Genomic DNA, 55,512 nt, shown 5'->3' on the forward strand with positions numbered 1-55,512 from the left:
GGTTCGGAGAACACGGAGCAATCATGAGCGAGCAGTCAGGCGCGCAGGCGATGCAGTTCGGCATCATGTCGGTCAGCGACATCACCCGCGACCCCACCACGGGCGTCACCCCCAGCGAGCAGGAGCGCATCAAGGCCACGCTGGCCATCGCCACCCACGCCGAGGAGGTGGGCCTCGACGTCTTCGCGATCGGCGAGCACCACAACCCGCCGTTCTGGTCCTCCAGCCCCACCACGTTCCTGGCGGCGCTGGCCGCGCAGACCGAGCGCCTGATCGTCTCGACGTCGACCACGCTCATCACCACGAACGACCCCGTGCGCATCGCCGAGGAGTACGCGATGCTGCAGCACGTGTCCGACGGCCGCATGGACCTGATGCTCGGGCGCGGCAACACCGGCCCGGTGTACCCGTGGTTCGGACAGGACATCCGTCAGGGCCTCCCGCTCGCGATCGAGAACTACGCCCTGCTGCACAAGCTGTGGCGCGAGGACGTCGTCGACTGGGAGGGCAAGTTCCGCACCCCGCTGCAGGGCTTCACGTCGACCCCGCGCCCGCTCGACGGCATCCCGCCGTTCGTCTGGCACGGATCGATCCGCACCCCGGAGATCGCGGAGCAGGCCGCCTACTACGGCGACGGGTTCTTCGCGAACAACATCTTCTGGCCGAAGGAGCACTACCAGCGCCTGATCGAGCTGTACCGCCAGCGCTTCGAGCACTACGGCCACGGCACGCGCGAGCAGGCCATCGTCGGACTCGGCGGGCAGGTGTTCATGGCCGCGAAGTCGCAGGACGCCGTGAACCAGTTCCGGCCGTACTTCGACAACGCCCCCGTGTACGGCCACGGCCCGAGCATGGAGGACTTCACCGAGATGACGCCGCTGACGGTCGGTTCGCCGCAGCAGGTCATCGACCGGTACGCGGGCATGCGTGAGCACTTCGGTGACTACCAGCGCCAGCTCTTCCTGATCGACCACGCCGGCCTTCCGCTGAAGACGGTGCTCGAGCAGCTCGACATCCTCGGTTCCGAGGTCGTGCCGGTGCTGCGCAAGGAGCTCGCGAAGGACCGTCCGGCCGGCGTGCCCGACGCCCCGACGCACGCGGCGCGCGTGAAGGCCGAGTTCGGCGACGGCCCCACGCGTCAGGCGCGACCCGGCGCCAACCGGGGCGACAACCTCACGGGCGACTCGCCCTACCAGGACACCCCGGCACCCGCGGGTGCCGCGTTCGGACTCGGCCGGAAGGAGGCCTGACATGACCACGCGTCGCATCGCCGTCGTCTCGGCCGGCCTGTCGAACCCCTCGTCCACGCGGATGCTGGCCGACCGGCTCGCCGCCGAGACCGTCAAGGCGCTCGCCGAGCGCGACATCCAGGCCACGGTCGACGTGATCGAGCTGCGTGACTACGCGCACGACATCACCAACAACCTGCTCACGGGCTTCGCGCCGCCCGCCCTGGAGACCGCGATCAACACGGTCGTCTCGGCGGACGCGCTGATCGCCGTGACCCCGATCTTCTCGACCAGCTACTCCGGCCTGTTCAAGTCGTTCATCGACGTGCTCGACCCGGACGCGCTGACCGGGAAGCCCGTGCTGATCGGCGCCAACGCGGGCACCCCGCGGCACTCGCTCGCAATCGACTACGCGATCCGCCCGCTGTTCGCCTACCTGCACGCGGAGGCCGTGTCGACCGGCGTGTTCGCGGCGTCCAGCGACTGGGGCGGCGCGGGCGACGACGTGGCCCCGCTCGCCAAGCGCGTCGAGAAGGGTGCCAGGGAGCTGGCCGAGGCTGTCGCCCGCCGCGAGGCGGCCACGGTCGTCGACCCGTACGACCCGGCGACCTATCTCGGTGAGGGTCGATCGTTCGGACACATGCTCGGCGGTCTCGCGGGCGAGTGACCCCGCGCCGACGTCCGCGCCCCGTCCCCGTGGAGACACGGGGACGGGGCGCGCGTCACCGCCCAGCCGGTCCCCGCCGCCAGGTGTACTCGGTCTCGGGTCGACCGCGCGTCCCGTAGCGGGCACCGCGCACCGCCACGCCCTCGACGACCAGGTGCTCGAGGTAGCGGCGCACGGCCACGCGTGACAGTCCGAGTCGCTCGGCGGCCTCGCGCGCGGAGAGCGGTCCGCGGGCGCGCAGCTCCGCCGTCACGCGCTCCAGCGAGGTCGCCGACAGCCCCTTCGGCAGGACGATGGCTCCGGTCGACCGACTCAGCAGCGCGTCGATCTCCGCCTGCGTCGCCGGGCCCGTCGTCCCGTGCGCCTGGGCACGATACGCCCGGTACTGCTCCAGCCGCTCCTGGAACACCGCAAACGCGAACGGCTTCACGAGGTAGTGGAAGACGCCGAGTGCCGCCATCTGCCGCACGGTCTCCGCGTCGCGCACGCCGGTGATCGCGATCACGTCCAGCGCCGCACCGCTCGCGCGGAGCGCGCGCAGCACCTCCAGTCCGGATCCGTCCGGCATCGTCACGTCGAGCAGCATCAGATCGAACGCGCCAGCGCCGGGTCGCTCGCGCACGGCCGTGAGAGCCGCGCGCGCTCCCGTGCACTCACCGGCCACCGCGAAGCCGTCCAGCCGCGCGAGGTAGGTGCGATGCAGCTCGAGGGTCAACGGGTCGTCGTCGACCAGCAGGACGCGGATCACGACCTGCTCCCGCGTGACGATGCCGACGGGAGGGTCACCCGGAACACCGTCGGCGGGCCCGCCACGGTCACGTCCCCGCCGGCCTCCCTCACGACGGAGCGGACGAGGGCCAGCCCGATGCCGCGCCCGTGCGGCCCCGCGGGCTTCGTCGTATACCCCTGGGCGAAGATCCGCTCCCGCTGATCGACCGGGATCCCCGGGCCGCTGTCCGCCACCTCCAGCACGATGCCGCCGCGATCGCCGCGCCGCAGCGACACCCGCACCCAGCGGTCTGCGGATTCCGCCGCGGCATCCATCGCGTTGTCGACCAGATTCCCGAGCACGGCCACCGCGTCGACGGGCGCCAGCGGGGTGCGCGGGGTGTCCGGGGCGATGTCCATCCGCCAGTCGATGCCGCGCTCGCGCGCCTGTGCGGCCTTGCCCAGCAGCAGTGCGCCCACCGCGGGGTCGCCGTGCTGCCGCGCCGTGACCTGGTCCACGAGGGACTGGCTCTGCCTGGACGTCTGCGTGAGGATCTCGATCGCCTCGTCGCGGCGGTCGAGTTCGAGCAGCGCCACCGCCGCGTGCATGCGGTTGCCGTGCTCGTGCGTCTGCGCCCGCAGCGCTTCGCCGAGGGTGCGCACCGACTCATAGGAGGAGACCGCGTCGCGCAGCTCCCCGGGCGGCAGGTCGCCCGCGAACCGCCGCGTCACCCGACGGGCGAGCAGGGCACCGCCCACCCCGAGCAGCACCAGTCCCGCCGTGATGGCGAGCGACAGCGGCAACCGCCGCACCAGGGTCTCGGAGATGGTCTCGGTCGTCACCCCCGTGGCGACCCAGCCCACCAGGGTGCCGTCATCATCGACAACAGGGACGATCGTCCGCACGGACGGACCGAGCGTGCCGCGGAACTCCTCGGTGAGCACGCGCGGGGTGGACGGGACCGTCCCGAGGTACGGCGCACCGATCTGAGTCGGATCGGGATGGGTGAGGCGCAGACCCTCCGGCGTCATGATCGTGACGAAGTCCAACCCCGCCCTGTCGATGACCTCCAGCGCGTACGGTTCGAGCGACGCGCTGGCGCTCGCCGTATCGCCGCGGGTGAGCAGTGCGACCACGTCCGGTGCGGAGGCGAGGGCGGCGGCTGTGGCGGCGGTGAGCCGTTCGGCCTCGGAGCGGACGGCACGCTGCGCCTCCACCACGAGGAACAGCGCGACGAGCGCGCCGACGACCACGGCGGTCACCACGAGCGCCGCGAATACCCGCGACGCGGCGCTGCGGCCTGGGGAGGCGTGCGCCATCCCGTTCCTCCGATCGTCGACGGGTCCGGCAGGGACCAATACGACCACAAATGGCGTCGTCGTGCGAGCGCGGAGACCGTGGAAGGGGTCGGGGGCACAGAGGCCACCGGCTCGGACGACGACGTCGACACGAGGAGGACGCATGGCGCTCACGACGGGATTCTCCCTTCCCCGGTTCCACTGGCGGCGAGGCAAGCACGCCTGGGACCGCCACACCTGGCTGTACGTCTCGGTGATCATCGCGGTGGTGCTCGGCGCGGTCGTCGGGCTGGTCTGGCCGGAGGTCGGACGCGGGTTCGAGCCGCTGGGCACGGGATTCGTCGCGCTGATCAAGATGATGATCGCGCCGATCATCTTCTGCACGATCGTGGTCGGTGTCGGTTCGATCGCGAAGGCGGCGACGGTCGGGAAGATCGGCGGTCTCGCGCTGCTCTACTTCATGGTCATGTCGACCTTCGCGCTCGCGATCGGCCTGATCGTGGGGAACATCGTCCACCCCGGCTCCGGGCTCGACATGGCGAACGCCAGCTATCAGACGGAGACCACGGAGGCCACGACGACGCAGGAGTTCCTGCTCGGGATCATCCCCGCGACGTTCTTCTCCGCCTTCACGGGCGAGAGCGTGCTGCAGGTCCTCTTCATCGCCCTGCTCACCGGGTTCGCGCTGCAGGGGCTGGGTGAGCGCGGAGCCCCGATCATGGAGGCGGTCAAGCAGCTGCAGAAGCTCGTGTTCCGGATCCTCGGCATGATCCTGTGGCTGGCCCCCATCGGCGCCTTCGGGGCGATCGCGGCCGTCGTGGGCAAGACGGGGGTGGCCGCGATCTGGAGCCTCGGGATCCTGATGGTGGCGTTCTACATCACCTGCATCGTCTTCATCCTCGTGGTGCTGGGGACGCTCCTGTGGGCGGTCACCAGGGTCAACATCCTGTCGCTCATGAAGTACCTGGCCAGGGAGTACCTGCTGATCGTCGGCACGTCGTCGTCGGAGTCCGCGCTGCCGCGCCTGATCGCGAAGATGGAGCACATCGGGGTCTCCAAGCCCGTCGTCGGCATCACCGTGCCCACCGGCTACTCGTTCAACCTCGACGGCACCGCGATCTACCTCACGATGGCGTCGCTGTTCATCGCGACCGGGATGGGCCAGCCCATGTCGATCGGGGAGCAGATCGGCCTGCTGGTGTTCATGATCATCGCGAGCAAGGGGGCGGCGGGCGTCACGGGAGCGGGCCTGGCGACGCTGGCCGGCGGGCTGCAGGCGTACCGGCCCGACCTCGTCGACGGCGTCGGCGTCATCGTCGGCATCGACCGGTTCATGTCCGAGGGGCGGGCGCTGACGAACTTCACCGGCAACGCGGTCGCCACGCTGCTGATCGGCACCTGGACCAGGCAGATCGACCGCGACCGCGTACGCCGGGTCCTGAGCGGCGAGCTGCCGTTCGACGAATCACGACTCGACGGGGTGGACGCCCACGCGGCGCCGCACCCGCAGGCCACCGACGTCCAGGGACTGCACGAGGCCGCCGTCACCGAGATGTCCGCGAAGGAGGAGCGCGCGCGCAACCGGGCCCTCGGCGGATGACACGGGCGGGACAGGGATGCGGGAGCCGGTGATCACCGGCTCCCGCATCACCGCGGTCAACCGCTCTTGCGTCGGAACTCGCGTCGCGTCTGCGGGGCGTTGGCGGCGTGGACGGCGGAGTCGCCGTCGAGGTGGGCCTCGCCCTGCCGGTGGTGCGCGTTCTTCTTCTCGAGCGCTTCCTTGAACTTGCGCTTCATGTCCTCCGAGGAGGAGGCGCCTTCTTCGGTGCTCATGCCCCCGAGCCTAGGGCACCGTCGTCGCGCGCGGGGAGTCGGCCGCGGCGTCGCGCGGCGACCCGGTCCACAGCGAGTCCGAGCGCCACGGCCACGACGATCGACACCGGCACCGCGACCAGCGGCCCGCCGGGGAGCACCGCGGCGATCAGGGCGCCGACCGCGGCCTGGTACACCGCCCACCCGGTCGCCGCGACGACCACCAGGGGGAAGTAGCGCAGGGGTCGCACACGCGAGGCTCCGGCGACGAGGTTCACCGCGAGCCGCGCGAAGGGCACGAAGCGCGCCGTGAACAGCACCGTGGCCGCGCCGCGGTCGAGGCGCCGTCTGGCGCCGTCCAGCGCCTGCCACACGCGCGGCGCGCGCATCCACCGCCATCGCCGGGTCCCGACGAGCCGTCCGATCAGGTAGCAGCAGGCGTCACCGACGGCGGCGGCCGCGGCGGCGCACAGAACCACGGCCCAGAGCGGAGGACTGCCCGTCGTGACGGCCAGTGCGCCGAGTGCCGTCACCGCGATCTCGCCGGGGATCACGACGACGAACGCGTCACCCAGTACGAGCAGGCTCATGACCACGAGGCTCCACGGGCTCGCGAGCGCGTCGGCGAACAGATCGGTCGGCACGACGCCCAGCGTGCACGGCGCGGGTGAACGGCAACCGACGGGAAGCTGGCCGGTGACCCCCGGTCCAGCATCCGGTGAACATCTGGTGCACCGGGCCGTTTCCGGGCGGTGGCCGCTCGAGCCGCGGCCATCCTGTGGGTGTGAGAGTCGCGATCGTCACCGAGTCCTTCCTTCCGCACATGAACGGCGTGACCGGATCCGTGATGCAGATCCTCCGCCATCTCGAGCGCCGTGGACACGAGGCGCAGGTCATCGCGCCGGCGGCGGAGGGCATGCCGCGCGAGCTCCACGGCGCGCGGATCACGGCGGTGCCGAGCATGCCCCTTCCCGGCTACCGCGACGTGCGGGTGGGCGCGTCCGCCCCGGCGCGGATCATCGCGAGCTGGGCCGACTTCCGACCGGACGTGGTGCACCTGGCGTCGCCGTTCGCCCTCGGGTGGCGGGGCGTGCTCGCGGCGGAGCGGCAGGGAGTCGCCGCGGTGGCCGCATACCAGACCGATGTCGTGTCCTACGCCGAGCGCTACCGCGTGGCCGCGACAGCGGGGATCGCGCAGGCACACGTCACCCGGCTCCACCGGCGGGCCACCCTGACGCTGGCTCCGTCTGCCGAGTCCGCCCGACAGCTCGCTCAGCTCGGCGTCGACCGCCTCCGCCGCTGGGGGAGAGGCGTGGACGCGGAGCGGTTCCATCCGACGCGCCGCGACCCCGCTCTGCGTGCACGGTGGGGTGAGCACACCGTGATCGGCTATGTCGGGCGTCTGGCCCCGGAGAAGCAGGTGGAAGACCTGGCCGTGCTCGCCGGGATCCCCGGTACCCGTCTCGTCGTGGTCGGCGACGGCCCGAGCCGTGCGCGCCTGCAGCACCTGCTCCCTGACGCCCTGTTCCTGGGCCACCTCGACGGCGACGCGCTCGCCGCGGCCCTGGCGTCGTTCGACGTGTTCGTGCACCCGGGGGAGAGCGAGACCTTCGGGCAGACTCTGCAGGAGGCGCACGCGAGCGGCGTCCCCGTGGTCGCGACGGGGCGCGGGGGACCGCTCGACCTCGTACGCAGCGGAGTCGACGGCTGGCTCTACCCTCCCGGTGACCTGCGGGAGCTGCGCCGGCGCGTGGGCGAGCTCGCGACCGATGCGCACACGCGGCGCGCGTTCGGCCGCGCCGGTCACGAGAGCGTCCAGGCGCGCAGCTGGGCGGCCGTCGGGGATCAGCTCCTCGGGCACTTCGCGGAGGCCGAGGAGCTGCACAGGACGGACGCGGCGGCGCGAGCCCGTCGGCTCGTGAGGCCCGAGCCCACGCCACCCGTGCCGCCGGCGCGCTGGCGCAGATACGTCGCGCTGGGCGACTCGCTGACGGAGGGACTGTGCGACCCGGGCGCGGATGGGGCGCTGCGGGGCTGGGCCGACCGACTGGCGCTGCTGCTCGCGGCGCGGGGCGGGTTGCACTACGCCAACCTCGCCATCCGGTCGAAGCGCGTGCAGGACGTCTGCGGGGAGCAGCTCGAGCGCGCGCTGGAGCTCCGACCCGACCTGGTCTCGATCCTCGTGGGCGCGAACGACCTCGTGAAGTACCGTGCCCCCGTGCCGACGCTCGCGGCACAGGTCGAGGGCGCGATCGTGCGACTGCGCGCCGGCGGCGCCGAGGTCGTGCTGGTGACGCCCTTCCTCCCCGGACGACGCGCGGCAGCCCTGTACGCGCGACGCTTCGCAGCTTTCGCGACCGCGCTCGCCGGGGTGGCCGCGCGGACCGGCGCCATCCTGATCGACACCGACCTGCATCCCGCGCTCGCGGAGCGACCGCACTGGGGGGAGGATCTCGTGCACCTCAGCAGTCGCGGGCACCGGTTCCTCGCCTATCGCGTCGGCGAGGTGCTCGGGGTGCCCCATGCCGAGGCCCTCGGCGCGCTCGACGCCGTGCTGCACGAGCACGAGTCGATCGGAGCCGGTGCGTGGTGGCGGCGGTACGCGCTGCCGTGGGTATGGCGTCGCCTGCACGGGAGGGCCGCGGGTGACGGCCGCCGCGCCAAGCACGACGACTACGTCTACCTCGGTCGCTCGTCCGTCGAGCGCGGCGCGCCGGTGGGCTGAGCGCGGGGGTGGCGCTCAGCGACGACCCATGCCGCGGTACGTCCAACCGGCCGCACGCCACGCCGCGGCGTCGAGGCAGTTGCGGCCGTCGACCACGACTCGTCCGCGCACGAGCGACCCCGCATGCGCGGGGGAGAGCGCACGCCGGTACTCGTCCCACTCCGTCACGACCACCACGGCGTCGGCCCCGCGGAGGGCCTCGTCCCGGTCGCTCGTGTATCCCAGCTGCGGGTGCAGGGCCCTGGCGTTGTCGATCGCCGCGGGGTCGGTGACCACGACGTCGGCGCCGAGGCCGCGCAGGCGCACGGCGACATCGAGCGCAGGGGAGTCGCGCACGTCGTCGCTGAAGGGTTTGAACGCGGCACCGAGCACCGCGATCCGGCGGCCGAACACCCGTCCGGCGAGGGCGTCGACCACGAGCTGCACCGCGCGGTCTCTGCGGCGGAGGTTGATCGCGTCCACCTCGTGCAGGAAGCCCACGGCCTCGCGCCGACCGAGCTCCTCCGCGCGCGCCGCGAACGCCCGGATGTCCTTGGGCAGGCAGCCGCCGCCGAATCCGATGCCGGAGCCGAGGTAGCGTGGCCCGATGCGCGTGTCGTGGCCGAGCGCCTCCGCGAGCAGGGCGATGTCGGCGTCCGCGGCCTCGGCGATCTCGGCCATGGCATTGATGAACGAGATCTTGGTGGCGAGGAAGGCGTTGGCCGCTCCCTTCACCAGCTCGGCGGTGGCGAGGTCGGTCGCGAGGAAGGGGGTTCCCGCCTCGATCGCGGCACGGTACACGTCGCGCAGGACCGCGACGGCGCGCTCGCCCGCTGCCCCGCTGTCCGCCCCCACCACGATCCGATCGGGGGTCAGGGTGTCGTGCACGGCCCAGCCCTCCCGGAGGAACTCGGGGTTCCACGCCAGCGTCGCTCCGCGGTCGTGCACGAGTCCGGCGAGACGCGCGGCGGTGCCGACGGGAACCGTGGACTTGCCCGCCACCACGTCGCCGGGGCGCAGGTGAGGGAGCAGCGCGTCGACGGCGGCGTCCACGAAGCGCAGGTCAGCGGCCGGGCCGTGCGGCTGCTGCGGCGTGCCGACGGCGAGGAAGTGCACGGTCGCGCCTGCCGCGTCCTCGATGCGGGTGCCGAAGCGGAGGCGCCCTGCCGCCCGACCCGACGCGAGGAGGTCGTCCAACTGCGGCTCGAAGAACGGGGCCTGCCCGCGGGAGAGCGCAGCCACGCGGCCCTCGTCGACGTCGACGCCGATCACCTCGTGTCCGAGCGATGCCATGGCCGCGGCGTGCACGGCCCCGAGGTACCCGCATCCGATCACTGACATGCGCATGGCCCCAGCAGAGCCGACGCCCTGGACGCACGGTCGACGGGAGGGTGAACACACCATGACCGGCGGGTGTCGACACTTTCGACGGCGAGAGCACGCGGGATCCGAGGACGTCGCTGGTAGGGTGGATCCGGTTGACTGCGGTCGACTGTACAACTTCACATCGACTCATGGAGCGATCGGCGGAGAAGCTGGTCCCCTGTGGTGGGTTCCTCGGCGCGGTCGTCGGGTGGCTTTCTACTGGTGGCCAGCGCAGGCGAGACTCGGGGAATCCCCGCGCGCCCGAACCCCACCGCATCCGCTCCTTCATGAACACCTCGCGCGTCACACGGGCCCGCGAGGCTAAACAAAGAAGGAGAGACCTCTTGGAAGGTCCTGAAATCACCGCCACCGAGGCCGTTCTCGACAACGGCCGCTTCGGCACCCGCACCATCCGCTTCGAGACCGGCCGCCTCGCGCAGCAGGCTCAGGGCGCTGTCGCCGCCTACCTCGACGGCGAGACCATGCTCCTCTCGGCCACCAGCGCGGGCAAGCACCCGCGCGAGGGCTTCGACTTCTTCCCGCTGACGGTCGACGTCGAGGAGCGGTCCTACGCCGCCGGCAAGATCCCCGGCTCGTTCTTCCGTCGTGAGGGTCGTCCCTCCACGGAGGCGATCCTGGTCTGCCGTCTGATCGACCGTCCGCTGCGTCCGTCGTTCGTCGACGGCCTGCGCAACGAGGTCCAGATCGTCATCACGGTCCTCTCGATCGCGCCGGGCGAGTTCTACGACGCGCTGGCGATCAACGCCGCGTCCGCGTCGACCCAGATCTCGGGCCTGCCGTTCTCCGGCCCCGTCGCCGGTGTGCGCCTCGCGTTCATCCCCGGCCACGGCGAGCACGCCGACCAGTGGGTCGCGTTCCCGACGGCCGAGCAGGTGTCGGAGGCCGTGTTTGACCTGATCGTTGCCGGTCGCGTTGTCACCAAGGCCGACGGCTCCGAAGACGTCGCGATCATGATGGTCGAGGCCGAGGCGACCGAGGGCAGCTGGAACCTGATCAAGGCGGGCGCCACCAAGCCCGACGAGAGCGTCGTGGCCCAGGGCCTCGAGGCCTCGAAGCCGTTCATCGCCCAGCTCGTGAAGGCACAGGCCGAGCTCGCCGCCACGGCGTCGAAGGAGCCGGGCGTCTACCCGGTCTTCCCGGCCTACAGCGATGAGGTCTACGACTTCGTGTCCGAGCGCGCGTTCGCCGAGCTGAGCGACGTCTACCAGATCGCCGACAAGACCGAGCGCCAGAACGCCGACGACGCCATCAAGGAGCGCGTCAAGGCCGAGCTCATCGAGGCCACCGAGGCGGGCTCGCTCCCGGCCGCGGCCCCGCTGGAGTTCTCCGCCGCGTACAAGTCGGTCACGAAGAAGATCGTCCGCGGGCGCATCCTCACCGAGGGCACCCGCATCGACGGCCGCGGGCTGGCGGACATCCGCCCGCTCGACGCCGAGGTGCAGGTCATCCCGCGCGTGCACGGCTCTGCGATCTTCCAGCGCGGCGAGACCCAGATCATGGGTGTCACCACGCTGAACATGCTCAAGATGGAGCAGCAGATCGACTCGCTGTCGCCCACGACCAGCAAGCGCTACATGCACCACTACAACTTCCCGCCCTACTCGACCGGTGAGACCGGCCGCGTGGGTTCGCCGAAGCGTCGCGAGATCGGGCACGGCTTCCTCGCCGAGCGCGCCCTCGTGCCGGTGCTGCCGAGCCGCGAGGAGTTCCCGTACGCGATCCGTCAGGTGTCCGAGGCGCTGAGCTCCAACGGCTCGACCTCGATGGGCTCCGTGTGCGCCTCGACCCTCTCGCTGCTGAACGCGGGTGTGCCGCTGCGCGCTCCCGTCGCCGGCATCGCGATGGGCCTGGTCTCCGACGAGGTGAACGGGGAGACCCGTTACGCCGCGCTGACCGACATCCTGGGTGCGGAGGACGCGCTCGGCGACATGGACTTCAAGGTCGCCGGTACGAGCGAGTTCGTCACCGCCATCCAGCTCGACACGAAGCTCGACGGCATCCCGTCGTCGGTGCTCGCCGGCGCGCTGACCCAGGCCAAGGACGCCCGTCTGACGATCCTCAACGTCCTGAACGCCGCGATCGACGCTCCCGACGAGATGGCGCCCACCGCGCCGCGCGTCATCAGCGTGCAGATCCCGGTCGACAAGATCGGTGAGCTGATCGGCCCGAAGGGCAAGACGATCAACGCGATCCAGGACGAGACCGGTGCGCAGATCTCCATCGAGGAGGACGGCACCGTCTACATCGGCGCGACCGACGGCCCCTCGGCCGAGGCCGCCCGTGCCCAGGTGAACGCGATCGCCAACCCCACCAACCCGGAGGTCGGCGAGCAGTTCCTCGGCACCGTCGTGAAGATCGCCACGTTCGGCGCCTTCATCTCGTTGCTGCCCGGCAAGGACGGCCTGCTGCACGTCACCGAGGTGCGCAAGCTCGCCGGTGGCAAGCGCGTGGAGAACGTCGAAGACGTCCTCTCGGTCGGTCAGAAGATCCTCGTCAAGATCACGAAGATCGACGACCGCGGCAAGCTCTCGCTGGAGCCCGTGCTCGACGACGCCCCGGCCGCTGAGCAGGCGCCGTCGGACGAGGCCGCGGCGGAGTAACTCCGCCCGTTCGTCTGGAGCCCGGCTCTCTCCGCGAGGAGGGGGCCGGGCTTCGTCGTCGGCGATGTGATCAAAACGTTATCGGAAGTTTCCGCGCCGTTCCCCGGATTGGTCGGGACGTCGGCTGCGGTCGCATACCCTCGAAGTACGCACCGGGGGGTGCTAGTCAGGCAGCGAGGCAGGTCGGCACGCACCGATCGATGCGGGGGTGAGAGTATGCGGTTGTTCAGCGTAGGCGCAGGAACAGCGGCTGATCGCGCCGCGCAGGAACACGAGGACCACCCGTCCGCCCCCATCCCCATCGTCGGCCCCGGCGTCGGCGAGGCCATCCGGCTCCCGCTCGGGGAGACCGGCTTCGAGACCTTCCCGCTCATGCTCGGCGCCGCCGAGTTCGGGTGGAACGTCGACCTGGAGACGAGCCACGGCATCCTGGACCGCTACGCCGAGATCGGCGGGAACGCCATCCACACGGCCGACGGCTTCTCCGGTGGTCGCAGCGAGCACATCCTCGGACAGTGGCTGCGGTCGCGAGACCAGCGGGACCGGGTCGTGTTGAGCGTCCGCATCGGCGCTCACGCCGACAACCCCGGACTCGGCTCGGTCAACCTCGTCCGCGCCGTCGAGGGATCGCTGACGAGGTTGGGCGTGGAGCGCATCGATGTGCTGTACCTCGACGCGACGCTCGATGCGACGACCAACCTGGAAGACACGCTCGCGACGGTCGAGTGGCTGATGGAGGCCGGCAAGATCGGCGCCGTCGGTGCCTACGGACTGAGCCCGGAGCGACTCGTGGAAGCGCGCATCCTGGCCTCGGCCGGATACCCCCGCATCACGGTCATCGACGCGCCGTACAACCTCGTGCGGCGTCAGCCGTTCGAGGGCGACCTGCGGCTGGTGGCCGGAGCGCAGAACCTCGCGGTCACGCCCTCGCACGCTCTCGAGCACGGCTTCTTGTCGGGGCGTCACCGCAACAAGGCGCTCACCTCGCGCGGCGTGCGCGGGGAACAGCTGCGCGGCCACCTCAACCGGCGCGGCATCAAGATCCTCCGTGCACTCGACCAGGTGGCCGAGGAGCTCGGGGTGCCCGTGGCCGCGGTCTCGATCGCCTGGCTCCTGGCGCAGCGCACGGTGACCGCGCCGATCGTGAACACGTTCGCGGCCGAGCAGGTGGACGAGCTCATGCAGGGTGCGGGTGTGGCACTGTCACGGAGTCAGGTGGCCGAGCTCTCCCGCGCGGGCAACTGAACGTCGGCCCACCCGTGACATAGGGTGGAGGAGAGGTCCGGCGGGAGCTGGCGATGAAGCGAGCGAGCGAGTTGTGACGCACTACATATATCTGGTCAGACACGGTGAACATCAGGATGCCGAGCACGGCCTCGCCGACGGACCCCTGTCGCCGCGCGGCCAGCGGCAGGCGGAGCTGATCGCCGACCGCCTGTCCGGGCTTCCGCTCGATGCGGTCTGGCACTCGCCGCTCCTGCGGGCGAACGAGACGGCGAGGGCGATCGCCGGACGTCTTCCGTCGGTCGATCCCGAGCCGACGGCGCTCCTGTTCGACTGCGTGCCCACGGGCATGACGGAGGAGACGCCCTCGGTGTTCGAGCCGTTCTTCGGTTCCGTCACGGAGGCGGAGATCGAGGCCGGCCGCGCGCAGATGTCCGATGCGGTCAACGAGTTCCTGGTCCGCAAGACCGGCGAGGTGCACGAGGTGCTCATCACGCACAACTTCGTGATCTCGTGGTTCGTGCGCGAGGTGCTGGCGGCGCCGGAGTGGCGCTGGATGACGTTGAACCAGTCGCACTGCGGTCTCACCGTGATCGCGCAGAAGCAGGGGCGTCCGTGGACGCTGCTCACTCACAACGACACCGGACACCTGCCCGTGGAGTTGCGCACCGGGATCCCCGACGCGCTCCTCGTGTGACGCCGCGCCTCAGCGCGCCGCGGCTGCGGTCGCTCGCCCGGCCATAGGCTGGACGCATGACCACGAAGGTAGCCCTCGTCGGCGGAACCGGAAAGCTCGGGACGATCATCGGCTCGGTGATCGCGGAGCTCGACGGCTTCGCGGTGACGCGGGTCCTCGGTTCATCGAGCGATCTGTCGGAGTTGCAGGGGGCCGACCTCGTGGTGGATGCCTCCACGCCGCAGATCAGCGTCGACGTGGTGCGCACCGCGGTGGAGCAGGGCAGCAACGTGCTGGTGGCGACGTCGGGCTGGTCGGCCGAGCGCATCGCTCTGGTGCGTCCGCTGGTCGACGCGGCGGGGACGGGTGCGGTCTTCATCCCGAACTTCTCGCTGGGATCCGTGCTCGGCTCGGCGCTGGCCGCCGCTGCGGCACCGTTCTTCGGATCGGCGGAGATCATCGAGGCGCACCGCGAGACGAAGATCGATTCGCCCAGCGGCACGGCGGTCCGCACGGCCGAGCTGATCGCCGCGGCGCGGGCAGAGCAGGGTCCGGTCAGTGCGCCGCACGCGGATCAGCGGGCCCGCGGCCAGCAGGTCGCAAGCGTCCCGATCCATTCCCTCCGCCGTCCCGGCGTGATCGCGAAGCAGGAGGTGATCCTGTCGGGCCCTGGCGAGTCGCTCACCTTGACGCACGACACCACCGACTCGGCCCTCGCGTACGCCCCGGGCATCCGGCTCGCCGTGCCGTATGCCGCGTCGGCGACCGGAGTGGTCGTCGGGCTGGAGAACATGATCGACCTCGGTCTGCGCTCGTGATGTCGCGGATCGGCGTCGGCCTGATGGCGGCGGCGCTCCTGGTGTACCTGGCGGTGGCGGTGTGGCTGGCGGTGATGTTCATCTCCGTCGGCACCCCGGTGTCGATCGGCATGGGCATCACGCTCCTCGTGCTCGCCCCGCTCGGAGCCTGGGCGTTGGTCAGGGAGATGCTGTTCGGGTTCGGGGCCGACCGGCTCGGTCGGATCCTCGATGCCGAGGGGGCGATGCCGCCCGTGGAGACCGAGCTCACGCCCAGCGGCCGCCTGGCCCGGGCGGACGCGGATCCTCTGATCGCCCGCTACACCGAGGCCGCGGCGGCCGCTCCGAGCGACTGGCGCGCCCGCTACCGTCTCGGCGTGGTGCAGGACGCCGCCGGTCGACGCAAGGACGCGAGGGCGAGTATCCGCGAGGCGATCAGGCTCTTCCGCGCCTGATTCCGACGTCGGATGCCCGCCGCTTGGACGATCAGGCGAGAGTGGCCTCGAGGGTGATGTCGATCCCGGCCAGCGCCTGCGACACCGGGCAGCCGGTCTTGGCACCCTCGGCGATCTCCTGGAACGCGGCCGGGGTCAGGCCGGGCACCACGGCGTTCACGTTGAGGTGGCTGCCGGTGATGCCGACACCGGGCTTGAACGTGACGGAGGCACTGGTGTTGACGCGCTCCGGGGGCGTGCCGTTCTCGGCGAGTGCGTGCGACAGCGCCATGCTGAAGCACGAGGCGTGGGCTGCGGCGATCAGCTCCTCCGGAGTGGTGGTGGTGTCGCTGCCTTCGCTGCGGGCCTTCCAGTCGAGCGGGAAGGTGCCGAGGTGCGACGACGAGAACGCGACCGTCCCCGATCCCTCGGTGAGCGATCCGGTCCACGTGGCGGCGGCTTCACTGGTGACGGGCATGGGGGTCCTCCGGTTCTCGCGCTGCGGGGTGAGCAGCGGCGCTCCGGGCCAGCCTATCGAGCCGCCGGTCGCCGGGGAACCGGGTCAGGCGGGCCTCGTGTTCCGTCCGAGCAGGCCGGTGCGCTGGAGGACCAGGTAGAGCTGGCAGCCCAGGCAGAACGAGAACGCGGCGTTCAGGAACGCGGCGACGAAGGCCGCCGCGGTGGCGACCGGCAGCGCCCAGGGGACGCCCGCGAGGTGCAGGGCGAGGCCGGCACCGACCACGACCAGCCCGACCCCCTGCGCGAACCGTGGAGGTCGCGGGTCCTCCAGCTCGGAGGGTGGCGCGAGGCGCGGGCGGACGACGCTGCGGAACAGCGCACCCCAGGGCGTGGTCGGCGGTGACACGACGCTCCAGAGGAAGAGCAGCGCGATCACGAGCGCGAGCAGGCAGCCGGGGTCGGTCAGTCGCTCGAGGGGTGAGGCGGCGACGATCGCCCAGTCGCCCGCAGGCTCGGTCCGGTCGGTGGAGAGGCCGGTCAAGGCGAGGAATGTGGCGATGAGCAGCAGGACACTGGTGATGGTGGCGGCGAACCGTGGTCCTCGCGGGTCGATGCCGACGGGAGCGGACATGAGTTCTCCTGGTCTGATCAGGCCGCGGCGACGGCGTCGGTGAGGGCGTGCCGCTGCGGCACGCCGTGGAAGCGGGCGATGACCTCGCCGCTGCCGTCCACCACGAGGGTGGTCGGGGTCTGCAGCACGCGGTAGCGGCTGGCGAGGTCGGGACGCGTGGTGAGGTCGATCTCGACGTGGCGCAGTCCGTCCTGTTCCGCGGCGTAGCTGCCCAGGAGGCGACGGACGTGCGGGCACTTCGCGCACAGCTCGGTGCTGAACTGCACCAACGTCGCGCGTTGGCCGAGCGGAGCCCCCGCGTCGGCCGGATCGAACCGGACGACTCCGGCGCGACGGCGAGCGCCCTCGCGGTGGCGCAGTACGGCTCCCACGGCGACCGCGACGCCGAGCAGCACTGCCACGACGGCGAGGGCGAGCACGGGCGACATGCGTCGAGACTAAGCGCGCGCGAGTCATGCGGGCCCGCATGTTTCCGCGGATGACGCCCCGGCGGCACAGCGCAGATCCGCCCTCGGGGCGAGCGGGCCGGGTATCCTGACTCCCATGAGCGCCCCCGTCCCGACCCCGTACGAAGACCTGCTCCGTGACGTCCTCGAGACGGGGACGCACAAGAGCGATCGCACCGGCACCGGGACCACCAGCGTCTTCGGCCGTCAGATCCGGTTCGACCTCTCCCAGGGCTTCCCGCTGATCACGACCAAGCGCGTGCACTTCAAATCGATCGCCTACGAGCTGCTCTGGTTCCTCCGCGGCGACTCCAACGTCGGCTGGCTGCAGGAGAACGGCGTGACGATCTGGGACGAGTGGGCGGACGCGGAGGGTGACCTCGGACCCGTGTACGGCGTGCAATGGCGTTCCTGGCCCACCCCGGACGGGGGCAGTATCGACCAGCTGTCCGAGGTGATCGAGCAGATCCGTCGCACCCCGGACTCGCGACGCCTGATCGTGTCGGCGTGGAACCCCGCCGCCATCCCGGACATGGCTCTCGCGCCGTGTCACGCCCTGTTCCAGTTCTACGTGGCCGACGGCAAGCTCTCCTGCCAGCTGTACCAGCGCAGCGCCGACATGTTCCTCGGCGTGCCCTTCAACATCGCGTCCTATGCCCTGCTGACGATGATGATCGCGCAGCAGGTCGGGCTGGAACCGGGCGACTTCGTCTGGACGGGCGGCGACTGCCACGTGTACGACAACCACGTCGACCAGGTGCGCGAGCAGCTGACGAGGAAGCCCTTCCCGTATCCGACGCTGCGCTTCGCCCGCACCCCGGAATCGATCTTCGACTACCGCTACGAGGACTTCGTGGTGGAGGACTATCAGCACCACGCGCCGATCAGGGCGGCGGTGGCGGTATGACCTGGGTCGGGCTGATCTGGGCGCAGGCCCACGGCGGGGTGATCGGCGCCGAGGGCGGCATGCCGTGGCACGTTCCCGAAGATCTCGCGCACTTCAAGGAGATCACGCACGGAGCCCCGGTCATCATGGGGCGCAAGACCTGGGATTCGCTGCCCGAGCGGTTCCGGCCGCTCCCCGGGCGCGACAACCTCGTCGTCACGCGCCAGCAGGACTGGGCGGCGGACGGGGCCTCCCGTGCCGCGACCGTGGCCGAGGCCGTGCGCGGCCGCGACAGGGTGTGGATCATCGGAGGGGCGGAGATCTTCCGCCAGGTGATCGGCGACGCCGACAGGCTCGAGGTCACCGAGATCGACCTCGACGTCGACGGCGACGCGTTCGCGCCTCCGACGACGGGGTGGCGGCTCGTGGACGAGGGGGAGTGGCAGACCTCGCGCACGGGCGTGCGGTATCGCTTCCTGGGATACGAGCGCTGATGCCCACCGCACTCATCACGGGAGCCAGCGCCGGCCTCGGCGCGGAGTTCGCGCGTCAGCTCGCCCGACGTCGGGGAGACCTCATCCTGGTCGCCCGCTCGGCCGACGCGCTCGAGGCCCTCGCGGCGGAGCTGCGCAGCGAGTATGGCGTCGCGGTCGAGGTGCTCGTCGCCGACCTGTCGGAGGAGGAGGGCGTCTCGCGCGTCGCCGAGCGCCTGCGGGACACGTCCGATCCGGTCGATCTGCTCGTGAACAACGCCGGCTTCGGACTGCCGTTGCAGTTCGCGGACAACGACATCGACGACGAGGTGCGGCACCTGCGTGTCCACGTGGAGGCATCGATGCGCCTCATGCACGCCGCACTCCAGAGCATGCGCGGCCGCGGAGGACGCATCATCAACGTCGCGTCGGTCGCCGGGTTCATCTCCCGGTCGACGTACTCGGCATGCAAGGCGTGGCTGATCGGCTTCAGCCGCTGGGCGAACGCGGAGTACGCGCGCGACGGCGTGACGGTCACGGCGCTCTGCCCCGGCTTCACGCACACGTCCTTCCACGAGCGCATGGGCCTCGCGGTGGGGCAGGAGGGGGTTCCGGGTCTCCTGTGGCTCGACGCCCCGTCGGTGGTGCGCACCGGTCTTCGTGATGCCGCCCGTGGGAAGCCCGTGTCGATCCCGTCCCTCCGCTACAAGGTCGTTGTCGCGGTCGCCCGCGTGCTCCCGCAGTCGCTGACCTCCGCCGTGGCGCGGCGCGGGCGCGTCTGAGGGTCTCAGCCGAAGCGTCCGAGCCGGATGCCGGCCAGGGCGAGGGCGGCGATGGTCTCTCCATCGGTGATCCGTCCATCCGTGATCATCGCGAGGGCGTCGGCGAACGGCACCCACGAGACCGACCCGATGCCCTCCTCGGCCCGGGTGCCGGTCGCTTCGTCCACACGACGGATCGCGCGTGCCAGAAACACGTGCTCCGTCGCGACGGCGATCCCGTTGAGGGCGTTCATGGTGCCGAGCTCGGTCCAGTCGTCGGCCGTGTGACCGGTCTCCTCGAGGAACTCGCGGCGGGCGGCCACGAGCGGTTCTTCGCCGTCGGTGCCCCCCGCGGGGATCTCGAGCGACGGCCCCACGGTGTACCGGTCAAGAGTGACGAGGCAGACGCGGTCGTCGGCGTCGACCGCGACCACGAACACGGCGGGGTGCTGCATCTCGACGACGCCGTAGATCCCTCGGCCGCTCGGACCGGTGACCTGGTCCTCGCGTACGCGGATCCAGGAGTTCTCGTAGGCGAGGCGCGACGCGTGCGTGATCCATCCCATGGCGTGAGCCTAGGCGGCGCGGTCCGCGGCCGCGCCACGTGACCCGATACGCTGGTGTCATGACGCACTCGGGCAACCCTTTCGGACAGGTTCTCGTCGCGCTCGTCACTCCGATGACGGCCGACGGCGAAGTCGACTGGCCCGCCGTCGAGAAGCACATCGATGACGTGATCACCGCGGGAGCGGACGGCATCGTCGTGACGGGAACGACCGGCGAGACCTCGACCCTGACGGACCCCGAGAAGCTGAAGCTGGTCGAGGTCGGCAAGTCGGTCTCCGCCGGCCGCGCCAAGATCATCACCGGCGGTGGATCGAACGAGACCGCGCACGCGATCGAGCTCTACAAGGCCAGCGAGAAGGCCGGTGCCGACGGCATCATGATCGTCACGCCGTACTACAACAAGCCGACGCAGGCCGGCATCCTGACGCACTTCCGCCTCGTCGCGGACGCCACGGACCTTCCGGTCATCCTGTACGACATCCCCGGTCGTACGGGCGTTCCGATCAAGTACGAGACGATCCTCCGCCTTGCGAAGCACCCGAACATCCTCGCCGTGAAGGACGCCAAGGGAGACTTCTCCGAGGTGAGCCGCGTGCTCAACCAGACCGACCTGATGTACTTCTCGGGCGATGACGCGAACGTCCTGCCGCATCTCGCGATCGGTGCGACAGGGCTCATCGGGGTCACGGCCAACATCACGGCCACGCCCTACCGCACGATCGTGGATGCGGTGAACCGGGGCGACCTCGCCACCGCCACCGCCGAGCACAAGCGCCTCGAGCCTCTGGTGCGCGCCGTCATGACGCACGTCCCCGGCACGGTCGCGGCAAAGTACATCCTGCACGGGCTCGGTCGCATCTCGAGCCCGCGCGTCCGACTGCCGCTGGTGGGCCCGGAGGAGTGGGAGGCCGCGCTGATTGAGGACGAGCTCGATCTGGTCGCCGGGGTTCCCGGTGCGGACTTCTCGAACTTCCGTCCCGACCGCAACGCGGCCGCGGGCGGCGCCCTGCCGAAGGTGCACGGCACGACTCGCTGAGTCGCGTCCCCATGAACGAACGGACGCGCGAAGTGTCCGACTGAGGAGACAGCATGTCCATTCCCCTGGCCGAACCGTCCGCTCTCGACGAAGGAACGCTGCGGGTCATCCCGGTCGGCGGCCTCGGCGAGGTCGGCCGCAACATGACCGTGTTCGAGTACGACGGCAAGATCCTGATCGTCGATTGCGGCGTGCTGTTCCCCGAGGAGCACCAGCCCGGCGTCGACCTGATCCTGCCCGACTTCGAGCCCATCCGCGACCGTCTCGACGACATCGTCGGCGTGGTGCTCACGCACGGGCACGAGGACCACATCGGCGCCGTGCCGTACCTGATGCGCCTGAAGAGCGACATCCCCCTGATCGGCTCCGGCCTGACGCTCGCGCTCGTCGAGGCGAAGCTCAAGGAGCACCGCATCAAGGCGTTCACCCTCACCGTCAAGGAGGGGCAGAAGGAGAGGGTCGGGCCGTTCGACCTCGAGTTCGTGGCCGTCAACCACTCCATCCCCGACGCGCTCGCCGTCGCGATCCGCACGCCGGCGGGCATGGTGCTCGCGACGGGCGACTTCAAGATGGATCAGCTGCCGCTGGACGGCCGGATCACCGACCTGCGCGCGTTCTCGCGGCTGGGGGAGGAGGGCGTCGACCTCTTCCTCGTCGACTCCACGAACGCCGACGTCCCCGGGTTCACCCCGACCGAGCGCTCGATCGGGCCGGTCCTCGACCAGGTCATCGGCAAGGCCCCGCGCCGCGTCATCGTCGCCAGCTTCTCCAGCCACGTGCACCGCGTGCAGCAGGTGATCGACGCCGCGCACGCGCACGGACGGCGCGTCGCCTTCCTCGGTCGCAGCATGGTGCGCAACATGACCATCGCCGAGCAGCTCGGCTACCTCAAGGTGCCCGCGGGCGTGCTGATCGACTTCAAGAAGGCCCGCGACCTGCCCGACGAGCAGATCGTCTACATGTCGACGGGGTCGCAGGGCGAGCCGATGGCGGTGCTCAGCCGCATGGCGAACCTCGACCACGCGATCGAGGTGAGCGAGGGTGACACGGTCATCCTCGCCTCGAGCCTCATCCCCGGCAACGAGAACGCGGTCTACCGTGTGATCGACGGCCTCACGAAGCTCGGCGCGAACGTGGTCCACAAGGCGAACGCGCGGGTGCACGTGTCCGGCCACGCGGCGGCGGGCGAGCTGCTCTACTGCTACAACATCCTCAAGCCGAAGAACGTCCTCCCGGTGCACGGGGAGTACCGCCACCTGATCGCCAACGCCAAGCTCGCCCAGGACACGGGCATCCCGGAGGAGAACACGATCATCGCCTCCAACGGCACCGTGATCGACCTCAAGGACGGCGTGGCCCGCGTGAGCGGACAGCTCGATCTCGGGTTCGTGTATGTGGACGGCTCCACGGTGGGCGAGATCACCGACGCGGATCTGAAGGACCGGCGGATCCTGGGCGAGGAGGGGTTCATCTCGGTCATCGTCGTGGTGGACGCGGCGACCGGTCGCATCATCTCCGGCCCCGAGATCCACGCCCGCGGCGTGGCGGAGGACGACTCGGTCTTCGACGACGTCGCGCCGAAGATCGTCGCCGCGCTCAAGGAGGCTTCGGGCAACGGCGTGCGCGACACGCACGCCCTCTCCCAGGTCGTGCGCCGCACGATCGGCCGCTGGGTGAACCAGAAGCTCCGTCGCCGTCCGATGATCGTGCCCCTCGTCATCGAGGCCTGACCCCGGATAGCCGCGGAAAGCCGGGTCATTGCGCGGAGATGTCGGCTGTTGGACGTAGCGTGGGAGCATGGCCAGGAGCACCACGAAGACCGAGCGCGCGTCGACGACCGCGTCGTCGCGCCCCAAGCGGCAGTCGGCTTCCAAGGCGGCGCCGGCACCCAAGAAGTACGTCGACGAAGCGGACAAGCCTCCGGTCGCCGTCCGCGCCTGGAACGGCCTGGCGCACGCGGTCGGCGGGCTCTTCCGTGCGTTCGGGCCGGAGACGCTCGAGAAGGACGACCGTCGCGACGGCTTCCCGTTCTTCCTGGTGATCCTGGCGGTGCTGGGCGCCGTCAACGAGTGGTTCTTCATCGGCAACGAGATCGCGGCGAACATCAGCGCCTATTCGGTCGGTCTGTTCGTCGGCCGGGTCGCGTTCATCATGCCGGTGCTGTTGCTCCTCCTGGCCGGCTGGCTCTTCCGGCACCCCTCCTCCGTTCACGACAACGGGCGCATCGGGATCGGCTTCGGCCTGTTCGTGCTGGCGCTGTCGGCGATCTTCCATGTGGCCGGACCGCGGCCCCATCCGAACCAGGGGATGCCGGCTCTGAGCGAATCGGGCGGTCTCCTCGGCTGGCTCCTCGGACAGCCGGTCTCCTACCTCACCGACATCCCCGCCTACGTGCTGCTGTCGCTGCTGGTCGTCCTCAGCATCCTGATCCTGACCAAGACTCCGCCGAACCGCATCGGTTCGCGTCTCGGCGACCTCTACGCGTGGATGTTCGACGCGGAGCGCCCGGAGAAGCCGACGAAGGACGCGGCGGCGATCGACGAGGCCGACAAGGTCGACGATCCCGACGTGCTGCCCTGGTGGCGCCGGAACAAGACGGGCCGCGAGGAGGATCCGGACGAGGGAACGCTCGGTTCCGACGACATCACGGCACTGCTCACCACGAACGAGCCGACGCCCGCGTACGACCAGGCGGTCACGGTCGCCAATCCGTCGGAGGTAGCCACCGAGGTGCTCTCCGACGTCCGGTCCATCGCCGACTCCCTCGCTGAGCAGCAGACCACGGCCCTCCTCGACGACGAGTCCGACACGGGCGAGATGCCCGAGCTCCCCGGGCTCGACGGCTTCGGTACCGAAGGGCCGGGGGAGCGGGGGCCACAGGCTCCGGTCGCTCCGTACATCCTTCCGTCGCCCGGCGTGCTCTCCGAGGGGCCGCCCTCGGTCGCGCGTTCCGACGCGAACGACCGCATCGTCGAGCAGATCACCAGCGTCCTCGACCAGTTCAAGGTCGACGCGAAGGTCACCGGCTTCTCCCGCGGCCCGACGGTCACGCAGTACGAGGTCGAGGTCGGTCACGGCGTCAAGGTCGAGAAGATCCTGCAGCTCAGCAACAACTTCGCCTACGCCGTCGCCTCGAACGACGTCCGCATCCTCTCTCCGATCCCTGGCAAGAGCGCGATCGGCATCGAGATCCCGAACACCGACCGGGAGACGGTGGCCCTCGGCGACGTGCTGCGTTCCGCCGCAGCGCAGAAGAGCACTCACCCGCTCACGATCGGCGTCGGCAAGGACGTGGGCGGCAACTTCGTCGTCGCGAACCTCGCCAAGATGCCGCACCTCCTCGTCGCCGGCTCCACCGGCTCGGGTAAGTCGAGCTTCGTGAACTCGATGATCACGAGTCTGCTGATGCGCGCTCGCCCGGCGGATGTGCGCATGGTGCTGATCGACCCGAAGCGCGTGGAGCTCACGAGCTATGCCGGGGTGCCGCACCTCATCACCCCCATCATCACGAACCCCAAGAAGGCGGCTGAGGCGCTGCAGTGGGTCGTGAAGGAGATGGACATGCGGTACGACGACCTCGCGTCGTTCGGCTTCCGTCACATCGACGACTTCAACCGTGCCGTCCGCGCCGGTGAGGTCGAGGTGCCGGTCGGCAGCGAGCGGGTTCTCAAGCCCTACCCGTACCTGCTGGTCGTCGTCGACGAGCTCGCCGACCTCATGATGGTCGCCCCGCGTGACGTCGAGGACTCGATCGTGCGCATCACGCAGCTCGCTCGCGCGTCCGGCATCCACCTGGTGCTCGCCACGCAGCGTCCGAGCGTCGACGTCGTCACCGGTCTCATCAAGGCCAACGTGCCGTCCCGGCTCGCGTTCGCGGTCACGAGCGTCACCGACAGCCGCGTGATCCTCGACAGCCCCGGCGCCGACAAGCTGATCGGTCAGGGAGACGCGCTCTTCTCGCCGATGGGCTCGTCGAAGCCCTTCCGCCTGCAGGGTGCCTGGGTGGACGAGAAGGAGATCGACGCCGTCGTCAAGCACGTCACGCGTCAGGCTCGACCGGAGTACCGCGCCGATGTGCAGGAGGCGATGGAGCCGAGCAAGAAGAAAGAGGTCGACGAGGACATCGGCGACGACCTCGAGCTCCTCCTCGCCGCGGCCGAGCTCATCATCTCGTCGCAGTTCGGATCCACGTCGATGCTGCAGCGCAAGCTCCGCGTCGGGTTCGCGAAGGCCGGCCGGCTCATGGATCTGCTCGAGTCGCGTGAGGTCGTCGGCCCGTCGGAGGGGTCGAAGGCCCGCGACGTGCTGGCCACCCCGGAGCAGCTGCCGCAGGTCATGGCTCGCCTTCGCGGCGAGGACGTGCCCGCGTCCGCTCCGAGCGCCGGCGCACCGGCCGCCGCACCTCCGTCGCCCGAGCGCGACCCGATCGCGGGGCAGTACGACGGGCTTCCGGTCGTGGAGGCGGAAGGCGATGAAGACGCCTGGGGCCTGACGGGACGCGACTGATGGCCATTCCCCGGCAGCTCCCCAACGCGATCACGGTGGCGCGGATCCCGCTCGCGGTGGTCTTCTTCGTTCTCCTGCTCCTCGGGGGCACCTATGGAATCTCGGATCCGGTGGTGCGTTGGATCGCCGGCATCCTCTTCATCGTGGCCATCTCGACCGACTGGGTCGACGGGTATCTCGCGCGTCGCTACGACATTGTGAGCGACTTCGGGAAGCTGTGGGATCCGATCGCCGACAAGCTCCTCACGGGGGCCGGTTTCATCGGGCTGGCCATTCTGGGCGAGGTCAACTGGTGGATCGTGATCGTGATCCTCGTCCGCGAGTGGGGTATCACGATCCATCGTCTGGTGGTCGCGAGCGAGCATGTCGTCGCTGCCGCCTGGATGGGCAAGATCAAGACCGCGTTCCAGGGCGTGGCCCTCGGCTGGGCGTTGTTGCCGCTTCACGTGTGGATCGGTCTCGGTCCGTGGACGACCATCACCTTCCTGCTCATGCTGATCGTGCTCGTCCTCACGGTGGTCAGCGGAATCGACTACATCGTGGCGCAGGTACGCGGTTCGCGACAGCGGTCATGACGTCGTTCACCCCTGAGATGGTCGTGGGCGCCCTGCGCGCGCGCGGCTGGACGCTCGGGGTCGCCGAGTCGCTGACCGGCGGCGCGGTCTGCGCGGCGCTGGTCGCCGTTCCCGGAGCCTCCGTCGTTCTCCTCGGCGGCGTGGTCGCGTATGCGACGCCGGTCAAGCATTCGCTGCTCGGGGTAGACGCCGAGCTGCTCGCGACAAAGGGACCCGTCCATCCCGAGGTGGCGCGGCAGCTGGCCGAGGGGGTTCGCCACGCCGTCGCCGTCGACGGACGGTCGGCGGACGTCGGTATCTCCACCACCGGGATCGCCGGGCCGCAGTCGCCGGACGGTCAGCCGGTCGGGACCGTCCATCTGGGCGTCGTCACTCCGGAGGGCACTCGCACGGAGGCGTTCGTCTTCGACGGCGACCGAGCGGCGGTGCGCGCGCAGTCGGTGGCGATGCTGGTGCGAATGCTGGCTGAGGCGGTCGGGGAATACGAGCCGACAGCCGAAGGTTGATACCCATGTGCTCACATTCAAACCACAGAGTGCAAGGGTAGATTCTGTGCAGGCCAGGAGGGCTAGACTGGCTGTCTCTTCGAGGGGAACCTCGATCGAACACATGGGGAGGAGGTTCCGATGATTCTTGTACGACAGGAAATCGGCGATGTGCTGAGGGACTTCCGCCTGCAGAAGGGGCGCACCCTCCGGCAGGTCGCAAGCAAGGCGTCCGTCGCGCTCGGCTACCTCAGCGAGGTCGAACGCGGACAGAAGGAGGCGTCGAGCGAGATCCTCGCCTCGGTCGCGGAGGCCCTCGACGTTCCCATCTCCACCATCATGCGCGAGGTCGGGGATCGCATCTCCGTCCTCGAGGGCATCCAGGTCTTCCCCGACGTCGTTCCCGACGAGCTGGTCGCCTCGGTCGAGCCCGAGCTCTCGCTGCACTGACCACTCGGCCGGGTGACGATGCGACGTAGCGAATTCCTTCGCGCCGTCGACGCGGAGTTCCAGGCGCGAGGGCCGTCACTGGTGAACGACCTCAGTCTGACGGCGGTCAACGGCCGTACCGCGAGCGAAGCGCTGGCGGACGGCGTGCCGCCCCGGGAGATCTGGCTCGCCCTGTGCGAGGAGATGGATGTTCCGCTGTCTCGGCGGCACGGCGTCGGACGGCTGGAGCCGCGGAGCCGCTGAGTTGCTGCTCTCGTTCTCCGGGCTGTGCGGAACTCCGACACGCCGCGTTGCGCTGTTGTCGAAAATCTGTTCGAACCGGGCGTAGTCTTCTGCACAAGTGGTTTCGATGCCTGGATCATCACAGACCTCGGGTGGGCCGATGCAATGTCGGTGGCTCGTCCTAGCGTGAGGACCAGGCTGAAGAAGCCACACGCCTTGTCGGAGAGTTCCTTCCAGCCGGAAGAGCCGCGACAGCCTACAGGCGGCATCACACGCGCAGAAGGAGCACACCATGCCATCACCCGCCGACCGCGAGAAGTCCCTCGAGACCGCCCTCGCGCAGATCGACCGTCAGTTCGGAAAGGGCTCGGTCATGCGGCTGGGCAGCGATGAGCGCGCCCCCGTGGCAGTCATCCCCACCGGCTCCATCGCCCTCGACGTCGCCCTCGGGGTCGGAGGCCTGCCGCGTGGCCGCATCGTGGAGATCTACGGCCCGGAGTCCTCGGGTAAGACCACACTCACCCTGCACGCCATCGCCAATGCGCAGCGCGCGGGTGGTATCGCGGCGTTCATCGACGCGGAGCACGCGCTCGACCCCGACTACGCCGCGAAGCTGGGCGTCGACATCGATTCCCTGCTGGTGTCGCAGCCGGACACCGGTGAGCAGGCGCTGGAGATCGCCGACATGCTCGTGCGGTCCGGTGCCATCGATCTCATCGTCGTCGACTCGGTCGCGGCCCTCGTGCCGCGAGCCGAGATCGAGGGTGAGATGGGCGACTCCCACGTGGGTTTGCAGGCCCGGCTCATGTCGCAGGCGCTGCGCAAGCTGACGGGTGGGCTCAACCAGACCAACACCACGATGATCTTCATCAACCAGCTGCGCGAGAAGATCGGCGTCTTCTTCGGATCGCCCGAGACCACCGCCGGTGGAAAGGCGCTCAAGTTCTACGCCTCCGTGCGCATGGACATCCGACGGATCGAGACCCTCAAAGACGGAACCGACGCCGTCGGCAACCGTACGCGGGTCAAGATCGTCAAGAACAAGATGGCCCCGCCGTTCAAGCAGGCGGAGTTTGACATCCTCTACGGCGTGGGGATCTCTCGCGAGGGCAGCCTGATCGATTTCGGCGTGGAGCACGGGATCGTCAAGAAGTCTGGCTCGTGGTACACCTACGACGGCGACCAGCTGGGGCAGGGCAAGGAGAACGCGCGCACGTTCCTTCTCAACAACCCCGACATCGCCCTCGCCATCGAGACGCAGATCAAGCAGAAGCTCGGCATCGGTGCGCAGCCCGCGCCCGCGTCTGCGGACGAGCTCGCTGAGCGTCGCCCGGCCTGATGAACGAGCAGCGTGGGGGCGATCCGGAACGGATCGCCCCCATCATCCCTCTCTTCGGAGGGGCGCCGTCTCGGCAGCCCTCACGACGGCCTACCCCGCCCGATCATTCGGGGGTGGACGCGCCGGCATCGACTGACGGCGCCGCGTCGTGGCGCTCGACCTGGCATCAGGCGCCGTCCGACTTCCCGCAGGAACCCGACGCGGGCACGCCGAGCGAACGGCATCCCGCACGCGGTCGACGCGGGCGATCGACAGCGGGCACCCCGGTCCCTCGGCTGCGCGCGATCGACGAGGGGACGCTCGGCGGGGCGGATGCCGAGCGGGGAGACGAGGACGGTCCCACCACGGAGGAGGTCCGTGTCGCGGCCGAAGAATCTCTGCTCCGCAAGCTTCGCACCCGCTCGTTGTCCGTCTCCGAAGCGCGCCTGGTCTTGAGAGGCCACGGGGTGGAGGCGAACGACGTCGACGACCTGATCGAGGATTTCTGCCGTCGCGGTTACCTCGACGACGCGGTGCTCGCCGAGATGCTCGTGACCTCGGGCGCCGAACGAAAGGGGCAGGGGCGTGTCGCGCTGTCCCGTGCGCTCGCCCAGCGCGGGATCCCGCGAGAGGTGATCCATGCGGCGCTGGAGGAACTCCCTGACGACGATGCGGAGCGGGCGCTGGAGTTCGCTCGCACCAAGGCGCGGTCTCTCAGCCGACTCGACGCCGACACGGCGCTTCGTCGCCTCACGGGTCAGCTGGCGCGGCGTGGTTATGCCGGATCGGTCGCGATGACCGCCGCCAAGACGGCGCTGCGCGAGGCGTCGTCCGGTGGTTCCGGGTCCGGCGTGCGCTTCGTGGATTCCGACTGAGGGTGCCGCCCTGAGCGCGGTGACGGGGCTCGTACAATGGACAGATCATGACTATCCCCCGCAGTGAACCGACGATCATCAGCGCCTCATCGGCGGCCGTCGACGACGACGGGCGACAGCGATCGTATGAGGTGCGTACCTTCGGGTGCCAGATGAACGTGCACGACTCCGAGCGGCTGTCCGGTTCGCTCGAGAGCGCGGGCTACGTCCCTGCGCCCGCGGGCAGTGAAGCCGACGTCGTCATCATCAACACGTGCGCCGTGCGCGACAATGCGGCGGGCAAGTTGTACGGCACTCTCGGACACCTCGCCGCGGTGAAGCGTCGGAAGGCGGGCATGCAGATCGCCGTCGGTGGCTGTCTCGCACAGATGGACAAGCAGGCGGTGCTCGACAAGGCGCCGTGGGTCGATGTCGTCTTCGGAACGCACAACATGGGCTCCCTGCCCGGCCTCCTCGAGCGCGCCCGCCACAACGGAGACGCGGAGCTGGAGATCCTCGAGTCGCTCGAGGTGTTCCCGTCCACGCTTCCGACCAAGCGCGACTCCGCCCACAGCGGTTGGGTGTCGATCTCGGTCGGCTGCAACAACACCTGCACGTTCTGCATCGTTCCGAGCCTTCGTGGCAAGGAGAAGGACCGCCGCCCGGGCGACATCCTCAACGAGATCCGGCTGCTGGTCGAGGACGGCGCGATCGAGGTCACCCTGCTCGGCCAGAACGTCAACTCGTATGGTGTGGAGTTCGGAGACCGCCAGGCCTTCGGCAAGCTGCTGCGCGCGGCCGGGCAGATCGAGGGCCTGGAGCGGATCCGATTCACGAGTCCGCATCCGGCCGCCTTCACCGACGACGTGATCGACGCGATGGCCGAGACACCGAGCGTCATGCCGCAGCTGCACATGCCGCTCCAGTCGGGCAGCGACCGCATCCTCAAGGCCATGCGGCGTTCGTACCGCAGCGAGCGTTTCCTGGGCATCCTCGATCGGGTGCGGGCACGCATCCCGCACGCGGCCATCACGACCGACATCATCGTCGGGTTCCCGGGTGAGACCGAGGAGGACTTCGAAGACACGATGCGGGTGGTCGAGCAGGCACGCTTCTCCGGAGCCTTCACGTTCCAGTACTCGATCCGGGAGGGCACACCGGCGGCGACGATGGCGGATCAGGTTCCGAAGGCCGTGGTGCAGGCCCGCTACGATCGCTTGATCGCACTGCAGGAGCGCATCTCGCTGGAAGAGAACCAGAAGCAGGTCGGCCGCGAGATCGAGGTGCTCGTGTCGACCGGGGAGGGCAAGAAGGACGCCGAGACCCACCGCCTGACGGGCCGAGGCGAGGACAACCGTCTCGTGCACTTCGAGGTCCCGCCGGGGTCGGAGCTTCCGCGCCCGGGTGACGTCGTCACGGTGACGGTCACGCACGCCGCGCCGTTCCACCTGCTGGCCGATGACCCCACCGGCGCGCCTCTGCGCATCCGCCGGACACGGGGCGGAGATGCCTGGGACCGCTCGCAGGCGGAGTCGTGCGCGGTGCCGTCACCGAGTGCGAGCGGGTCGAGCGCCGTGTCGCTCGGGCTTCCGACGCTGCGCGTCGGCGTGTGACCGCGCCGCGACTCTGGGCGATCGTCGGTGCCACGGGCACGGGCAAGAGCGACCTCGCCCTGGACCTGGCCGAAGCGCTGCGGCGTCAGGGTAACCCGGCCGAGATCATCAACGCCGACGCGATGCAGGTGTATCGCGGCATGGACATCGGCACGGCGAAGTTGCCGACCGCCGACCGTCGTGGCATTCCCCATCATCTCCTCGACGTGCGAGAGGTCACGCAGGATGCTGCTGCCGCTTGGTATCAGCCGCTGGCGCGTGCCGCGGTGCGCGACATCCAGGAGCGCGGCGGAGACGCCATCCTGGTCGGCGGCTCGGGTCTGTACGTCTCCAGCGTGATCTTCGACTTCGACTTCCCGCCGCGAGACCCGGCGGTGCGGAGGCGGCTGGAGCTCGAGTTCGAGGCCGAGGGGATCACGCCGTTGCTCGAGCGACTGCGGCTGCTCGATCCGACCACGGCGGAGCGCGTGGACCCCAGGAACAGCCGACGGGTCATCCGTGCGCTCGAAGTGGTGGAACAGGGGAGTGCTACGCACGGGGCAGCGCTTCCCGATGCGCCGACGCTGTGGATGCCGCAGACGCGGATCATCGGCCTGCGCCTGGACCGCGAGCCGCTCGTGCGCCGGCTGAACGACCGGGTCGACCGCATGTGGGCGCAGGGGCTGGTGGCGGAGGCCGAGAGTCTCCGTGGGCGTGGCCTGGAGAGCGGCACCACGGCTTCCCGCGCGATCGGCTACGCCCAGGCGCTGGGACAGTTGGACGGCCGGCTCACGGAGGCGGAGGCGATCGCGGAGACGCAGGCCCTCACCCGCCGGTACGCCCGCCGTCAGGTGTCGTGGTTCAAGCGTTACCCGCAGCTCGAGTGGCACGACGTGCCGACCTCCGCGGAGCAGCTTCTCGCCGACTGACGAGTGTCGGTGCCCGGTGCAAGACTGCGCGCATGGCCACTCACTTCTACACCGCCTCCAGTCTCGATGGGTTCATCGCCACGCTCGACCATTCACTCGACTGGCTGCTGAGCCTGGACATCGATCTGGAGGGGCCGATGGCGTACCCGTCGTTCGAGAAGAATGTCGGCGCCCTCGTGATGGGGGCGTCCACCTACGAGTGGGTGATGCGGCACGAGGAGGGACGGTGGGGGTACACCCAGCCGACGTGGGTGCTCACGCACCGCGACCTCGAGCTGCCCGCGGGGGCGGCCGTCGAACTCACCAGCGACGCCGTGAGCGAGGTGCACGCCCGCGCGGTGGCGGCGGCGGAAGGTCGCGATGTCTGGATCGTCGGCGGGGGAGACGTCGCCGGGCAGTTCGCCGACGCCGGGCTTATCGACGAGGTCTGGGTGCAATACGCCCCGGTCACCCTCGGGTCAGGTGCACCGCTTCTTCCTCGTCGACTCGATCTGGAGTTGCTCGAGGTCGCGCGCAACCGCAGCTTCCTGTGCGGGCGCTATCGCGTCGTCCGCGACGAGGGGGGAACGAACCGTCCCTAGACTGGGAGCATGGTCGCATTCACCAAGGGGCACGGCACCGGCAACGACTTCATCATCATCGCCGACCCCGATGGGCAGCTGCCTCTGTCACAGGAGCAGGTGGCTGTGCTCTGCGACCGCCACTTCGGCATCGGCGCAGACGGGGTCCTGCGGGTCGTCCGCTCTGCGTCCCTTCCGGAGGGCGCTGCGGCGCTGGCGGAAGAGCCCGCCGCGGAGTGGTTCATGGACTATCGCAACGCCGACGGCTCGGTCGCGGAGATGTGCGGCAACGGGATCCGCGTGTTCGTGCACTATCTGGTGCGTTCCGGTCTCGCGAGTATCGAGCAGGGCGCGACGCTGCCGATCGGTACCAGGGCCGGAGTGCGCCACGTGACCCGCAGCGCGAACGGCTACCAGGTCGACCTCGGGGCGTGGCGCCTGTCGGGCGACGACCCACTCGTCCGTGCGGATGGGCTCACCGTGACCCGCCCCGGCCTCGGCATCGATCTGGGCAACCCGCACGTCGTAGTCGCGCTGGCATCCGAGGCCGAACTCGCGCTGCTCGAGCTCACGCGTGCACCCGAGCTCGAACCCGCCCTTCCTGCGGGCGCCAACGTCGAGTTCGTCGTCCCGGGTGAACCCCTGGTCCGCGACGGCATCGGCCATGTGCGCATGCGGGTCTCCGAGCGCGGCGTCGGCGAGACGCTCAGCTGCGGAACCGGTGTCGCGGCGACGGCCCTCGCCGTGCGGTACTGGGCGGGTGCGCAGGCGCCGAACAACTGGCAGGTCGAGGTGCCCGGTGGCACACTGGCCGTGCGGATGTTCCCGGCGGAGGACGGCGAGCACGTCGCGCTCTCCGGGCCTGCGCAGCTGGTCTTCCAGGGTGAGATCGACCTGCTCTGAGGCGCGGATCAGACCAGCGCGATCGGCTCCGTCGGTGGCGTGCCGTGCTTGCGCACCTTCAGGATGCGGTAGCCCTTGCCGGTCGCGGTGCGGAAGACGCTGAAGCCGGGGTGGAACGTGCTGGCGATCCACCGCTGCAGGGAGTCGGCACCCAGATTGCGCTGCACCACGAGCCAGGCATCGCTGCGCTCGTCGAGCCGGGGGATCCACCGTTCGAGAAGCCCGTGGAGCTCGTTCTTCCCCACGCGGATCGGCGGGTTGGAGCGGATGGTGCGGAAGGTCACGTCGTCGGGAACATCTCCGGGCAGCGCGGCGTTGACATTGGTGAGGCCGAGCGCGGAAGCATTGCGACGCACGAGGTCGAGCGCACGTTCATTCACGTCCACCGCCCAGACGGTGGCGTGCGGTGAAGCCAGAGCCATCGACAGGGCGATGGGTCCCCAGCCGCTGCCGAGGTCGAGAAGATGGCCGCCGGGTGGAACGGGCGGAGTGTTGGCGAGAAGGACCGCGGTTCCGGCATCGAGCCGATCCGGGCTGAAGACCCCACCGGCGGTGGTCATCTCCAGCTCGCGCCCTGCCAGGGATACACGGATCGTGCGCAGGTTCTCGGGGCTTGCCGGGGCCGCAGTGAAGTAGTGGTCGGACCCCATACGGTGAGCGTACCGGACGGTGCGGGCTAAGGTTAAGGCTCGCGAGGAAACCAGAGACAGGAACGGATGACGGAGACGAAGATCCCCTCCACCGACGACCAGACGGTCGACCGAGTGCTTTCGAACGCGGAGAAGCGATCGGAGGTCCGCGTCTTCGGCGCCGCCCAGGCCCTGCAGGACGAGGCCACGGCCGCGCACTCGCAGACCGACGGTCAGCAGTGGGACCTCGAAGATCGGCATGCGCTGCGTCGCGTGGCCGGACTCTCGACCGAACTGGAAGACGTCACCGAGGTCGAGTACCGACAGCTACGGCTCGAGAACGTCGTGCTGGTGGGCGTGTACCCGCAGGGGGCGCAGGAAGACGCGGAGAACTCGCTGCGCGAGCTGGCCGCGCTGGCCGAGACGGCGGGTGCCGTGGTCCTGGACGGCGTGCTGCAGCGGAGGCCCCACCCTGACGCCGCGACCTACCTCGGACGAGGCAAGGCGCAGGAGCTGAAGGACATCGTGGCCGCGGTCGGGGCGGACACCGTCATCGCGGATACCGAACTGGCGCCCAGCCAGCGTCGCGCCCTCGAAGACGTCGTCAAGGTCAAGGTGATCGACCGCACGACCGTGATCCTCGACATCTTCAGCCAGCACGCGAAGAGCCGCGAGGGCAAGGCCCAGGTCGAGCTCGCACAGCTCGAGTACCTCCTTCCGCGGCTGCGCGGATGGGGTGAGTCCATGAGCCGCCAGGCCGGTGGGCAGGTCGGCGCAGGCGGCGCGGGGATGGGATCGCGCGGCCCGGGTGAGACGAAGATCGAGCTGGATCGTCGTCGCATCCGCACGAAGATGGCGCTGCTGCGCAAGCAGATCCGCGACTTCGCGCCGGCTCGCGAGGCCAAGCGGGCCGAGCGCAAGCGCAACACGATTCCCTCCGTCGCGATCGCGGGCTATACCAACGCCGGCAAGTCCAGCCTTCTGAACGCCCTGACGAGCGCCGGCGTGCTCGTCGAGAACGCCCTCTTCGCCACCCTTGACGCGACCGTGCGCCGATCGGCGACCGAGGACGGCCGTGTCTACACCCTCACCGACACGGTGGGCTTCGTGCGGAACCTGCCGCACCAGCTGGTCGAGGCTTTCCGCTCCACGCTGGAAGAGGTCGGCGACGCCGATGTCGTGTTGCACGTCGTCGACGGGTCGCACCCCGACCCGGCCGGCCAGCTGCAGACGGTTCGCGACGTGATGGGCGACGTCGGGGTGCGCGACCTGCCGGAGATCGTGGTCTTCAACAAGGCCGACCTGATCCCCGAGGATGAGCGTCTCGTGCTGCGCGGCCTGGAGCCGCACGCGCACTTCGTGTCGTCGCGCTCAGGGGAGGGCATCGACGAGCTGCGGTCCGCGATTGAGGCGGCACTGCCCCAGCCCGCGGTCGAGATTCGTGCGGTGGTCCCGTACGACCGGGGCGACCTCGTCGCCGCGATCCACGAGACGGGCATGCTGCTGTCCGTCGAGCATCAGGAGCAGGGAAGCGCCGTGCACGCCCGGGTGTCCGAGCGTCTGGCGGCCGAGCTGGCGCCGTTCGTCGCGGAGGGGTGAGTTCCGCGCTCAGCGGGCGAGGAAACGCGCCTCGACGGTTGCCGAGATGACGATCTCCTCCGGCTCGTACTGCATGGAGGGTGCGGCGTCGGCGGCGAACGCGACCGCTCCGCGAGCCTTCATCAGGGGCGTACCGGGGCCGGGGTGGCCGGGGGCGATCAGCCCGACGTCGGCCAGTTCGACGGGCGAGACCTGATGGAGGCCGACGGCACCCGCGTACGCCTCGGCGCGCAGCACGGCGGCCTCCACGGCGCGGGCCGCGACCTCGCGTTCGACACGGGTGCGGGTCTCGGGGGTGAGATGCCAGTCCACCCAACCGACCTCGACTCCCTCCCGCGCTGAGACCTCGGTGACCCACAGGGAGAGCTCGCCGTCCTCCGCGAACGTCGCGGTGAAGTCGACGCCGGCCATGTAGACGGGCGCGAGGCGCGAGCCATCGCTGCTCCACGGGCGCTCCGCCCGGACGCTGAGGTTCGCGCTGCTCCAGTCGAGCGCTGACCCGGTCTTCGTGCGCTCGGCGAGGTCTTCGCGCACGGGCTCGGAGAGACGCAGGGCTTCGTCGACCACGGGGCCGCGCTCCGGCCCCTCGGCACGGACGGAGACACGGACGATGGCACGCTCGGGGCGGACCCGCACTTCGTGCTCACCACGGACGGTGACGATGACCTCGCTCATGCGCCGACTCTACGCGAGCCGGTCGGGGCAGGGGCGGAATGGCGAAGGGCCTCCGAACGTTGTAACCTGTGATGCTCGGGTGCATGTCGCCCGGCCTGGTAATTCCACAGTGTGACAGCGGCTCCTTCGCGAGAAGGACCACGGGGCTGATCGGTTTCGACAGCGCCTGTGAATCCACGAGAAGCGGGCCGAGGATGCAGAGTTATCTCGTAAACGCTCTCTGCAAAACAATAGTTGCCGAATCCAAGCGCAACGACTTCGCCCTCGCTGCCTAAGCGAGCCCGATAGTCCGTCAGACCGTATGTGATTCCGATACGGATCCTGGCGTCATCTAGGAATCTTGCTGCGTGACGGCGTCTGGACGTCACGCGGGACTCTTCCCAGGCTGGGCTCGTCGACTTAGGTGTCTGTGACAAAGGTCGGAGCCGAGCAGAACGCTTCCACAGACTGCGCCCGGAGAAGGCGTGGAGACTCAGCGTTGGACGGGGGTTCGATTCCCCCCAGCTCCACGAATGGTGTCAAACATGTGTATCACCACACTTCAGGTGGGGGTTCAGTATCGAAGACACCATGTGTATCATCCGAGACAAGTTCAACGTCTCGGAGAACGGTCGCTGTCACCAGTGGAAAAGTCATCGCGCGCGCGGTCGACCGCCCTGTTCGTCAGGGTGGTCGACCGCGCGCGCGTTTTCGATATCCAAGTGAACGGCCGGACGATACCTGCCGCCGAACTGAGGCGACTCCTCGACAACGCGCGCATCCCCGACGGCACCCCGTACCTCACCGACAGCGCGGGACACTTTCATACGTTGCGAAGTGTGAACGCCTACCTCCTTGACGCGGCCCGGCAGCGCGCATATCCCATGCGCACCCTGCGCAACAACCATGCTGGCGCCCTCGTCGGACTCCTCAACTTCATCCGGGAAACCTCGCCGAACGCTGATCTCGTTGACACCACCACCGAACATCTCAATCAGTACAAGGAACGTCGGCTCCAGACACTGGCGGGAAGCTCCTGGAACACCGAAGTGAGTGACATCGGGCTCTTCTTCGCGTACGCCCGCGACAAGGGATGGCTACAGACCGACCCCGTCCCGCGATGGGGCACCCGCCAACGCAACACCCTGAAATCCCCGGAGAAGGAAACCCGGCGCATCCGATTCCTCACCGAAGAGCAACTCGCCTTCTTCCTCAACCATGGGCTCCGCGGCGATGACGTTCCCGACGACCGACCCGAGTACCCCGAACGTGACTACACCTTTGGCCTCACACTCGTCAGCACGGGTCTTCGCCGTGAGGAGGCTACCTACCTCCTGGATCTCGACATTCCCACAAACCTCCCGCGAGGAAGCCACATCTTCGAGCGAATCGGCAAGGGCAGCAAGCCGCGCGACGTCCACATCATCGATCACCTCGCTGACGTCATCGACCACTACCGCCGCGGCGAACGCGAATACATGGTCGAACGCGCCCAACCCACACTCCGCAGCCGCCGCCGCAACGGCACCCTCACTGTCGCTGAACTTGTCCCCACCACCAACGGAACCGCGCTCCGCATCGGCGCGAGACTCATCCGACCCAACCGCCTCCCCAATTCCCTGCGCCGCACCGCTGTCTGGATCCGCGACGACGGCCTCATCGACCCACTCGCACTCTTTCTCGCCGAAGGCGGACAAGCGCCGGCAATCGACCGATTCAACCGTCTCTTCTCCGACGCCAACCACCGCGTCGCAAGCTTCGGCCCCCACGAGCATGCGCCACCCGCTCACATAACTGTCGCCCCGCACATCCTTCGACACACCTTCGCGGTCCGCACCCTCGCAGCTCTGATGCGCGAGGGAAGGCAGACTCAAGGCGACCCTTACGCGTTGCTCGCAAGCCCGCTACTCGTTGTTCAAGAACTTCTCGGGCACACCAGCCTCAGCACAACAAACCGCTATCTGTATCACGCCGAAACCTATACGGACCAGGTCCCGAATGCTCTCCGCGAGAGCCTCGTCAAGCTTGTCAGGGGCCTCTGACGTGGCTGAGTACATCGCGGAGTACCAGACTCCGTACGGCTACAAACGCTCGCGCATCAATGCGGGAAGTCTTCCGACGCCCGAACTTGCTCAGGAGTTGGCTGCGAGATGGGTGGAGAGCGCTGTGATCAACCCCAGCGCGGTCTCGACCATCCGAACGGCGATCATGCGCTTCTGTAAACACATGTCGTCGGAAGTGGGGTTCGACAATCGCACGGATTCGCTCAAACACCTCCGCAGGCGGCACCTCAATTCTTGGGAAGCTTCTCTGCTTCGTGAGCAGGCGATGAAGCAGACAGATACGACGTACAGATATGCCGTCAACATGTTCGCTTTCCTGCGCTACATCGAGGATCGTTTCCCGGGAACTATCCATCCGGAGGTACTTGACCGCGTCCGCGAACCGACTCGGCTCCGCCACATCCGGCGTGAGCCGCTTCCTGATTTCTCCGAGGATGAACTCAATCGGATCAAGGCGGCTGTCCGAAACATCACCTGGCGAAACGGTTCTTGGACGACGAACGCGAGCGCAGACGTTCTCATTGCCTTCCAGATTGCACTATGCATCTCGACGGGAGAACCCCCCGAGGTCATCCGAGGAATCACCCTTGACGATATCTCCGCAAGCTCCGCTGACCCGCGAAGCGTGGGCATGGACACCGAACGGATAGCAGTTGCAGGTCTAGCTGACAGCTATACGGTCGTTCTCCGAAAGAACAGGGCACATATCGTCGAAGAAGTCACTTGGCGTCGCAACAGAGAACCCACCACGCTACGTTATCTCGACGCGCTCATCCGATTGGGGGCTCCGCTTCGCCGCGCGGCGAAACTGCACGCTCTCTGGATCATGAAGGACGAGTGGGGAAACATCATCCCCGCTCCTTGGGGTGATTTGAGCTTGTCGGGCTGGCTCTTTAGACACGTAGCGGGAGTCATTTCGACTCCCCACGACACCCGCCGCTTCCGCAAGTCGGCTATCGCCGCCGAGATCATCGCGGAACCATCTCGGCACCTCCGCACGCAGCGGCGGCACACCCAAGAGATGCTCTTCGACCACTACACCAACAGTCCAGCTCTCCGACTGGACGCAGGCGAACGGTTCGTCAGATCCATCTCAGAGCTGCGCGACCGTGCACTGGGGCCGACGATTGATACCGGCGACGGAGTCGTGCAGCTCGACCCAGTCACGGGCGAGGTAGCAAACGTCGACGAGAACGCTCTGCGGGGGAGCGTTGCAGGTGCACTCACTGGCTGCCGAGACCCGGAAGATTCTCCACATGCACCGCAAGGAGAGGTATGTCCGATGTCGCGGATGGGAACGTGCTTCACCTGTCCGAATGCCATCATTACCGTCGAACACCTGCCGGCCGTCGTCCTCGTCAACGCCGTTTCTGCGCCCGATGCGGCGGTGAACCCCACCACGTGGCAGAAAGTATGGGGGTTCATACACGCAGCCACAGCCACGATCTTGCAGATGTTCCCGCGCGACGCGGTGAACGATGCACGCCTGCATACCGATGAGGTTCTCGTAGATCTTGGTCTCCGCCATGAAATGAGAGGACCAACTGATGCGTGAACCAGTTCCACATACTTCTGGCAGATGGCGCCCTCCTATCTCGCCGAACGACTTCGTCCACGAGGATCTACCAGCGGGATCGCAGTTCGGCGATGACGTGTGGGACTTCCAAGGCATCCGCCCCTTGGGGCATCCCAGTCGCTGGGCGCGATTCACGAGGGTCCCGGAGGGCTATCGTCACGACGTCAAGCTTCACGCTTTACTGCAGGGGCGGCCTCACCATCCCACAGCGGTGCTCGCTGGCGTCCTGATCCGTAAGAAGGTGGGAACAATGGCAGCGGTTCTAACGGCGTTGGACGATTTCGCCGTGGTCACCGCATGGGGAGAACGCAAAGGCCTACACACGTTCAGCGACTGGACACCAGAGCTCGCCGAGGACTTCCTACGCGACCTCCGAATGGGCGAGCATCGCGAAAATGGCAGACCCCACGGTCCCTCGTCAGTGCGCGGCTTCGTCTCGCTCCTGAAGAGGGTAAGCATTCTCTCGCCACTCGCCCAACATCCGCTTCCTTTCCAGCCCTGGCCTGCGCAGACCGCCGCGAAAGTTGCGGAGGAGCCCACCGGCGGGGGCAACAAGACCCCGCCGCTGCCATGGGAGGCATGGCAACCCCTCATGGTTGCCGCGGACATCATCATCTCTCGCCTCTCTCCGCTCATCATCGAGATGCAGAACGCGTTCCGAGCAGCGCGACCGAGCGACGACCTCAGTCGCGGGGCTACCCGTCAACGAGCGATTGATATTTTGCAGCGCCACCTCGACGAGGGTTACCTGATCCCCTTGCACACTGGCGTCGGTCGCTCCAAGCACTTCGCGCGCGGCGATGTCAACTATTCACAGATCTGGCGCACGCTCGACATCAGCGAGAACATCCGCAAACGCACAAGTCATCACTTCACGCCGGCGGCGCTCCAGCTCATAGATGACGCCGTCGCAGCGGGGAAAACCGAGTATGGCGGTCTCATGTCTACTAGCGCCACCTGGATAGGGGAGATAGGCCTGGCGGAGGCAGAACACCTCCCCGGAGTGCTACGAGCTGCGTGTTACATCATGATCTCCAGCATGTCCGGTATGCGGGACAGCGAACTTCAAGCGCTTCGTCGCGACGCGTTCGACGTTTCAGCTGTCATTCCCTCCGTGGAGTCCATGACGTACAAGAGCAAAGGCGTAGGAGGGGAAACCCGCTCCTGGTGGGTGCCGTCCGTAGTTGAAAACGCAGTCAACATCCTGGAGCAGCTCAGCTTCACCGAACGACTGTTCTCTCGCAGCGGTAAGACAGGGGAAGGCGGGAATGAAGGCGAGTACGCTTTTGCACGCGATCTCAAGAGCCTCATCGCCTTCGTCAACGCTGCCCCGGGGGAGCGTATCGGGCGAGGAGAGGACCTTGGGTTCAAGCCCATCACTCTGCGTCCACGCGATGCTATCAACGCTACGTCCTTGCGGCGGACGCTCGCGGTCTACGCCGCCACCTATCCCGGGGCGGAGATCGGCGTGGGGATTCAGTTGGGCAAGGCCTCACTTCGCGCGACCAGCGGATACGTCCGAGACCAGAACCACGCGGCGACGCAAACCATCACGGACGAGCGAACGCATGCCATTCGGAAAGACCTCAAGCGTCTTCTTTTCTCCGGCGAATCCATCGCCGGCCCATCCGGCGACTATCTCGAGAACATTCGAGTGCAAGTCATCGCCGATCCCCATCGAGCAGACCAGATCATCGCTCGGGTGGCCCAGAACTACACGCTCGGGGTTGTCAACGATTGCGCCTACCGAGAGAAGACCGCCGCTTGTGGACCCGGCGGACCGAAGCTCGCGGACCACGTGTGCTTCACCACCGATTGCCCCAACGCAGTGCTTCACGGTGCTCACCTCCCGATCTGGGAGACCCAGCTCGTCCGCCACGACCACGCATTGGACGCACCAAACCTGCACCCTGGGCTTGAAGCGAACCTACGGCGCGAAAGAGCGAAGATCGTCAGAGAAATACGGGCACTTCGCCCGGTCGAGGTACTGGAGGAGGAAATCGAATGAGGTCCAACGCCAGTGCGGTGAGCGACGACGTGCTCCGCCGCATCGCGGATGCCATCAGCGAGATCGCAAGTAACGACGAGATGCAGCGGACCAAGAGGCAGATCGAGAGACTCTCCAAGCTGTCTCACCCCACCGTCGCTCGCGCTTTTGCGCAAGACCTGCGCGAACAGACACCCTTCGCTATCAATGCGCGGTTCGCCGAGTTGAACCCTGTCAACAGGGGACTTTCGCCGAAGCAACAGGCCGAGAGACGAGAGAAACAGGATCTCGACGCCGCCCGAGAGCGCATCCTTGAACTCGAGACGGAACGTGACGCCCATCTTCAGGCTCTCTATGCATACTTCGTCGCTACATCTACCGATGAGCCGGACCCGACGGTTGTTCCCATCAACCGGGGTGTGCGCAAGGCCGACGGGCGCTGAAAGGGCGCATTTGACCGCACCGCATGGGACCCCCGCGTCATATGTTGTTCTCCCCGCAGGCTTCGCTTCTCTCATGGCGTGCTGAGGTGCAAGTGAGTGTCCTTATCAGTTGCCGTCGAACCGTGACGGCGCAGCGCCTGCGTTCTATCATCGTCGTATGGCGATGATAGAACGCGACTTGCTTGAGTTGGACGCGGAGGCGACAGACGCTTTCGCACACCTGTTCCAGGCGTTCGCTGACCCAACGCGACTGGCTATCGTTCAGCATCTCTCGTCCGGAGAACATCGAGTGCGAGACCTCGTTGAGCACATGGGATTCGCGCAGTCGACCGTGAGCAAGCACCTTGGATTCCTCGTTGAATGTCGTCTTGCTGTCGCTCGACCCGACGGTCCAGCGACGTGGTACGCCCTTGCGCATCCCGAGGCTCTGCGAGTCGTGATGGTTGCCGCAGAAGCGCTCCTGGCCGCCACCGGAAAAGACTTGGTGCTGTGTGAGCACTTACGAAGTGAGAGAGAAGGGGCAGCGTAATGGGTGCGGGACATGACCACGGGCCAACTATGACCGAAGAAGGCATGCCTGGGGACTTTCGCCGCCGGCTCTGGATCGCTTTCGCCATCACTGCTGCCATCGTGGCGGCGCAGGCGGTTGGCTCCGTCATCACCGGCAGCCTCGCTCTGCTCACGGACACGGCGCACGCCATCACCGACGCGTCAGGACTTCTCGTCGCGCTCATCGCGGCAACGTTGATGCTGCGCCCGCCGAGCTCGAAGCGCACCTGGGGCTTTCGGCGGATTGAAGTGATAGCAGCACTCGCTCAAGCGGCGCTGCTCCTGGCGGTCGGAACCTACGCGGCAATCGAAGGTATCCGTCGCCTGTTCGAGCCGCCAGAAGTACCGGCGGGGGAGTTGCTCGTCTTTGGCATCATCGGGCTCACCGCCAACATCGTTGCAATCGCGGTGCTCGCATCGAGTCGAGGCGCGAACTTCAACATGAGGGCCGCTTTCCTCGAAGTTCTCAACGATGCTCTTGGTTCACTCGGTGTCATCGTCGCGGCCATCGTCATCGCGACGACAGGGTTTCAGCAGGCAGATGCTCTCGCAGGAATACTCATCGCCGCTCTCATCGTCCCTCGCGCGTTCATGTTGATGCGTGAGACCGGCAGTGTTCTCATGGAGTTCACTCCCAAAGGCCTGGACCTCGAGGACGTGCGGGCACACATTCTCAAGCTCGAGCATGTAGTCGATGTGCATGACGTTCACGCATCCACCGTGGCCACTGGGTTGCCCACGCTGAGCGCGCACGTCATAGTTCGCGACGAGTGCTTCCAGGACGGACACGCGATGACGGTGTTGGCTGACATTCGGGAATGTGTGGCTGAACACTTCGAAGTTTCGGTCGCGCACTCGACCTTTCAACTCGAGACCGAGACGGTCGCCGACCACGAGTCAACGTCTGTCCGGCATGCATAGGTGGACGCGGCTTACCGCGTTGCCTCAAGGTGATGCTGCTCCGATACGCGCCGAACGCTCGCTCTGGCACTCGCTGAAGCACAACTTCAGTGGTGATGCGTCCAAACCCCGAACTTCCGTCACGAGGTCCGTCGACTCGGCAACCGAAGTCGTCACCGCGAGAATCCGATCCCGTGGCGTCGGGCGGCACGGACGCCATTGAGGATGACGATGACTTCGGCGACCTCGTGGACAAGGACGACACCAGCGAGGCCGAGAACGCCGAACAAGGCGAGGGGGAATAGAACGACGATGATGGCCAGGGCGAGTGCGATGTTGATGGTCATGATGCGGCGTCCGCGGCGGGCGTGGGCGAGGGCTGCGGGGATGAGGCGAAGGTCGTTGCCGGTGAAGGCGATGTCGGCGGATTCGATGGCCGCAGCTGAGCCTTTCACACCCATCGCGATCCCGACGGTCGCGGTGGCAAGGGCGGGGGCGTCGTTGATGCCGTCGCCGACCATGGCCGTCGGACTCTCCGTGACGAGGGCCGTGATGGCGGCGGCCTTGTCGGCGGGGAGTTGCTCGGCGCGTACGTCGCTGATGCCGGCGCGGGCGGCGAGGGCGTAGGCGGTTCGCTGGTTGTCGCCGGTGAGCATGACGGTGCGTATGCCCTGCGCGTTCAGCATGGAGATGGTCTCGGCGGATTCGGGGCGCAGTTCGTCCCGCACGCCGATGAGGCCCGAGACCTGACCGTCGGTCTCGACGACGACGACGGTCATACCGTCTCCGGCCATCTCGTCGGCGGGCTTGGTGAGCTCACCCAGTTCCGAGAGCCAGCGTGCGTTCCCGACCCGCACGTGGGTGGAGCCGACGAGGCCGGTGAGGCCGTGGCCGGCATCTTCGACGACGTCTGTCGCTGCGGGGATGTCGGACGCGGCGCGAGTGATGGCGGCGGCAAGCGGGTGGGTGCTCGTGATCTCGAGGGCGGCGGCGAGGGAGATGATCTCCTCGCGGGAACGTCCGTGAGCAGGCACGACGGCGACGATCTCCGGCTCGTTGCGCGTGAGGGTGCCGGTCTTGTCGAGGGCGACGGTGCGGATGGTGCCGAACTGTTCGAAGGCCTCGCCGGACTTGATGACCACACCGAACTTCGAGGCCGAGCCGATGGCGCTGATGACCGTCACCGGAACGGCGATGGCTAGTGCGCACGGGGACGCGGCGACGAGCACGACGAGCGCCCTCTCGATCCACAGGCCGGGATCCCCGACGATGAACCCGAACACGGCCACGAGGGCTGCGATGATGAGCACGGCCGGCACGAGCGGGCGGGCGATCCGGTCCGCCAGGCGGGCCCGCTCTCCCTTGCGGGCGTGCGCCTGCTCGACCAGCTCGACGATCTGGGTGAGGGAATTGTCGCGGCCGTCGGCGGTTGCTTCGATCCGCAACGTCGCAGCCCCGTTCACCGATCCCGCGGGGACGGCGTGTCCCGGTCCGACCTCCACCGGGATCGACTCGCCCGTCACGGCAGACGTGTCGATGCCGGAGCGGCCCTCGACCACCACGCCATCCGTCGCGATCCGTTCTCCCGCACCGACGACGAGGATGTCGAGCTCGCGGACCTCCGCGGCGGGGATCGTCATGTCACCGTTCAGGCGCGAGACACGCACGGTCTCCGGGATCAGCGACAGCAGCGCGCGTAGTCCCTCCTTCGCCCGATCCATAGCCCGATCCTCGAGAGCTTCGGCAAGCGAGAACAGGAACGCCAGCGCTGCAGCTTCGCCCACGTGGCCGAGAGCTACGGCGCCGATGGCGGCGATGGTCATCAGAAGGCCGACGCCGAGTCGGCCCCGCACCAGGCGGCGGATCGCCCCGGGGACGAACGTGTACGCACCCGCGAGGAGTGCGACCGTCTGGAGGACAAGCGCCGGAACCGGTAGTCCGGACCACTCGAAGACATAACCTGCCAGCAGCATCACGCCGGCAACCGCGGATGGCAGGAGCGCGGTGTCGCGCCAGAGCGGTGGCCGTTCTTCGTGCTCAGCGTCCCCGTGCGAATGATCCGCGTCGCGGGGGGAAGCCGGTCCGCAGCAGGCGTCGTCCTCCAGGAGCGGCGTTCGCCTCGATGATGAAGAGGACGTGATGGGGTCGGGTCCGCAGCAGGCGTCTGCGGCGGCAGAGGGCTGGCGTAGCTCGAGCCGACGGACTGTTCTCGTCTGGCGTGGCTCGTCCGGGCCGCAGCATTCCTCGCTCATCGGATCTCCTCCATCGCCCTGTCGGTAGGCGCGCAGCATAGAGGCACGTCACAGTTCTCGTCTGTGCAGGCCTCTCCGTCGTCGACCGCGAGGACCGTGTTCACCAGCAGAGTGATGGCTCGAGTCACATGCGGATCCGCGATCTCGTACCGCGTCTGACGTCCCTCAGGCGTCGCGACCACGATGCCGCACCCTCGAAGACACGCGAGATGGTTCGACACGTTGGTGCGAGACAGATCCAGTGCCTCGGACAAGCGCGCCGGGTATCCCGGCCCGGAAAGCAGTTCCAGCAGAATCCGAGAACGAGTGGGGTCAGCCATGGCGCGCCCCAATCGGTTCATCACGTCGAGACGAGAAGCAATGGTCAGCATGCAATGACTATACAGTGTTTGCTGACTTATCATTCAACAGAGCGGTGCGCTCGAGCTCTGGGTTCGGGTGTGGAGTTGCGCCGGGCGACCGCAACGTAGACTGGAGAGGATGATGCTGCGCACGGACACCGGACGCTCAGCGCACGTCCCCCGCGGGCCGCTTGCGATGAGGGTGCTCTTCGGGATCATTATTGCTCTGCTTCTCACGCTCGGCGTCGCGAACACTGTCCACGCAGAGACTGCGACGTCGGCCACAGCGTCACCGGAAAGCTTCTCGTTGTCGAGTGAGCACGACGAACGAGATCAGTCCGCGGTGTCCTCTGCTGGATCATCTGATGTCGCCGCCGCTGTGTGCGTAGTCGGTGCGCTTCTGGGCGTGCTGGTGTTCGCCCGACTCGCCCGCGCGCGACTCCGCACCCAGATGCAAGCCCCTTCACGAGACTCCGCGCACCGCGCATCGATTCCGCGCATTCAGGGACCACATCTGCTGCGCCCTGACCTCGCGCAGCTGCAGATCTCCCGAACCTGACTCTCCGGCTCAATGCCGCCTTCATCCGTGCCATCGCGCGGATGCGGATCGACGCACGTCGTCGACAGCTTGGAGAGATGACTTGGAGAACACGCCCCTCACCCCGACCCCCGCCGAGGTCTCAGTCAATCGGCGCGCCGCTTCGCGGAACCTAATCCTCGGAGCCGTCGCACTCATCGGCCTGCTCGCGACATTGTCGGGATGCGCGTCCACTGTCGCATTGAAACCTGCGACAAATGCGAACGCCCCCGAATGCGCCGACGTGACGGTTCGGCTCCCCGCAGCCGTCGGAGAGTTCACCGGTCGCACGACCGATGCCCAAGCGACCGCCGCATGGGGAGACCCGACCATCGTCGTCTTTACCTGCGGGCTCGAGCCACCAGCACCGACGACGCTGCAGTGCGTGACCATCAACTCCGTCGATTGGATCGTCGACGAACAAGATTCCCCCTACCTGCGCTTGACGACCTACGGCCGAACGCCCGCAGCCCAGGCCTACGTCGATACGACGAAGCTCTCCGCGGATGCCGCGTTGCAAGCCCTCGCACCCGCGGTCCAGATGCTGCCGAAGACGTCCGCCTGCTCCGCGCCGGACACAGCGTCATCGGACGACGAGGACGCGCCGACCACGGGCGGCTCCGGAGACCTCCCGTGAACGCCAGCGGGCTCCGACTGGCCGGACCCGCCCTCCTGCTCACCTCAGCGCTGGTCGCGCTCCTCCTGGGATTGGTGATAGGTGGCGGGGCTGATCCACGGGTCACCAGCGACCCCGGCGCGGTCGTCCGGTGGGGACTGCCGGTCGCGAAGCTCATCGTCAACCTCGGGGCGGCGGTCATGGTGGGATCGGCCGTCCTTGCTGCGTACGCTCTCACACAGGGCGAGAAGGAGGTCGATACCGCCCTGGATGTCGCTTCCATCGGTGCCGCAGTGCTCACCATCGGCGCAGGAGTCACTGGTTATCTCACCTTCCTGTCATCGTTCAATCCTGAGGTGTCACTCGGCCCGGGATTCGGTCAGCAGTTCGGCAGATTCCTCCTCGAGACGGAGCTGGGTCGCGTCTGGCTCATCACAACAGTGATGGCCGCGATACTCACGGTGATCTCGTATGCGTTCCGGGGATGGGCGGCCGCGCTGTTGCTGACGTTCCTTTCGCTGGCGTCGCTGGTCCCGATGGCCACGCAAGGTCATTCCGGAAGCCTCGCCAATCATGATGCCGCGGTCATGTCGCTCGTGCTGCACATCACCAGCGCGGCGGTATGGCTCGGCGGTCTTCTCGCGCTGGTCTTCCTCAGGCCGTCTGCGCGCGAGCACCGTCTGCGGGCAATCGTCGAGCGATACTCGACCATCGCACTCGTCGCTTTCGTGGTCGTCTCCGTGTCCGGAGTCGCCCGCGCGATGACGTCTGTCAGCGGCTGGCGAGAACTTCTCAGCGCGTACGGAGGTGTGCTCTTGGTGAAGGTGGTGGCGCTCACGCTCCTCGGCGTCGTGGGTGTCGCGCACCGTCGGTGGTACATCCGCCGTGGGGTCGGAGAGCGGGCACCGTTCTGGACGTTCGTCACCGTCGAGTTCGCGGTCATGGGCATCGCGAGTGGTGCCGCAGCGGCACTCGCCCGCACGCCAGCGCCGGCAGACACCTCAGCTCCGGCGCTGACGACACCGGCTGAGATCCTCACCGAAGCGCCGCTTCCGCCCGAGCTCACACTCGTCCGTTGGCTGAGTGGGAACGACGTGAATCTCCTGTGGGTGATGGTCGCCGGTTTCGGAGTCTTCTTCTATCTGATGGGTGTCCGTCGCCTGCGGCGTCGCGGCGAGGCGTGGAGCGGCCTGCGCACGTTCGCCTGGATCAGCGGGATGGTGCTGCTGGCTTGGGTGAACAGTGGGGCGGTCGCTGTCTACTCCGACTACCTCCACAGCGTCGACGCGGCGGGACGGATGCTCATGCTCCTCGTGGTTCCCTCCCTCCTCGTGTTTGGCGCGCCATATCGCCTGGCATTGGAGGGAATCACCAACCGCACCGATGGGAGCCGTGGAATCCGCGAGTGGCTGCAAGCAGGGGAGCGCTCGCGGATCGTCCTCTTCCTGCGCCACCCCATCGTCGCGATGTGCACGTTCGCTTTTATCGTGTGGGGCGTATCCGCCACTGGCCTCTTGCGCGATTCCCTCGCCGATCCCTTGGTGCATGAATTGCGCGTCGTCGCGCTGCTCGTAGCGGGAAGCTTGGTGACCGCTGGGATCCTCCGTCCTGCCGGCACATATCCCCGGCGGATGCGTGTAGTTGTCGTGTTCGGATCGGCTGCCGCGCTGGCGAGTGTAGGCAGTTGGGTGCTGCTTCAGAGCGGCCTGATTGCTGCGAGCTGGTTCGGGGCGATGGGTCGTCAATGGGGCCTGGAGCCGATGGCGGACCAACAAGCAGCCGGCATGGTGATCCTGCTCTCGGCACCGATGCTGCTCCTCTTCGGCCTCAGCGTCGACTACATACTCAGCGGGCACTCCACCCGCTCATCACCGGAGGTCGACCGACCCCTCCACTCCACTCGAAAGGCCATCTCATGACATCCGTCTCCACCCGAATCCGCCGCGTGAGCGGTGCCGTGTGCGCCGCCGCTGTCGCAATCGTGCTGCTGACCGCAACCCCAGCCTCCGCACATGACAATCTCACCGACGCTGTGCCATCGGCGGGCGAGACAGTCACCAACCTCGACACAGTCGCACTGACTTTCAGCGGGGAGCTCATCGACTTCAGCCAGACGAGCTTCGCCCAGGTGCAGGGCCCCGACGGGCTCTTCTACGAGTCGTCGTGCTCCACCATCGAACTCAACGTGCTCACCACCCCCGTCGCCCTCGGAGCGTCGGGCACCTACACGGTGCTCTGGAACGCTGTGTCCAGCGACGGGCACCCCATCTCCGAGTCATACCAGTTCGACTACGCAGCGGATCCGACGGCGACCGTCGCACTCGGTTGGGATGCACCGGCGTGTGGGAACGAAGGCACCCGTACTCAACCAGGAGCGGCGCTGACCAGCACCCCGACGCCGACCGACGACACCAACTCGGCGGCGCCCACACAAGATACCGACCGAGAGCCGCGCGCTGACGGGGCAGATGAGAGCGTCGTGGCCCTGGCGGTCGTCGGAGGCGTCGTCGTGCTGGGAGTTCTGGTGATGGCGACCGTGCTCGTGGTGCACCGTCGACGCAAGCGCGCGGAGTGACCGAGTGATTACGGCTCATTCAAAGGAAGAAGTAAGAGCGACGATTACAATCGAACCGTGTTCCACTCGATCCGGGTCGCCTGCCACGGGCGGCCGGATCGCAGCCAGATGATAATGCGGCTCATTAGCATCATCGGGCTCACGCTCCTCCTGATCTTCGCCGTCGGCGCAGCCGAGCACGGAAGTGCCGATGTCACCACGGCGTCGACCACGGCCAGCACGTCGCTCGACGCTGATGAATCAGGCACTGACGCAGCCGCTGCGGCACCCGCCGGCATCGTGATGCAGCTCGCCACGGGCGCTGCACAAGTAGACCCGGTCACGGGCGCTGTGCTGTGCGTCCTCGGTCTTCTCTGCGGACTCGTCGCAGCGATCATGATGTATCGGCTGCTCTGGCGCACGACAGCCGTGGTAGCGGAGACCCACGCGGCTCAGCCGCGAACGAGTGCCGCTCCGAATCGCATCCCCCTGCGGCAGACCTCGCTGACTCTGGCGACGCTCGGCATCTCCCGGACCTGACCCGTCGAAGCGTCGCGCCTCGCGCGTGCGCATCCCATCGAGCACCCGCTCGACCTTCGACCGTGTCGACAGTCCTTGGAGTACCTGATGAAACCCGCCGTCAAAGCCGGCCTCGCTGCCCTTGCCGTAACCATCGTCCTGATTATCGCCGCGGTAATCGTCGTCATCATCAACCAGCAGAACACTGCGCCGCCAGAATCCGAGAACGGAAGCTCTACGGCGCAGGTGCTCCGCGAGAACTCACACGTTCTCGATGACGGGGGAGACGGGGCAGTCACCGTCGTCGAATTTCTCGACTTCGAATGCGAAGCGTGCGGAGCCTTCTACCCGGTGGTCGAAGACCTCCGCGAGCGCTACGACGGCGAGATCACCTACGTCATCCGCTACTTCCCTCTACCGGGTCACCTGAACTCCAGGAATGCCGCGTTCGCCGCCGAAGCGGCTGCGCAACAGGGACGCCTTGAAGAGATGTATCGCAAGCTCTTCGAGACGCAGGCTCAATGGGGGGAAGCCCAGGAATCGCGAGCGAGCCTGTTCCGTGGCTTCGCTGAGGAGATCGGCCTGGACATGGCCGCTTACGATGCCGCGATCTCGGATCCCGCGACGGTCGCGCGAGTCGATCTCGACTACAACGACGGTCAGGCACTGGGAGTGAGCGGAACTCCGACGTTCTTCGTGAACGGCGATGCCATCACACTCGAGCGCTACGACGACCTCGAGAACGCGATCCTCTCAGCGGGTAAGGGAACATGACACTCCTAGGCCTCTCTCATCGTCGAGTCATCATCGTCGGCTCCGGCCACGCTGGTCTCTCCGTCGCCGCCGAACTCTCGCGCTCGGGCCTGAAGCCGCAACGGGATTTCGCCGTCATCGACAGCAATCCCGACGGGCGTCGTTCGTGGGCGTTCCGCTGGTCGTCGATGACACTCCTGACAGAGGCCGGGCGGAGCACGGTCGCCGGGCGGCATCTCACAGGCGACCCCTATCGACGCCCGTCACCGCGAGAGATCGAACAGCATCTTCTCGACGTCGAGGCCGCCTTGGGCCTCACGACGCTGTGGGGCATCAGAGCGACAGGCGTGGACCGTCTGGGGGACGGATCCACTCTGCTTCTGTCAACGAACGAAGGGCCGGTGCAGACGCGCAACATCGTCTGCGCGGCCGGGTCCGCGGCTCGACCTCGGATCCCGAGCTGGGCGGTAGACGCCGCGGTACCGGGGATCATGGTTCATAGCGCCGACTATCGCGGACCGAGCCAGATTCCCAGCGGTGACGTGCTGGTCGTCGGAGCCGGCCACAGCGGCCAAGAGATCGCGCGCGAGCTCAGTCGTACGCACCGCGTCACGCTGTCGTCCCAGCCCTCGGCGGTCTCCGCAGCTCGACCGGCACGACGCGGCGTCGGGCGGCGTCGGGCACTAGCGCGAGGTGGGGCAGCGCTCTCACTGGATCCGGAATGGGAACAACTCGGCATCGAAGTGTTGCCTGCGGCCATTGCCGCAGATGGAGCGCATATCGTCTTCGACGATGGTCGTCGTATCGCTCCACAGTCCATCATCTACGCGACCGGATACCTGCCCGCGGACGGCTGGCTTCCCCGTCCGGTACTCGATGCCACGTCCCGTCGCCGGAAGCGCGGGACTACGAGCGTCCCAGGTCTGTTCGTCGTCGGCATGCCGAACCACGGTAGCCAGGACTCAGACACCTTCGACGGGGCACGCCGTGACGCGATCTCGATTGCACGCCACATCATGAAGCGCCCCTGAACACGTTCGTCCGAAATACACCGACCGAAACGAGGATCACACATGAGACATCCGATGGCCACGACGAAACATGCGTGGGGTGCCGTCGCGTGTGCGTTGCTGATCCTCGCGACGGTCCTGCTGGTTTCGCCTTCGGTTTCAGCGTCCGCAGTTGGGGACGTCGCACCAGTTACCGCGTCCCCCACTCCGGAACAGAGTTCAACGCCGTCGCCTTCGCCGTCGCCCGAAGAGACAGAGTCGGACAAGGACCGTCATCAAAGGCAGAACGGAGAGCGGCCGGTGGAACGAGACGATCTCGGGTTCCTCGGCATCCTGTTCGTCATCGGCATGGGGTTCGTTCTCGTAGCGGGCGCTGTCGGTGTCGCGTTCGCCGGGTGGAAGCGCCGCCGACGCGACCGAGCAGCGGCCGACACGGAAGGAGGCGCGTGATCATGAGTGCGCGCGTGCCGAAGCTCGCCATCGCGTTCGCCGTCGCCGGTGCGACCGTCATCATCGACCAAGTGTCGAAGGCGGTCGCCTTGGCGCAACTGAGTACCACGGAGCGCATTCCGCTACTGGGAGACCTCTTCGGGCTGCAACTGGCGTTCAACCCGGGTGCCATCCTGTCGTTCGGTTCCAGCGCGACTCCGCTGCTGACCGCAGTCGGAATCGCAGCGACGGTCGTGCTCATCAGGAGCGCAATCCGATCCCGTACCACGTGGTGGGCGGTCGGTATCGGGTTCATCCTCGGGGGAGCCATCGGCAACGTCCTGGACCGTCTCTTCGCACCCCCCGCGTTCGGCCGCGGGTACGTCACCGACTTCCTCGCCTACTCGGACCTCTTCATCGGCAATCTGGCGGACGTGGCGCTGGGGGTCGGCGCCGTCGTGCTGGTCGTCGGGCTTCTTCGGCGCCGCCGTGGTCCAGAGGACGACGTCGTCACGACTCCCGCTTCGATGTCACAGGACATGAGCGAAGGATGGGGACGCTCATGACACAGAAGAAGCGGACCCCTTCCACCTATCAGCGGAACGCCCTTGCTCCGAGTCTACTCGCAGCCGCGGTGTTGTTCCTCGCCCCCGTGCTGCTGGCGAGTGACTGGGCCTCGGTCATCCTCTACGTCACGTCGATCCTCGCGGTCATCGTCGGATGGTTCGCCGTGCAAGCGCGCCACTGGTGGTGGATCCCGGTGTTCATCGCCATCGCCGTCCTGTGGAATCCCGTCATGCCCTTCCCGTTCGCCGGACCGGTCTGGACCGGAATCCAGCCCGCGGCAGCAGTCGTCTTCCTGGTAGCGGGAAGCCTTATCAAGTTCCCCCGACCCTGATGTCGGCACTCATCGCTCAGCTCATCGACAGGCCGGAGGGGGCCCGTCGATGACTCCGTGGATCCCCGACGTCGCGCCCACCTTCCCTGACTACTTCGCCGTGGTTCCGGGGGCGCTTCCGGTGCTGCCGGTGGTCGCTGGGCTGCTTGCACTTCTCTACATGGTCGGGGCCGTTCGCATGTGGACGCACGGTCGACGCTGGTCCATCTGGCGTACGTTCAGCTTCCTCAGCGGCTGCGCGCTCCTGGCTGGGACGACCGGTCTCGCCGTGGAGAATTACGGCTACGCGTTGATGTCGGTGTTCATGTTCCAGCAGCTCACTCTGATGATGGCGATTCCGCCGCTACTCATCCTGGGATCTCCGGGCACGTTGCTGCTCCGCGCCACCCCGCACGTAGGGCTGGGGCGTAGGGCACTCGCCGTCGCCCACGCGGGGCTGCGCAGCAGACTCGCGCGCTGGGCTCTGAGCCCATGGGCGGCGCTCCCTCTCTATCTGGCCGCGTTCTACGGCCTGTACCTCGCGGGGTTCGCAGACTCCCTCCTGAGCTCGACCGCGGGACACATCGCCCTCGAGGTGGCGTTCCTCGGCGCGGGCATCATCTTCACAATCCCCATCCTGAGCTCCGACCCGCTACCCGTTCGCCTCAGTCACGGCGGCCGCGCCCTCGATGTGTTCGCCGAAGCCGCGCTGCACGCCTTCTTCGGAGTGTTCCTCATGATGGCCACCACCATGCTCATCACCCACTTCGTCGCGCCCACGCAGGCCATGGGACTCGACCCCATCGAAGACCAGCGGCTCGCCGGCGGACTCGCCTGGTCGTACGGCGAGGCCCCCACGCTCCTGATGCTGATCTACGTCATGCACCGATGGTTCCGAGAGGACACCGTACGATCCCAGGCACAGGACCGGTACGTAGACATCCACGGATCATCCGAGCTGGATGAGTACAACGCTTACCTCCAGAAACTCCGCGAGCGGGACGCCTGAGCAATGTCGACGAGACTCCTCACTGCGCCGACGTCTGAGGCCCGAACGACGAACAGTGATCTCACACGACCACTCGTCGGTGTATGGGTCGCCGTTTCGCTGTCGGCGGTCGGCGGACTCGCCATGGACCTCGCGACTCCCGAGGTCAGTTGGTGGCCCCTCGCGTTCGTCAGCGTCATCCTCACCTTGGTTGCGACCGTCGGACGTAGCGTCGGCGGAGCGCTGCTCGTCGGTCTCGCGTTCGGTGTCACCTTCTACGCGCTTCACCTCGATTGGGTTGGTCAGTTCCTCGGGCCGTTGCCACGCATCGCGTTGTCGGGGCTGCAGGCTCTCTTGTTCGGGCTCGGTGCGGTTCCCATAGCTCTGGCATACCGATGGACGAGCCGCTTCCGCGGCCGTCGCGTCTGGCAGATCGTCGCCGTACCCGCGCTGGTCGGCGGGTTGTGGGTTGCCCGCGAGATCGTGCTCGGATCGTGGCCGTACGGCGGGTTCCCCTGGGTGCGACTCGGGATGACCCAGGTCGAGAGCCCGTTCCCGGAAGCTACATCGTGGATCGGTGTGACCGGGCTCTCGCTCACCATCGCGGTCATCGCTGCGAGCATCGTGCAGTGGCTTCGTATCGGGTTGAGCGCAGTGTCCGTTCTGACGCCCGCTGTCGTCCTGATATTCGGACTCAGCGTGACGCCGCAATATGCGACGACAGGCGCGGGCACATTCGCGGTTGGGTGGGTCCAAGGCAACGGTCCCTCAGGCTACTTCGACGGTAGAGCCTCGGGTGACCTGCTCAAAGCACAGGTCGCGGCATCGGAACCGATTCTCGACCGGAACATGGACGTGCTCGTCTGGCCAGAAGGATCGGCGGAGTTCGACCCGTTCCGCAAACGACAGGCCGCCTCTGAACTGAATCGGATCGTGTCCCGGACGGGGGCGCCGCTTCTGGCGAACGCGGCGACGGCACGAGGCGATGAGACGTTCAACACCTCCTT

Annotated in this window: 57 protein-coding genes and 1 other RNA gene (1 of these 58 only partly in view); 45 read left to right on the plus strand and 13 right to left on the minus strand. The window is 67.9% G+C overall.

The genetic code is table 11. From position 1 onward, the window contains the following. Positions 1–23 precede the first annotated feature (23 nt). Both ACFV3I_RS09050 and ACFV3I_RS09055 read left to right on the plus strand, forming a co-directional pair. Positions 24–1,250, plus strand: a complete 1,227-nt coding sequence (locus tag ACFV3I_RS09050; protein WP_136035057.1) for an LLM class flavin-dependent oxidoreductase — start codon at positions 24–26, stop codon at positions 1,248–1,250. Between the two features lies 1 nt (position 1,251). Further along, a complete protein-coding gene (locus ACFV3I_RS09055) occupies positions 1,252–1,896 on the plus strand; it encodes an FMN reductase (RefSeq protein ID WP_136035054.1) in 645 nt (214 codons plus the stop codon). A gap of 55 nt (positions 1,897–1,951) precedes the next feature. Here ACFV3I_RS09055 and ACFV3I_RS09060 read toward each other — a convergent pair whose 3' ends face one another. Beyond that, entirely contained in the window at positions 1,952–2,644 is a 693-nt protein-coding gene (locus tag ACFV3I_RS09060; RefSeq protein WP_136045655.1) for a response regulator, read from the minus strand. Beyond that, positions 2,641–3,924: an ATP-binding protein gene (locus tag ACFV3I_RS09065; RefSeq protein ID WP_247638678.1), complete on the minus strand. Its 1,284-nt coding sequence runs from the start codon at positions 3,922–3,924 to the stop codon at positions 2,641–2,643. The genes ACFV3I_RS09060 and ACFV3I_RS09065 overlap by 4 nt, the downstream gene beginning before the upstream one ends. A gap of 142 nt (positions 3,925–4,066) precedes the next feature. Between ACFV3I_RS09065 and ACFV3I_RS09070 the strand changes: the two genes are divergently transcribed. Continuing rightward, the gene (locus tag ACFV3I_RS09070) at positions 4,067–5,503 is read left to right on the plus strand and encodes a cation:dicarboxylate symporter family transporter (protein ID WP_247638679.1); all 1,437 of its coding nucleotides are present in this window, start codon (positions 4,067–4,069) and stop codon (positions 5,501–5,503) included. Between the two features lie 56 nt (positions 5,504–5,559). Here ACFV3I_RS09070 and ACFV3I_RS09075 read toward each other — a convergent pair whose 3' ends face one another. Both ACFV3I_RS09075 and ACFV3I_RS09080 read right to left on the minus strand, forming a co-directional pair. Beyond that, the gene (locus ACFV3I_RS09075) at positions 5,560–5,736 is read right to left on the minus strand and encodes a DUF5302 domain-containing protein (RefSeq protein ID WP_168387276.1); all 177 of its coding nucleotides are present in this window, start codon (positions 5,734–5,736) and stop codon (positions 5,560–5,562) included. Then, on the minus strand, positions 5,733–6,359 hold the full coding sequence (locus ACFV3I_RS09080) for a VTT domain-containing protein (RefSeq protein ID WP_247638680.1): 627 nt from the start codon (positions 6,357–6,359) through the stop codon (positions 5,733–5,735). Before ACFV3I_RS09080 ends, ACFV3I_RS09075 begins: the two co-directional genes overlap by 4 nt. 140 nt (positions 6,360–6,499) lie before the next feature. On the opposite strand from ACFV3I_RS09080, the gene ACFV3I_RS09085 reads away from it, so the two are divergent. Further along, positions 6,500–8,440, plus strand: a complete 1,941-nt coding sequence (locus ACFV3I_RS09085) for a GDSL-type esterase/lipase family protein (RefSeq protein WP_378822733.1) — start codon at positions 6,500–6,502, stop codon at positions 8,438–8,440. A gap of 15 nt (positions 8,441–8,455) precedes the next feature. Here ACFV3I_RS09085 and ACFV3I_RS09090 read toward each other — a convergent pair whose 3' ends face one another. Beyond that, positions 8,456–9,766, minus strand: a complete 1,311-nt coding sequence (locus ACFV3I_RS09090; protein ID WP_136035045.1) for a UDP-glucose/GDP-mannose dehydrogenase family protein — start codon at positions 9,764–9,766, stop codon at positions 8,456–8,458. Positions 9,767–10,128: 362 nt separating this feature from the next. Between ACFV3I_RS09090 and ACFV3I_RS09095 the strand changes: the two genes are divergently transcribed. The 5 genes from ACFV3I_RS09095 (at position 10,129) to ACFV3I_RS09115 (ending at position 15,557) form a co-directional block, all read left to right on the plus strand. Beyond that, complete coding sequence (locus ACFV3I_RS09095) at positions 10,129–12,405, plus strand: polyribonucleotide nucleotidyltransferase (protein WP_136036712.1); 2,277 nt, start codon at positions 10,129–10,131, stop codon at positions 12,403–12,405. Positions 12,406–12,621: 216 nt separating this feature from the next. After that, complete coding sequence (locus tag ACFV3I_RS09100; protein WP_136035041.1) at positions 12,622–13,650, plus strand: aldo/keto reductase; 1,029 nt, start codon at positions 12,622–12,624, stop codon at positions 13,648–13,650. Positions 13,651–13,723: 73 nt separating this feature from the next. Then, positions 13,724–14,326 carry a histidine phosphatase family protein gene (locus tag ACFV3I_RS09105; RefSeq protein ID WP_136035039.1) on the plus strand — a complete coding sequence of 201 codons (603 nt, stop codon included), beginning with the start codon at positions 13,724–13,726 and terminating at the stop codon, positions 14,324–14,326. Positions 14,327–14,382: 56 nt separating this feature from the next. After that, a complete protein-coding gene (gene dapB, locus ACFV3I_RS09110) occupies positions 14,383–15,123 on the plus strand; it encodes a 4-hydroxy-tetrahydrodipicolinate reductase (RefSeq protein WP_136035037.1) in 741 nt (246 codons plus the stop codon). Continuing rightward, complete coding sequence (locus tag ACFV3I_RS09115) at positions 15,123–15,557, plus strand: hypothetical protein (RefSeq protein ID WP_247638885.1); 435 nt, start codon at positions 15,123–15,125, stop codon at positions 15,555–15,557. Before dapB ends, ACFV3I_RS09115 begins: the two co-directional genes overlap by 1 nt. Before the next feature lie 31 nt (positions 15,558–15,588). Here the strand turns inward: ACFV3I_RS09115 and ACFV3I_RS09120 are convergent, their stop codons facing one another. The 3 genes from ACFV3I_RS09120 to ACFV3I_RS09130 form a co-directional block, all read right to left on the minus strand. Beyond that, positions 15,589–16,014: an OsmC family peroxiredoxin gene (locus ACFV3I_RS09120; RefSeq protein ID WP_136035033.1), complete on the minus strand. Its 426-nt coding sequence runs from the start codon at positions 16,012–16,014 to the stop codon at positions 15,589–15,591. An 84-nt stretch (positions 16,015–16,098) separates the two neighbouring features. Beyond that, positions 16,099–16,626, minus strand: a complete 528-nt coding sequence (locus tag ACFV3I_RS09125) for a DUF4395 domain-containing protein (protein ID WP_247638683.1) — start codon at positions 16,624–16,626, stop codon at positions 16,099–16,101. A 17-nt stretch (positions 16,627–16,643) separates the two neighbouring features. Next, positions 16,644–17,054: a thioredoxin family protein gene (locus ACFV3I_RS09130; RefSeq protein WP_247638684.1), complete on the minus strand. Its 411-nt coding sequence runs from the start codon at positions 17,052–17,054 to the stop codon at positions 16,644–16,646. A gap of 115 nt (positions 17,055–17,169) precedes the next feature. On the opposite strand from ACFV3I_RS09130, the gene ACFV3I_RS09135 reads away from it, so the two are divergent. Genes ACFV3I_RS09135 through ACFV3I_RS09145 form a run of 3 tightly spaced genes read left to right on the plus strand, consistent with a single transcriptional unit; the run spans position 17,170 to position 19,213 of the window. Further along, positions 17,170–17,979 (plus strand): thymidylate synthase, encoded by an 810-nt coding sequence (locus tag ACFV3I_RS09135; protein ID WP_136035028.1) that lies wholly within the window; start codon positions 17,170–17,172, stop codon positions 17,977–17,979. After that, positions 17,976–18,452 (plus strand): dihydrofolate reductase, encoded by a 477-nt coding sequence (locus ACFV3I_RS09140; protein ID WP_136036717.1) that lies wholly within the window; start codon positions 17,976–17,978, stop codon positions 18,450–18,452. Before ACFV3I_RS09135 ends, ACFV3I_RS09140 begins: the two co-directional genes overlap by 4 nt. After that, entirely contained in the window at positions 18,452–19,213 is a 762-nt protein-coding gene (locus ACFV3I_RS09145) for an SDR family oxidoreductase (RefSeq protein WP_136035024.1), read from the plus strand. The genes ACFV3I_RS09140 and ACFV3I_RS09145 overlap by 1 nt, the downstream gene beginning before the upstream one ends. Positions 19,214–19,218: 5 nt before the next feature. Here ACFV3I_RS09145 and ACFV3I_RS09150 read toward each other — a convergent pair whose 3' ends face one another. Further along, complete coding sequence (locus tag ACFV3I_RS09150; protein ID WP_247638685.1) at positions 19,219–19,758, minus strand: NUDIX domain-containing protein; 540 nt, start codon at positions 19,756–19,758, stop codon at positions 19,219–19,221. Between the two features lie 59 nt (positions 19,759–19,817). On the opposite strand from ACFV3I_RS09150, the gene dapA reads away from it, so the two are divergent. From dapA to dapF, 13 genes are all read left to right on the plus strand, one after another. Continuing rightward, the gene (gene dapA / locus ACFV3I_RS09155; RefSeq protein WP_136035020.1) at positions 19,818–20,795 is read left to right on the plus strand and encodes a 4-hydroxy-tetrahydrodipicolinate synthase; all 978 of its coding nucleotides are present in this window, start codon (positions 19,818–19,820) and stop codon (positions 20,793–20,795) included. Between the two features lie 53 nt (positions 20,796–20,848). Then, positions 20,849–22,525: a ribonuclease J gene (locus ACFV3I_RS09160; RefSeq protein ID WP_378822734.1), complete on the plus strand. Its 1,677-nt coding sequence runs from the start codon at positions 20,849–20,851 to the stop codon at positions 22,523–22,525. 67 nt (positions 22,526–22,592) lie between these two features. Further along, a complete protein-coding gene (locus ACFV3I_RS09165; protein WP_247638687.1) occupies positions 22,593–25,301 on the plus strand; it encodes a DNA translocase FtsK in 2,709 nt (902 codons plus the stop codon). Next, positions 25,301–25,876 (plus strand): CDP-diacylglycerol--glycerol-3-phosphate 3-phosphatidyltransferase, encoded by a 576-nt coding sequence (pgsA, locus tag ACFV3I_RS09170; RefSeq protein WP_247638688.1) that lies wholly within the window; start codon positions 25,301–25,303, stop codon positions 25,874–25,876. Before ACFV3I_RS09165 ends, pgsA begins: the two co-directional genes overlap by 1 nt. Next, a complete protein-coding gene (locus ACFV3I_RS09175; RefSeq protein ID WP_378822736.1) occupies positions 25,873–26,382 on the plus strand; it encodes a CinA family protein in 510 nt (169 codons plus the stop codon). The genes pgsA and ACFV3I_RS09175 overlap by 4 nt, the downstream gene beginning before the upstream one ends. A gap of 120 nt (positions 26,383–26,502) precedes the next feature. Further along, positions 26,503–26,811, plus strand: coding sequence for a helix-turn-helix domain-containing protein (locus ACFV3I_RS09180; protein WP_136035011.1), 309 nt, complete (start codon positions 26,503–26,505; stop codon positions 26,809–26,811). A gap of 18 nt (positions 26,812–26,829) precedes the next feature. Next, a complete protein-coding gene (locus ACFV3I_RS09185; RefSeq protein WP_136035009.1) occupies positions 26,830–27,054 on the plus strand; it encodes a DUF3046 domain-containing protein in 225 nt (74 codons plus the stop codon). Between the two features lie 271 nt (positions 27,055–27,325). Further along, positions 27,326–28,372 (plus strand): recombinase RecA, encoded by a 1,047-nt coding sequence (gene recA, locus ACFV3I_RS09190; protein WP_136035007.1) that lies wholly within the window; start codon positions 27,326–27,328, stop codon positions 28,370–28,372. Positions 28,373–28,485: 113 nt separating this feature from the next. Continuing rightward, positions 28,486–29,226 carry a regulatory protein RecX gene (locus tag ACFV3I_RS09195; RefSeq protein ID WP_240745394.1) on the plus strand — a complete coding sequence of 247 codons (741 nt, stop codon included), beginning with the start codon at positions 28,486–28,488 and terminating at the stop codon, positions 29,224–29,226. A gap of 47 nt (positions 29,227–29,273) precedes the next feature. Further along, complete coding sequence (gene miaB / locus ACFV3I_RS09200) at positions 29,274–30,818, plus strand: tRNA (N6-isopentenyl adenosine(37)-C2)-methylthiotransferase MiaB (RefSeq protein WP_136035003.1); 1,545 nt, start codon at positions 29,274–29,276, stop codon at positions 30,816–30,818. Next, complete coding sequence (gene miaA, locus ACFV3I_RS09205; RefSeq protein WP_136035000.1) at positions 30,815–31,726, plus strand: tRNA (adenosine(37)-N6)-dimethylallyltransferase MiaA; 912 nt, start codon at positions 30,815–30,817, stop codon at positions 31,724–31,726. The genes miaB and miaA overlap by 4 nt, the downstream gene beginning before the upstream one ends. Positions 31,727–31,758: 32 nt before the next feature. Then, the gene (locus ACFV3I_RS09210) at positions 31,759–32,307 is read left to right on the plus strand and encodes a dihydrofolate reductase family protein (RefSeq protein WP_378822737.1); all 549 of its coding nucleotides are present in this window, start codon (positions 31,759–31,761) and stop codon (positions 32,305–32,307) included. Positions 32,308–32,316: 9 nt separating this feature from the next. After that, positions 32,317–33,189 (plus strand): diaminopimelate epimerase, encoded by an 873-nt coding sequence (gene dapF, locus ACFV3I_RS09215; RefSeq protein WP_378803639.1) that lies wholly within the window; start codon positions 32,317–32,319, stop codon positions 33,187–33,189. Positions 33,190–33,197: 8 nt separating this feature from the next. Here the strand turns inward: dapF and ACFV3I_RS09220 are convergent, their stop codons facing one another. Next, entirely contained in the window at positions 33,198–33,839 is a 642-nt protein-coding gene (locus ACFV3I_RS09220) for a class I SAM-dependent methyltransferase (RefSeq protein WP_136034994.1), read from the minus strand. A gap of 66 nt (positions 33,840–33,905) precedes the next feature. Here ACFV3I_RS09220 and hflX point away from each other — a divergent pair, with 66 nt between their 5' ends. Beyond that, positions 33,906–35,417 carry a GTPase HflX gene (hflX, locus tag ACFV3I_RS09225; RefSeq protein ID WP_136034992.1) on the plus strand — a complete coding sequence of 504 codons (1,512 nt, stop codon included), beginning with the start codon at positions 33,906–33,908 and terminating at the stop codon, positions 35,415–35,417. Positions 35,418–35,426: 9 nt separating this feature from the next. Here the strand turns inward: hflX and ACFV3I_RS09230 are convergent, their stop codons facing one another. Next, positions 35,427–36,092, minus strand: a complete 666-nt coding sequence (locus ACFV3I_RS09230; protein ID WP_247638693.1) for an SIMPL domain-containing protein — start codon at positions 36,090–36,092, stop codon at positions 35,427–35,429. Between the two features lie 142 nt (positions 36,093–36,234). Between ACFV3I_RS09230 and ssrA the strand changes: the two genes are divergently transcribed. The 7 genes from ssrA (at position 36,235) to ACFV3I_RS09265 (ending at position 43,610) form a co-directional block, all read left to right on the plus strand. Continuing rightward, positions 36,235–36,604, plus strand: a transfer-messenger RNA (tmRNA) gene (ssrA, locus tag ACFV3I_RS09235). 111 nt (positions 36,605–36,715) lie between these two features. Beyond that, a complete protein-coding gene (locus tag ACFV3I_RS09240; RefSeq protein ID WP_168387317.1) occupies positions 36,716–38,113 on the plus strand; it encodes a tyrosine-type recombinase/integrase in 1,398 nt (465 codons plus the stop codon). A 1-nt stretch (position 38,114) separates the two neighbouring features. Then, positions 38,115–39,689: a hypothetical protein gene (locus ACFV3I_RS09245; protein ID WP_136046168.1), complete on the plus strand. Its 1,575-nt coding sequence runs from the start codon at positions 38,115–38,117 to the stop codon at positions 39,687–39,689. Positions 39,690–39,960: 271 nt separating this feature from the next. After that, complete coding sequence (locus tag ACFV3I_RS09250) at positions 39,961–41,718, plus strand: hypothetical protein (RefSeq protein ID WP_168387318.1); 1,758 nt, start codon at positions 39,961–39,963, stop codon at positions 41,716–41,718. After that, the gene (locus tag ACFV3I_RS09255) at positions 41,715–42,140 is read left to right on the plus strand and encodes a hypothetical protein (protein WP_136046170.1); all 426 of its coding nucleotides are present in this window, start codon (positions 41,715–41,717) and stop codon (positions 42,138–42,140) included. The genes ACFV3I_RS09250 and ACFV3I_RS09255 overlap by 4 nt, the downstream gene beginning before the upstream one ends. 163 nt (positions 42,141–42,303) lie before the next feature. Further along, positions 42,304–42,669 carry a metalloregulator ArsR/SmtB family transcription factor gene (locus ACFV3I_RS09260; RefSeq protein ID WP_240753283.1) on the plus strand — a complete coding sequence of 122 codons (366 nt, stop codon included), beginning with the start codon at positions 42,304–42,306 and terminating at the stop codon, positions 42,667–42,669. Continuing rightward, on the plus strand, positions 42,669–43,610 hold the full coding sequence (locus ACFV3I_RS09265) for a cation diffusion facilitator family transporter (protein WP_126893194.1): 942 nt from the start codon (positions 42,669–42,671) through the stop codon (positions 43,608–43,610). Before ACFV3I_RS09260 ends, ACFV3I_RS09265 begins: the two co-directional genes overlap by 1 nt. 152 nt (positions 43,611–43,762) lie before the next feature. Here ACFV3I_RS09265 and ACFV3I_RS09270 read toward each other — a convergent pair whose 3' ends face one another. Further along, a complete protein-coding gene (locus tag ACFV3I_RS09270; RefSeq protein ID WP_136046208.1) occupies positions 43,763–45,562 on the minus strand; it encodes a cation-translocating P-type ATPase in 1,800 nt (599 codons plus the stop codon). Positions 45,563–45,837: 275 nt separating this feature from the next. After that, positions 45,838–46,212, minus strand: a complete 375-nt coding sequence (locus ACFV3I_RS09275) for a helix-turn-helix transcriptional regulator (RefSeq protein ID WP_082297363.1) — start codon at positions 46,210–46,212, stop codon at positions 45,838–45,840. Between the two features lie 109 nt (positions 46,213–46,321). Between ACFV3I_RS09275 and ACFV3I_RS09280 the strand changes: the two genes are divergently transcribed. The 12 genes from ACFV3I_RS09280 to lnt form a co-directional block, all read left to right on the plus strand. Continuing rightward, positions 46,322–46,741 (plus strand): hypothetical protein, encoded by a 420-nt coding sequence (locus tag ACFV3I_RS09280; RefSeq protein ID WP_136046172.1) that lies wholly within the window; start codon positions 46,322–46,324, stop codon positions 46,739–46,741. Positions 46,742–46,823: 82 nt separating this feature from the next. Further along, positions 46,824–47,396: a DUF3515 family protein gene (locus tag ACFV3I_RS09285; RefSeq protein ID WP_240753282.1), complete on the plus strand. Its 573-nt coding sequence runs from the start codon at positions 46,824–46,826 to the stop codon at positions 47,394–47,396. Next, positions 47,393–49,294 (plus strand): cytochrome c oxidase assembly protein, encoded by a 1,902-nt coding sequence (locus ACFV3I_RS09290; protein ID WP_136046173.1) that lies wholly within the window; start codon positions 47,393–47,395, stop codon positions 49,292–49,294. Before ACFV3I_RS09285 ends, ACFV3I_RS09290 begins: the two co-directional genes overlap by 4 nt. Beyond that, positions 49,291–49,950 (plus strand): copper resistance CopC family protein, encoded by a 660-nt coding sequence (locus tag ACFV3I_RS09295; protein WP_168387319.1) that lies wholly within the window; start codon positions 49,291–49,293, stop codon positions 49,948–49,950. Before ACFV3I_RS09290 ends, ACFV3I_RS09295 begins: the two co-directional genes overlap by 4 nt. Before the next feature lie 57 nt (positions 49,951–50,007). Continuing rightward, complete coding sequence (locus ACFV3I_RS09300) at positions 50,008–50,469, plus strand: hypothetical protein (protein WP_136046175.1); 462 nt, start codon at positions 50,008–50,010, stop codon at positions 50,467–50,469. Positions 50,470–50,556: 87 nt separating this feature from the next. Beyond that, positions 50,557–51,222, plus strand: a complete 666-nt coding sequence (locus ACFV3I_RS09305; RefSeq protein ID WP_136046176.1) for a thioredoxin domain-containing protein — start codon at positions 50,557–50,559, stop codon at positions 51,220–51,222. Further along, complete coding sequence (locus ACFV3I_RS09310) at positions 51,219–52,232, plus strand: NAD(P)-binding domain-containing protein (protein ID WP_136046177.1); 1,014 nt, start codon at positions 51,219–51,221, stop codon at positions 52,230–52,232. The genes ACFV3I_RS09305 and ACFV3I_RS09310 overlap by 4 nt, the downstream gene beginning before the upstream one ends. A gap of 279 nt (positions 52,233–52,511) precedes the next feature. Next, positions 52,512–52,661, plus strand: a complete 150-nt coding sequence (locus tag ACFV3I_RS09315) for a hypothetical protein (protein ID WP_156149084.1) — start codon at positions 52,512–52,514, stop codon at positions 52,659–52,661. Between the two features lie 2 nt (positions 52,662–52,663). Beyond that, a complete protein-coding gene (locus ACFV3I_RS09320) occupies positions 52,664–53,206 on the plus strand; it encodes a signal peptidase II (protein ID WP_136046210.1) in 543 nt (180 codons plus the stop codon). Beyond that, complete coding sequence (locus ACFV3I_RS09325; protein WP_045262820.1) at positions 53,203–53,538, plus strand: DUF6804 family protein; 336 nt, start codon at positions 53,203–53,205, stop codon at positions 53,536–53,538. The genes ACFV3I_RS09320 and ACFV3I_RS09325 overlap by 4 nt, the downstream gene beginning before the upstream one ends. Positions 53,539–53,587: 49 nt before the next feature. Next, positions 53,588–54,526 carry a cytochrome c oxidase assembly protein gene (locus tag ACFV3I_RS09330; RefSeq protein ID WP_136046178.1) on the plus strand — a complete coding sequence of 313 codons (939 nt, stop codon included), beginning with the start codon at positions 53,588–53,590 and terminating at the stop codon, positions 54,524–54,526. Positions 54,527–54,529: 3 nt separating this feature from the next. Next, positions 54,530–55,512 carry the 5' portion of an apolipoprotein N-acyltransferase gene (lnt, locus tag ACFV3I_RS09335; RefSeq protein WP_136046179.1) on the plus strand. 640 nt of this gene lie beyond the right edge of the window, so only the first 983 of its 1,623 coding nucleotides appear in the window; the start codon lies at positions 54,530–54,532; its stop codon lies off the right edge, out of view.

It is taken from the genome of Microbacterium sp. NPDC059771 (assembly GCF_042732495.1).
GTDB lineage: Bacteria > Actinomycetota > Actinomycetes > Actinomycetales > Microbacteriaceae > Microbacterium > Microbacterium sufflavum.

Bases quoted from the DNA above. Each gene is read 5' to 3' on its own strand.
- ACFV3I_RS09050 (WP_136035057.1), top strand. From the start codon at position 24: ATGAGCGAGCAGTCAGGCGCGCAGGCGATGCAGTTCGGCATCATGTCG.
- ACFV3I_RS09055 (WP_136035054.1), top strand. From the start codon at position 1,252: ATGACCACGCGTCGCATCGCCGTCGTCTCGGCCGGCCTGTCGAACCCC.
- ACFV3I_RS09065 (WP_247638678.1), bottom strand. From the start codon at position 3,924: ATGGCGCACGCCTCCCCAGGCCGCAGCGCCGCGTCGCGGGTATTCGCG.
- ACFV3I_RS09070 (WP_247638679.1), top strand. From the start codon at position 4,067: ATGGCGCTCACGACGGGATTCTCCCTTCCCCGGTTCCACTGGCGGCGA.
- ACFV3I_RS09075 (WP_168387276.1), bottom strand. From the start codon at position 5,736: ATGAGCACCGAAGAAGGCGCCTCCTCCTCGGAGGACATGAAGCGCAAG.
- ACFV3I_RS09090 (WP_136035045.1), bottom strand. From the start codon at position 9,766: ATGCGCATGTCAGTGATCGGATGCGGGTACCTCGGGGCCGTGCACGCC.
- ACFV3I_RS09100 (WP_136035041.1), top strand. From the start codon at position 12,622: ATGCGGTTGTTCAGCGTAGGCGCAGGAACAGCGGCTGATCGCGCCGCG.
- dapB (WP_136035037.1), top strand. From the start codon at position 14,383: ATGACCACGAAGGTAGCCCTCGTCGGCGGAACCGGAAAGCTCGGGACG.
- ACFV3I_RS09115 (WP_247638885.1), top strand. From the start codon at position 15,123: ATGTCGCGGATCGGCGTCGGCCTGATGGCGGCGGCGCTCCTGGTGTAC.
- ACFV3I_RS09120 (WP_136035033.1), bottom strand. From the start codon at position 16,014: ATGCCCGTCACCAGTGAAGCCGCCGCCACGTGGACCGGATCGCTCACC.
- ACFV3I_RS09125 (WP_247638683.1), bottom strand. From the start codon at position 16,626: ATGTCCGCTCCCGTCGGCATCGACCCGCGAGGACCACGGTTCGCCGCC.
- ACFV3I_RS09130 (WP_247638684.1), bottom strand. From the start codon at position 17,054: ATGTCGCCCGTGCTCGCCCTCGCCGTCGTGGCAGTGCTGCTCGGCGTC.
- ACFV3I_RS09135 (WP_136035028.1), top strand. From the start codon at position 17,170: ATGAGCGCCCCCGTCCCGACCCCGTACGAAGACCTGCTCCGTGACGTC.
- ACFV3I_RS09140 (WP_136036717.1), top strand. From the start codon at position 17,976: ATGACCTGGGTCGGGCTGATCTGGGCGCAGGCCCACGGCGGGGTGATC.
- ACFV3I_RS09145 (WP_136035024.1), top strand. From the start codon at position 18,452: ATGCCCACCGCACTCATCACGGGAGCCAGCGCCGGCCTCGGCGCGGAG.
- ACFV3I_RS09150 (WP_247638685.1), bottom strand. From the start codon at position 19,758: ATGGGATGGATCACGCACGCGTCGCGCCTCGCCTACGAGAACTCCTGG.
- dapA (WP_136035020.1), top strand. From the start codon at position 19,818: ATGACGCACTCGGGCAACCCTTTCGGACAGGTTCTCGTCGCGCTCGTC.
- ACFV3I_RS09160 (WP_378822734.1), top strand. From the start codon at position 20,849: ATGTCCATTCCCCTGGCCGAACCGTCCGCTCTCGACGAAGGAACGCTG.
- ACFV3I_RS09165 (WP_247638687.1), top strand. From the start codon at position 22,593: ATGGCCAGGAGCACCACGAAGACCGAGCGCGCGTCGACGACCGCGTCG.
- pgsA (WP_247638688.1), top strand. From the start codon at position 25,301: ATGGCCATTCCCCGGCAGCTCCCCAACGCGATCACGGTGGCGCGGATC.
- ACFV3I_RS09175 (WP_378822736.1), top strand. From the start codon at position 25,873: ATGACGTCGTTCACCCCTGAGATGGTCGTGGGCGCCCTGCGCGCGCGC.
- ACFV3I_RS09180 (WP_136035011.1), top strand. From the start codon at position 26,503: ATGATTCTTGTACGACAGGAAATCGGCGATGTGCTGAGGGACTTCCGC.
- ACFV3I_RS09185 (WP_136035009.1), top strand. From the start codon at position 26,830: ATGCGACGTAGCGAATTCCTTCGCGCCGTCGACGCGGAGTTCCAGGCG.
- recA (WP_136035007.1), top strand. From the start codon at position 27,326: ATGCCATCACCCGCCGACCGCGAGAAGTCCCTCGAGACCGCCCTCGCG.
- miaB (WP_136035003.1), top strand. From the start codon at position 29,274: ATGACTATCCCCCGCAGTGAACCGACGATCATCAGCGCCTCATCGGCG.
- ACFV3I_RS09210 (WP_378822737.1), top strand. From the start codon at position 31,759: ATGGCCACTCACTTCTACACCGCCTCCAGTCTCGATGGGTTCATCGCC.
- dapF (WP_378803639.1), top strand. From the start codon at position 32,317: ATGGTCGCATTCACCAAGGGGCACGGCACCGGCAACGACTTCATCATC.
- ACFV3I_RS09220 (WP_136034994.1), bottom strand. From the start codon at position 33,839: ATGGGGTCCGACCACTACTTCACTGCGGCCCCGGCAAGCCCCGAGAAC.
- hflX (WP_136034992.1), top strand. From the start codon at position 33,906: ATGACGGAGACGAAGATCCCCTCCACCGACGACCAGACGGTCGACCGA.
- ACFV3I_RS09230 (WP_247638693.1), bottom strand. From the start codon at position 36,092: ATGAGCGAGGTCATCGTCACCGTCCGTGGTGAGCACGAAGTGCGGGTC.
- ACFV3I_RS09250 (WP_168387318.1), top strand. From the start codon at position 39,961: ATGGCAGCGGTTCTAACGGCGTTGGACGATTTCGCCGTGGTCACCGCA.
- ACFV3I_RS09255 (WP_136046170.1), top strand. From the start codon at position 41,715: ATGAGGTCCAACGCCAGTGCGGTGAGCGACGACGTGCTCCGCCGCATC.
- ACFV3I_RS09260 (WP_240753283.1), top strand. From the start codon at position 42,304: ATGATAGAACGCGACTTGCTTGAGTTGGACGCGGAGGCGACAGACGCT.
- ACFV3I_RS09265 (WP_126893194.1), top strand. From the start codon at position 42,669: ATGGGTGCGGGACATGACCACGGGCCAACTATGACCGAAGAAGGCATG.
- ACFV3I_RS09270 (WP_136046208.1), bottom strand. From the start codon at position 45,562: ATGCTGCTGGCAGGTTATGTCTTCGAGTGGTCCGGACTACCGGTTCCG.
- ACFV3I_RS09275 (WP_082297363.1), bottom strand. From the start codon at position 46,212: ATGCTGACCATTGCTTCTCGTCTCGACGTGATGAACCGATTGGGGCGC.
- ACFV3I_RS09280 (WP_136046172.1), top strand. From the start codon at position 46,322: ATGATGCTGCGCACGGACACCGGACGCTCAGCGCACGTCCCCCGCGGG.
- ACFV3I_RS09295 (WP_168387319.1), top strand. From the start codon at position 49,291: ATGACATCCGTCTCCACCCGAATCCGCCGCGTGAGCGGTGCCGTGTGC.
- ACFV3I_RS09305 (WP_136046176.1), top strand. From the start codon at position 50,557: ATGAAACCCGCCGTCAAAGCCGGCCTCGCTGCCCTTGCCGTAACCATC.
- ACFV3I_RS09310 (WP_136046177.1), top strand. From the start codon at position 51,219: ATGACACTCCTAGGCCTCTCTCATCGTCGAGTCATCATCGTCGGCTCC.
- ACFV3I_RS09320 (WP_136046210.1), top strand. From the start codon at position 52,664: ATGAGTGCGCGCGTGCCGAAGCTCGCCATCGCGTTCGCCGTCGCCGGT.
- ACFV3I_RS09325 (WP_045262820.1), top strand. From the start codon at position 53,203: ATGACACAGAAGAAGCGGACCCCTTCCACCTATCAGCGGAACGCCCTT.
- ACFV3I_RS09330 (WP_136046178.1), top strand. From the start codon at position 53,588: ATGACTCCGTGGATCCCCGACGTCGCGCCCACCTTCCCTGACTACTTC.